The 56,096-nt window shown below is 70.6% G+C and carries 54 protein-coding genes and 1 tRNA gene (2 of these 55 running past the window's edge); 27 read left to right on the top strand and 28 right to left on the bottom strand.

The window, feature by feature from the left end; all coding sequences use genetic code 11:
* Positions 1–192, bottom strand: partial view of an NADP-dependent oxidoreductase gene (locus OG959_RS19480; RefSeq protein WP_326660136.1) — the 5' end (the start) only. 768 nt of this gene lie to the left of the window's left edge; 192 of the gene's 960 nt are visible here — the first part of the coding sequence; its start codon is at positions 190–192; its stop codon lies beyond the left edge, outside the window.
* Positions 193–263: 71 nt separating this feature from the next.
* Here OG959_RS19480 and OG959_RS19475 point away from each other — a divergent pair, with 71 nt between their 5' ends.
* Both OG959_RS19475 and OG959_RS19470 read left to right on the top strand, forming a co-directional pair.
* Complete coding sequence (locus OG959_RS19475) at positions 264–1,217, top strand: GlxA family transcriptional regulator (RefSeq protein ID WP_326660134.1); 954 nt, start codon at positions 264–266, stop codon at positions 1,215–1,217.
* A 123-nt stretch (positions 1,218–1,340) separates the two neighbouring features.
* Positions 1,341–2,255 carry a D-alanyl-D-alanine carboxypeptidase family protein gene (locus tag OG959_RS19470; protein WP_326660132.1) on the top strand — a complete coding sequence of 305 codons (915 nt, stop codon included), beginning with the start codon at positions 1,341–1,343 and terminating at the stop codon, positions 2,253–2,255.
* A 57-nt stretch (positions 2,256–2,312) separates the two neighbouring features.
* Here OG959_RS19470 and OG959_RS19465 read toward each other — a convergent pair whose 3' ends face one another.
* From OG959_RS19465 to OG959_RS19440, 6 genes are all read right to left on the bottom strand, one after another.
* Entirely contained in the window at positions 2,313–3,575 is a 1,263-nt protein-coding gene (locus OG959_RS19465) for an outer membrane protein assembly factor BamB family protein (protein ID WP_326660130.1), read from the bottom strand.
* Positions 3,576–3,710: 135 nt separating this feature from the next.
* Positions 3,711–4,889 carry a serine hydrolase domain-containing protein gene (locus OG959_RS19460; RefSeq protein ID WP_326660128.1) on the bottom strand — a complete coding sequence of 393 codons (1,179 nt, stop codon included), beginning with the start codon at positions 4,887–4,889 and terminating at the stop codon, positions 3,711–3,713.
* 198 nt (positions 4,890–5,087) lie between these two features.
* A complete protein-coding gene (locus OG959_RS19455; RefSeq protein ID WP_326660126.1) occupies positions 5,088–5,777 on the bottom strand; it encodes a DUF4232 domain-containing protein in 690 nt (229 codons plus the stop codon).
* Between the two features lie 299 nt (positions 5,778–6,076).
* Positions 6,077–7,429 (bottom strand): S41 family peptidase, encoded by a 1,353-nt coding sequence (locus OG959_RS19450; RefSeq protein ID WP_326660124.1) that lies wholly within the window; start codon positions 7,427–7,429, stop codon positions 6,077–6,079.
* 115 nt (positions 7,430–7,544) lie between these two features.
* Positions 7,545–7,730 (bottom strand): DUF397 domain-containing protein, encoded by a 186-nt coding sequence (locus OG959_RS19445; protein ID WP_326660122.1) that lies wholly within the window; start codon positions 7,728–7,730, stop codon positions 7,545–7,547.
* A 5-nt stretch (positions 7,731–7,735) separates the two neighbouring features.
* Positions 7,736–8,617: a helix-turn-helix domain-containing protein gene (locus tag OG959_RS19440; RefSeq protein ID WP_326660120.1), complete on the bottom strand. Its 882-nt coding sequence runs from the start codon at positions 8,615–8,617 to the stop codon at positions 7,736–7,738.
* Positions 8,618–8,842: 225 nt separating this feature from the next.
* On the opposite strand from OG959_RS19440, the gene OG959_RS19435 reads away from it, so the two are divergent.
* A complete protein-coding gene (locus OG959_RS19435; RefSeq protein ID WP_326660118.1) occupies positions 8,843–9,349 on the top strand; it encodes an ATP-binding protein in 507 nt (168 codons plus the stop codon).
* Positions 9,350–9,581: 232 nt separating this feature from the next.
* A complete protein-coding gene (locus tag OG959_RS19430; RefSeq protein ID WP_326660115.1) occupies positions 9,582–10,490 on the top strand; it encodes an aldo/keto reductase in 909 nt (302 codons plus the stop codon).
* Between the two features lie 57 nt (positions 10,491–10,547).
* On the opposite strand, the gene OG959_RS19425 is transcribed toward OG959_RS19430, so the two are convergent.
* Genes OG959_RS19425 through pdhA (OG959_RS19415) form a run of 3 tightly spaced genes read right to left on the bottom strand, consistent with a single transcriptional unit; the run spans position 10,548 to position 14,123 of the window.
* The gene (locus tag OG959_RS19425; protein ID WP_326660113.1) at positions 10,548–11,966 is read right to left on the bottom strand and encodes a dihydrolipoamide acetyltransferase family protein; all 1,419 of its coding nucleotides are present in this window, start codon (positions 11,964–11,966) and stop codon (positions 10,548–10,550) included.
* A gap of 10 nt (positions 11,967–11,976) precedes the next feature.
* On the bottom strand, positions 11,977–12,957 hold the full coding sequence (locus OG959_RS19420) for an alpha-ketoacid dehydrogenase subunit beta (RefSeq protein WP_326660111.1): 981 nt from the start codon (positions 12,955–12,957) through the stop codon (positions 11,977–11,979).
* 2 nt (positions 12,958–12,959) lie between these two features.
* On the bottom strand, positions 12,960–14,123 hold the full coding sequence (gene pdhA / locus OG959_RS19415; RefSeq protein ID WP_326660109.1) for a pyruvate dehydrogenase (acetyl-transferring) E1 component subunit alpha: 1,164 nt from the start codon (positions 14,121–14,123) through the stop codon (positions 12,960–12,962).
* Between the two features lie 337 nt (positions 14,124–14,460).
* Between pdhA (OG959_RS19415) and OG959_RS19410 the strand changes: the two genes are divergently transcribed.
* From OG959_RS19410 to OG959_RS19400, 3 genes are all read left to right on the top strand, one after another.
* On the top strand, positions 14,461–15,120 hold the full coding sequence (locus OG959_RS19410; protein WP_326660107.1) for a response regulator transcription factor: 660 nt from the start codon (positions 14,461–14,463) through the stop codon (positions 15,118–15,120).
* A gap of 98 nt (positions 15,121–15,218) precedes the next feature.
* A complete protein-coding gene (locus tag OG959_RS19405; RefSeq protein WP_326660105.1) occupies positions 15,219–15,653 on the top strand; it encodes a pyridoxamine 5'-phosphate oxidase family protein in 435 nt (144 codons plus the stop codon).
* Between the two features lie 58 nt (positions 15,654–15,711).
* Complete coding sequence (locus tag OG959_RS19400) at positions 15,712–16,701, top strand: phosphotransferase enzyme family protein (protein WP_326666479.1); 990 nt, start codon at positions 15,712–15,714, stop codon at positions 16,699–16,701.
* Between the two features lie 3 nt (positions 16,702–16,704).
* Here OG959_RS19400 and OG959_RS19395 read toward each other — a convergent pair whose 3' ends face one another.
* Positions 16,705–18,330 (bottom strand): protein kinase domain-containing protein, encoded by a 1,626-nt coding sequence (locus OG959_RS19395; RefSeq protein ID WP_326660103.1) that lies wholly within the window; start codon positions 18,328–18,330, stop codon positions 16,705–16,707.
* Positions 18,331–18,647: 317 nt separating this feature from the next.
* Here OG959_RS19395 and OG959_RS19390 point away from each other — a divergent pair, with 317 nt between their 5' ends.
* A complete protein-coding gene (locus OG959_RS19390; RefSeq protein WP_326660101.1) occupies positions 18,648–20,309 on the top strand; it encodes a protein kinase domain-containing protein in 1,662 nt (553 codons plus the stop codon).
* 385 nt (positions 20,310–20,694) lie between these two features.
* Here OG959_RS19390 and OG959_RS19385 read toward each other — a convergent pair whose 3' ends face one another.
* Positions 20,695–21,000 carry a hypothetical protein gene (locus OG959_RS19385; protein ID WP_326660099.1) on the bottom strand — a complete coding sequence of 102 codons (306 nt, stop codon included), beginning with the start codon at positions 20,998–21,000 and terminating at the stop codon, positions 20,695–20,697.
* Here OG959_RS19385 and OG959_RS19380 point away from each other — a divergent pair.
* From OG959_RS19380 to OG959_RS19360, 5 genes are all read left to right on the top strand, one after another.
* Entirely contained in the window at positions 20,990–21,241 is a 252-nt protein-coding gene (locus OG959_RS19380) for a hypothetical protein (RefSeq protein WP_326660097.1), read from the top strand. The genes OG959_RS19385 and OG959_RS19380 overlap by 11 nt on opposite strands.
* Positions 21,242–21,337: 96 nt before the next feature.
* A complete protein-coding gene (locus OG959_RS19375) occupies positions 21,338–21,949 on the top strand; it encodes a PadR family transcriptional regulator (RefSeq protein ID WP_326660095.1) in 612 nt (203 codons plus the stop codon).
* A 109-nt stretch (positions 21,950–22,058) separates the two neighbouring features.
* Entirely contained in the window at positions 22,059–22,826 is a 768-nt protein-coding gene (locus OG959_RS19370) for an ABC transporter ATP-binding protein (RefSeq protein WP_326660092.1), read from the top strand.
* A complete protein-coding gene (locus tag OG959_RS19365) occupies positions 22,823–25,666 on the top strand; it encodes an FtsX-like permease family protein (protein WP_326660090.1) in 2,844 nt (947 codons plus the stop codon). Before OG959_RS19370 ends, OG959_RS19365 begins: the two co-directional genes overlap by 4 nt.
* A 131-nt stretch (positions 25,667–25,797) precedes the next feature.
* Positions 25,798–26,346 carry a bacterial proteasome activator family protein gene (locus OG959_RS19360; protein WP_326660088.1) on the top strand — a complete coding sequence of 183 codons (549 nt, stop codon included), beginning with the start codon at positions 25,798–25,800 and terminating at the stop codon, positions 26,344–26,346.
* Positions 26,347–26,561: 215 nt separating this feature from the next.
* On the opposite strand, the gene OG959_RS19355 is transcribed toward OG959_RS19360, so the two are convergent.
* The 7 genes from OG959_RS19355 to pdhA (OG959_RS19325) all read right to left on the bottom strand — a co-directional run bounded on the left by OG959_RS19355 (position 26,562) and on the right by pdhA (OG959_RS19325) (position 35,003).
* The gene (locus tag OG959_RS19355; RefSeq protein WP_326660085.1) at positions 26,562–27,551 is read right to left on the bottom strand and encodes an NAD(P)H-quinone oxidoreductase; all 990 of its coding nucleotides are present in this window, start codon (positions 27,549–27,551) and stop codon (positions 26,562–26,564) included.
* A gap of 204 nt (positions 27,552–27,755) precedes the next feature.
* Positions 27,756–28,829: a potassium channel family protein gene (locus tag OG959_RS19350; protein ID WP_326666477.1), complete on the bottom strand. Its 1,074-nt coding sequence runs from the start codon at positions 28,827–28,829 to the stop codon at positions 27,756–27,758.
* A 20-nt stretch (positions 28,830–28,849) separates the two neighbouring features.
* On the bottom strand, positions 28,850–30,439 hold the full coding sequence (locus OG959_RS19345; protein ID WP_326660083.1) for a molybdopterin molybdotransferase MoeA: 1,590 nt from the start codon (positions 30,437–30,439) through the stop codon (positions 28,850–28,852).
* Positions 30,436–31,284: an NTP transferase domain-containing protein gene (locus tag OG959_RS19340; RefSeq protein ID WP_326660081.1), complete on the bottom strand. Its 849-nt coding sequence runs from the start codon at positions 31,282–31,284 to the stop codon at positions 30,436–30,438. Before OG959_RS19340 ends, OG959_RS19345 begins: the two co-directional genes overlap by 4 nt.
* 82 nt (positions 31,285–31,366) lie before the next feature.
* A complete protein-coding gene (locus OG959_RS19335) occupies positions 31,367–32,812 on the bottom strand; it encodes a dihydrolipoamide acetyltransferase family protein (RefSeq protein ID WP_326660079.1) in 1,446 nt (481 codons plus the stop codon).
* A complete protein-coding gene (locus OG959_RS19330) occupies positions 32,812–33,843 on the bottom strand; it encodes an alpha-ketoacid dehydrogenase subunit beta (protein ID WP_219573728.1) in 1,032 nt (343 codons plus the stop codon). The genes OG959_RS19335 and OG959_RS19330 overlap by 1 nt, the downstream gene beginning before the upstream one ends.
* Positions 33,840–35,003: a pyruvate dehydrogenase (acetyl-transferring) E1 component subunit alpha gene (gene pdhA, locus OG959_RS19325; RefSeq protein ID WP_326660076.1), complete on the bottom strand. Its 1,164-nt coding sequence runs from the start codon at positions 35,001–35,003 to the stop codon at positions 33,840–33,842. The genes OG959_RS19330 and pdhA (OG959_RS19325) overlap by 4 nt, the downstream gene beginning before the upstream one ends.
* A gap of 272 nt (positions 35,004–35,275) precedes the next feature.
* Between pdhA (OG959_RS19325) and OG959_RS19320 the strand changes: the two genes are divergently transcribed.
* Positions 35,276–35,782: an Lrp/AsnC family transcriptional regulator gene (locus OG959_RS19320; protein ID WP_148022057.1), complete on the top strand. Its 507-nt coding sequence runs from the start codon at positions 35,276–35,278 to the stop codon at positions 35,780–35,782.
* A 77-nt stretch (positions 35,783–35,859) separates the two neighbouring features.
* Here the strand turns inward: OG959_RS19320 and OG959_RS19315 are convergent, their stop codons facing one another.
* Positions 35,860–36,453, bottom strand: a complete 594-nt coding sequence (locus OG959_RS19315; protein WP_326660072.1) for a TetR/AcrR family transcriptional regulator — start codon at positions 36,451–36,453, stop codon at positions 35,860–35,862.
* A 151-nt stretch (positions 36,454–36,604) separates the two neighbouring features.
* Here OG959_RS19315 and paaN point away from each other — a divergent pair, with 151 nt between their 5' ends.
* Positions 36,605–38,305 carry a phenylacetic acid degradation protein PaaN gene (gene paaN / locus OG959_RS19310; RefSeq protein ID WP_326660070.1) on the top strand — a complete coding sequence of 567 codons (1,701 nt, stop codon included), beginning with the start codon at positions 36,605–36,607 and terminating at the stop codon, positions 38,303–38,305.
* A gap of 151 nt (positions 38,306–38,456) precedes the next feature.
* Here paaN and OG959_RS19305 read toward each other — a convergent pair whose 3' ends face one another.
* Genes OG959_RS19305 through OG959_RS19295 form a run of 3 tightly spaced genes read right to left on the bottom strand, consistent with a single transcriptional unit; the run spans position 38,457 to position 41,256 of the window.
* The gene (locus tag OG959_RS19305) at positions 38,457–39,182 is read right to left on the bottom strand and encodes a TrmH family RNA methyltransferase (RefSeq protein ID WP_326660068.1); all 726 of its coding nucleotides are present in this window, start codon (positions 39,180–39,182) and stop codon (positions 38,457–38,459) included.
* Positions 39,179–40,486 carry an HTTM domain-containing protein gene (locus OG959_RS19300; RefSeq protein WP_326660066.1) on the bottom strand — a complete coding sequence of 436 codons (1,308 nt, stop codon included), beginning with the start codon at positions 40,484–40,486 and terminating at the stop codon, positions 39,179–39,181. Before OG959_RS19300 ends, OG959_RS19305 begins: the two co-directional genes overlap by 4 nt.
* Complete coding sequence (locus tag OG959_RS19295) at positions 40,483–41,256, bottom strand: DUF5819 family protein (RefSeq protein WP_326660065.1); 774 nt, start codon at positions 41,254–41,256, stop codon at positions 40,483–40,485. Before OG959_RS19295 ends, OG959_RS19300 begins: the two co-directional genes overlap by 4 nt.
* Before the next feature lie 114 nt (positions 41,257–41,370).
* Here OG959_RS19295 and paaA point away from each other — a divergent pair, with 114 nt between their 5' ends.
* From paaA to OG959_RS19265, 6 genes are all read left to right on the top strand, one after another.
* A complete protein-coding gene (gene paaA, locus OG959_RS19290; RefSeq protein ID WP_326660063.1) occupies positions 41,371–42,420 on the top strand; it encodes a 1,2-phenylacetyl-CoA epoxidase subunit PaaA in 1,050 nt (349 codons plus the stop codon).
* On the top strand, positions 42,417–42,707 hold the full coding sequence (paaB, locus tag OG959_RS19285) for a 1,2-phenylacetyl-CoA epoxidase subunit PaaB (protein WP_219572877.1): 291 nt from the start codon (positions 42,417–42,419) through the stop codon (positions 42,705–42,707). The genes paaA and paaB overlap by 4 nt, the downstream gene beginning before the upstream one ends.
* Positions 42,704–43,405: a 1,2-phenylacetyl-CoA epoxidase subunit PaaC gene (paaC, locus tag OG959_RS19280; RefSeq protein WP_326660060.1), complete on the top strand. Its 702-nt coding sequence runs from the start codon at positions 42,704–42,706 to the stop codon at positions 43,403–43,405. The genes paaB and paaC overlap by 4 nt, the downstream gene beginning before the upstream one ends.
* Positions 43,399–43,911: a 1,2-phenylacetyl-CoA epoxidase subunit PaaD gene (paaD, locus tag OG959_RS19275; RefSeq protein ID WP_326660058.1), complete on the top strand. Its 513-nt coding sequence runs from the start codon at positions 43,399–43,401 to the stop codon at positions 43,909–43,911. Before paaC ends, paaD begins: the two co-directional genes overlap by 7 nt.
* Positions 43,912–44,970, top strand: a complete 1,059-nt coding sequence (locus OG959_RS19270; protein WP_326660056.1) for a 2Fe-2S iron-sulfur cluster-binding protein — start codon at positions 43,912–43,914, stop codon at positions 44,968–44,970.
* A 126-nt stretch (positions 44,971–45,096) separates the two neighbouring features.
* Positions 45,097–46,293 carry an acyl-CoA dehydrogenase family protein gene (locus tag OG959_RS19265; RefSeq protein WP_326660054.1) on the top strand — a complete coding sequence of 399 codons (1,197 nt, stop codon included), beginning with the start codon at positions 45,097–45,099 and terminating at the stop codon, positions 46,291–46,293.
* A gap of 86 nt (positions 46,294–46,379) precedes the next feature.
* On the opposite strand, the gene OG959_RS19260 is transcribed toward OG959_RS19265, so the two are convergent.
* The 4 genes from OG959_RS19260 to OG959_RS19245 form a co-directional block, all read right to left on the bottom strand.
* Complete coding sequence (locus tag OG959_RS19260; protein WP_326660052.1) at positions 46,380–46,724, bottom strand: rhodanese-like domain-containing protein; 345 nt, start codon at positions 46,722–46,724, stop codon at positions 46,380–46,382.
* Between the two features lie 48 nt (positions 46,725–46,772).
* On the bottom strand, positions 46,773–47,804 hold the full coding sequence (locus OG959_RS19255; RefSeq protein WP_326660050.1) for a J domain-containing protein: 1,032 nt from the start codon (positions 47,802–47,804) through the stop codon (positions 46,773–46,775).
* A gap of 58 nt (positions 47,805–47,862) precedes the next feature.
* Entirely contained in the window at positions 47,863–49,314 is a 1,452-nt protein-coding gene (locus OG959_RS19250) for a DUF2252 domain-containing protein (protein ID WP_326660048.1), read from the bottom strand.
* 204 nt (positions 49,315–49,518) lie between these two features.
* On the bottom strand, positions 49,519–49,866 hold the full coding sequence (locus tag OG959_RS19245; RefSeq protein ID WP_326660046.1) for a winged helix-turn-helix transcriptional regulator: 348 nt from the start codon (positions 49,864–49,866) through the stop codon (positions 49,519–49,521).
* A gap of 123 nt (positions 49,867–49,989) precedes the next feature.
* Here OG959_RS19245 and OG959_RS19240 point away from each other — a divergent pair, with 123 nt between their 5' ends.
* The gene (locus OG959_RS19240; RefSeq protein ID WP_326660044.1) at positions 49,990–50,601 is read left to right on the top strand and encodes an FMN-dependent NADH-azoreductase; all 612 of its coding nucleotides are present in this window, start codon (positions 49,990–49,992) and stop codon (positions 50,599–50,601) included.
* Positions 50,602–50,802: 201 nt separating this feature from the next.
* Here OG959_RS19240 and OG959_RS19235 read toward each other — a convergent pair.
* A tRNA-Leu gene (locus tag OG959_RS19235) sits at positions 50,803–50,885 on the bottom strand.
* A gap of 315 nt (positions 50,886–51,200) precedes the next feature.
* On the opposite strand from OG959_RS19235, the gene OG959_RS19230 reads away from it, so the two are divergent.
* From OG959_RS19230 to OG959_RS19210, 5 genes are all read left to right on the top strand, one after another.
* On the top strand, positions 51,201–52,097 hold the full coding sequence (locus OG959_RS19230) for a DUF3662 and FHA domain-containing protein (protein WP_326660042.1): 897 nt from the start codon (positions 51,201–51,203) through the stop codon (positions 52,095–52,097).
* Positions 52,098–52,107: 10 nt separating this feature from the next.
* Entirely contained in the window at positions 52,108–52,623 is a 516-nt protein-coding gene (locus tag OG959_RS19225; protein WP_148019768.1) for an FHA domain-containing protein FhaB/FipA, read from the top strand.
* Between the two features lie 129 nt (positions 52,624–52,752).
* Complete coding sequence (locus OG959_RS19220) at positions 52,753–54,246, top strand: Stp1/IreP family PP2C-type Ser/Thr phosphatase (RefSeq protein WP_326660039.1); 1,494 nt, start codon at positions 52,753–52,755, stop codon at positions 54,244–54,246.
* A 23-nt stretch (positions 54,247–54,269) separates the two neighbouring features.
* The gene (locus tag OG959_RS19215; protein ID WP_326660037.1) at positions 54,270–55,679 is read left to right on the top strand and encodes an FtsW/RodA/SpoVE family cell cycle protein; all 1,410 of its coding nucleotides are present in this window, start codon (positions 54,270–54,272) and stop codon (positions 55,677–55,679) included.
* A protein-coding gene (locus tag OG959_RS19210) for a peptidoglycan D,D-transpeptidase FtsI family protein (RefSeq protein ID WP_326660035.1) crosses the window boundary here: on the top strand, positions 55,676–56,096 show its 5' end (the start). It continues 1,043 nt past the right edge of the window; 421 of the gene's 1,464 nt are visible here — the first part of the coding sequence; it begins with the start codon at positions 55,676–55,678; its stop codon lies beyond the right edge, outside the window. Before OG959_RS19215 ends, OG959_RS19210 begins: the two co-directional genes overlap by 4 nt.

Raw genomic sequence — 56,096 nt, 5'->3', positions numbered from 1 at the left:
CGGCTCACCCAGGAAGAGCCCGGGGAGGCCGCGGTGCTTCCAGTCGGTGGGGTTGACCCCGGCGGCATGCACACGGACGAGTACCTCACCGGGTCCGGGCACCGGCCGGGGCAGCCGGACCTCCTTGAGCACCTCGGGGCCGCCTATGACGTCCTGGCTGATCGCGCGCATCGTGATGACGTTGTCGTTCATGCGCACCAGCCTGCTGCTCCCGGGCGTCCGGCGGGAGTGGCCCGAATGCCATTCGCCGCTAGGATCGTGCCATGCGTGCCATGCATCGTGTCGTCGTCCTGGCGCTCGACGGGGTCTATCCGTTCGAACTCGGCATCCCGCAGCGGGTCTTCGGCACAGCGGAGGGCCTCTACGAGGTGGTCACCTGCACGGTCGACGGTCAACCGGTGCGCACCTCGTCGGACTTCGCGATCGCCCCGGACCAGGGGCCCGAGGCGCTGGCGGAAGCGGACACCGTGGTCATCCCGCCGTACGAGTCGGCTCCGGACTCGACGCGGCTGCCGGCCCCCGTGGCCGAAGCGCTCGCGCGGATTCCTTCCGGCGCACGCATCGTGTCCATCTGCACGGGCGCCTTCACGCTCGCCGCGGCCGGACTGCTCGACGGGCATCCGGCCACGACGCATTGGCATCTCGCGGACCGGTTCCGGGCCATGTTCCCCGCGGTGGACCTGGACGCGGATGTGCTGTTCGTCGACGACGGTGCCATCCTCACGTCGGCCGGGGCCGCGTCCGGCGTGGATGTGTGCCTGCACCTCGTACGCAAGGACCACGGCAGCGAGGTGGCGAATCACGTCGCGCGCCGGTGCGTGACGCCTCCGTGGCGGGAGGGCGGGCAGGCGCAGTACATCGAGCAGCCGGTGCCCCGGCCGTCGGCAGCCGGGACGGCGGGGACCCAGGAGTGGGCGCTCGGACGGCTGGGCGAGCCCCTGACGCTGACCGACCTCGCCGGGCACGCCCGGATGAGCCTGCGCACGTTCGCCCGCCGGTTCCGGGACGAGGTGGGGATGAGCCCGGGTCGCTGGCTGATCCAGCAGCGGGTCGCCCGGGCACGGGAGTTGCTCGAGTCCAGCGACGTGCCGGTCGAGCAGATCGCCACCCGGGTCGGATTCGCGACGCCCGCGTCACTGCGCCAGCACCTGCACACCGCGATCGGTGTATCGCCGCAGGTCTACCGCCGCACCTTCCGGGCCGCCGGCGATCGCTGACGTCTCCCGGATGTCGTGAAAAATCACCCCGCCCCTGCCACAACCATCCATCGGCCCCGTACGTCTCACCAATGCGCGGCTACCCCCATGTAGCCGCATTCCAGGGGCCTTTGGAGCGTCAACTTGAAACTCGGCATTCAACGCATAAGGCGTGTTTCCGTAGCCGCCACGGTGTCACTCACCGCAGGTGCCGTCATCGCGGGAGGCACGTTCGCCTCCACGGCACAGGCTGCCGCGCCACCGGCTCCGACGATCGTCGCCAAGGGCGGCTTCGTGATGGACAACGGCACGGGGAGGACCTTGTTCACCAAGGCCGCGGACACCCGTCGTTCCACCGGCTCCACCACGAAGATCATGACCGCCCGGGTGGTGCTGGCCCAGAAGGGCCTCAACCTGGACTCCAAGGTCACGGTCCAGAAGGCGTACAGCGACTACATCGTCGCCAAGGGCGCGTCCTCGGCCCGTCTCATCGTGGGCGACAAGGTCACGGTCCGTCAGCTGCTCTACGGTCTGATGCTGCCGTCCGGCTGCGACGCCGCGTACGCGCTCGCCGACAAGTTCGGATCCGGCTCCACGCGCGCGGCCCGGGTGAAGTCGTTCATCGGCAAGATGAACTCCACGGCCAAGACCCTCGGCCTGACGAACACGCACTTCGACTCGTTCGACGGCATAGACAACGGGTCCAACTACTCGACCCCGCGCGACCTGACGAAGCTCGCGAGCAGCGCGATGAAGTACTCCACGTTCCGCACGGTCGTGAAGACGAAGTCGACGAAGCAGAAGGTCACGACGAAGAGCGGCGGTTCCCGCTACATGTCGTGGACCAACACCAACAAGCTGCTGGGCACCTACAGCGGCGCGATCGGCGTGAAGACCGGCTCCGGCCCGACGGCCAAGTACTGCCTGGTCTTCGCCGCGACCCGCCACGGCAAGACCGTCATCGGCGCGGTCCTGACCTCCACCTCGGAGACGACCCGCACGGCGGACGCGAAGAAGCTCATGGACTACGGCCTCCAGAGGTATCTCAGCCGGGTGTGAGCAGGTGCCCGGCGTACGGAGAGGGGTCCCGCATACGCCGCGGGGCCCCTCGTCCTGTCAGCGTGTTGCGCGGTGGAACGACGTTCCCTCCACACCGCCGTAGCGATCGATCTCGTACGGCGCGGCGCCTGCGGACGTCTGCCGGTCCTTGCCCGTGTTCCCGTCCAGGACGACCGGCTCTTCACCCACCTCCCCGTACAGGGCACCGTGCCAGAACCCGGTGACCTTCGGGATCACCCGCCCGGAGCGGGCGTGCAGCACCCACTTCTGCTGGGCCGACGTGGCGTCGAAGACCACGATTCCTCTGTCCGCCGCCCTGTACCCGTACTTGGAACACTCCATCAGCGACCGCTCGTCGTCGAGACACCGCCAGTCGCGGCCTTCGAACGACGCACGCGTGCTGCCGCTGACCGCGTCCACGACGACCGTCCGGTCATCGAGGTTGCCGCTCAGCCACCGCACGCCCACCGAGTCCGGCTGCCGCACGTCCGGCTCGGTCCACCGCTGCCTGCCCGTGTCCGCGGCGACGCCCAGCAGCCTGCCTTCGGCGTAACCCGTCTCCTCGCCACCGGCGACGACACCGTCCGCGAAGGTCAGCGCACGGAAATCGGCCTTCTTCCACCGGACCGCGCCCGTGGCCGGGTCGACGGCATACGTGGTGTCGGCCTCGGTGACGACCGCCGTTCCGGCGTCCACGCCCACGACCTGCGGCGCGAGGTTCTCGTCGGCGCCGATGGCAACGGCGGCGAGCCCGGTGGAACTCGGCGCGGACGGGATCTCCGCCGACCACGCCGTACGGCCCGTGGCCGTCTCGACGGCCAGCACCTCGATCACGGAACGGTCCGGCGCCGTCCCTTCCCCCTCCACCTCCCTGCCGAAGGCGGCGTACGCCGTCCTGCCGTCGGCCGACACCCAGGGAGCGACACGCTTGCTTCCGAAACCGCCCGGGTCCGCGGGGTGCTTGGTCTCCACGTTCCAGCGCGCATCGCCGGTCCCGGTGTCGATCGCCTCCAGTCCACCCTCGGTCGTGATGTACGCGACGCCGTCGGCAAGTGTCAGCGCGGGGCGCAGCGCCTCTCCGCTCGTCGTGCTCGGCTGCTGGGCATCCGTGAGTTCGACAGTGGGCCCGTCGAAGCGGACGGGCGGATCGAACGCGGGCCGGCTCGGCCTCCCGGACGCCGCGCGGGACGGTTCCGCCCACGTGCCGGACGGCTTCGCACCCGATGAACCACCGCCTCCGCAAGCGGCCAGCACCGTTACCGCCAGCGTGACTCCCGCTGCGGCGGCAGCCCGGCGTCGCGGCCTCTCCCTCTTGCCCATCGCTCCCCCTCGTTCGGAACCCGTGGTCTCCACACCCACATTCTGTTGCCCTGTCGACGGGAGGGTCACGGGGGCCGGCAGCGGCCCGGCGGTGAAGGCCGGACCCACCTGGTGAAGCAGGGGCCCGGCAGGCCCTCAGCCGGCCCTTCCCCCGGGTCGGCGCGCACCGCACAGTTCCTGGTCCACGAGCGTCCTCATTGCCTGCTGCGTGTCCGGGCCGCCGTCACTCGTCGCGTACACGACGGCCGTCCTGGATCCGTCCCGGGTGATGCCCGCCCAGGTGCGGTAGCCGAGCAGTTCGCCCGGGTGCCCGTAGTAGGTGCCGCCGCAGGTCAACGGGATCTCGCCCAGCCCGAGTCCGTAGCTGACGCCCATCCCGGGTGCGGGCACGGTGGCCGTCATCTCGGCCAGCTCCGCCGGTTCCAGGAGGCGGCCGCCGAGCAGCGCGGCGTAGAACCGGCTCAGGTCGTGTGTGGTGCTGATCAGCGCGCCGGATCCGACGGCCATGCTCGTGTTGAGCGCCGTGACATCGATGCCTGCGCCTTTGCCTGCGCCGAAGGCGGCGTAGGCCCGGGCGTGCGGGCCTGGAACGAACGGCGAGGTGCCGGGCGCGCTGGTACCGCTCAGGCCCAGCGGCCGGATGATCCGGTCCTCCACCTCCCGGTCCCAGCTGCGTCCGGTCACCTCGCGGATGATCATCGCGGCGAGAATGTAGTTGGTGTTGGAGTACGACCAAGCGGCCTCGGTCGACACCTCCTCCGGGCGCCGCATCGCCAGCCCCGCCAGTTCCTCCGGGGTGTACGTACGGAACCGCTCGGCCCGGTACCCGTCGGCGCTGTTCAAGGCGGCGATCTCCGGAAGGACCTCGGGGATCCCGCTGGTGTGCTGCAAGAGCTGCCGCACGGTGACGGAACCGCCGTCCGGCCCGTCGCCGCCGACCACTCCCGGCAGCCACCGCTCGACGGTGTCCTCCAGGGACAGCCGTCCCTCGCCGACGAGTTGCAGCACGACCGTGGCGGTGAACGTCTTGGTGGCGCTGCCGATCCGGAACCTGCCGCCCGGAGGCATCGGCCTCCGGGTGCCCCTCTCGGCCACCCCGGCCCGCGCGAAGGCCCGTGTGCGTGTGCCCGGTGACGTCACCTCGGCGGAGACCCCGACCACCCCGGTGTCGTGGATCGCGTCCACCCGCCGCTGGAGCGGATCGGCGTACTGCGCGTCCGCGGCGGCTGTCGGGCCGACCGATGTGGCGAGGAGGAGCGTGGCCAGGCCGGTCAGGACGAGCAGTCGTCGCCGGCGCCTTCGTAACACCTGCATGAGGGACCCCTTTTCTGCCCTCGCCCGCGGCCCTTCGCCGCCGGTTTCGAGGGTGGCGCCCATCCCACCAGGGACGAGGGGTCCGGCCCATCCTGCCCGCCCCCGTCGCCGGGAGGCGCTGTCACCAGGGCCGACCCGGGGGCTAACCCGACGGAGAGAACGGGAACTTGCCTCCCGGCCGCGCCCGAACCCCCCGGATCAGCCGCCCTGGCCGGCGCTGCCGATCGGGCCCACCAGCACCGGGGAGCCGGAACCGTCCGTGACGGGCAGCGAGTCCTGGCCCGGCCAGGCGAGGGTGACCGACTTCGTCTCGTTCGGCGGGGTCACCACCAGCCCCGTGATGCGGACACCGGAGCCGCCCGACTCATTGAGCGGGTAGCTGACGTAGAAGTCGATCTCCTTGCCGTTCTTGAGGGTGTACGGGTCACCGGGCTCGCCCTTGCGCGTGGCGGAGATGTCCCCCGCGTTGGTCTTCAGGTCGACGCCCGCGAACCCGGAGATCACACAGTCGGCGCCGCTGCCGTTCGTCAGCGCCACCACGACGCTGCCATCGGGGTCGCCGTCGATGAAGCCGTCCTGTGCCGTGATCTCCAGCCCGTCGGTGGTGCACTTGGGGGCCGAGCCGTTGCCTCCGGAACCGGAACCGGAACCGGAGTCGGCGGGGGCGGCCGTGCCCTTGCCGTCGGAGCCGGTGCCGGCGGAGCCCTTCCCACTGTCCTGATCCGAGCCGCCCGAGCCCGAACCGCCTCCCGATGAGGACGCGGCGGAGGCCGAGGAGGCGGACGACGGGTCGCTCGCCGCCGCGCCGTCGTCACCGTTCTGGCAGGCGGTGAGCGAGAGACCGGCGGCAACGACCAGGGCGGCGAAGGTGATCCTGTGAGCGCGCATCATTTCTTCCTCAGCATCGGTGAACGGGACCGGCCGCTCCGTATTGATCAGGTACGAGCGAGCGTTACTGATCAACAAGAGCAGCGGGCCCGCCGCACCGTTCCGCCGAACCGCCGCCTAAGACATGCCTGTTACACGTACAGGCCGGCGACTCACCCCTTCGCACCGGCTGCGCCGCTCCGGAACCCGCCGCCGGGCCTGCCCTGTGGCCACCTCCCGCCACGGTTCCGCACTCGTTCGACGCGGCCACCCGCTGGGACAGACCCGTAACCCGACACACCGGACCGGCACGTGGCGTCTCATGCCGGCTTCTGCTCCCGAAGCACGGCGACCGCCGCGTCGAAGGCCGAGTCGCGGTCCGTCGCAAACTCCTCCTCGGTGAAGACCGGCGTACGGATGTAAGGCGGGATGCCCGCACCGTCGAAGGTCCCTCCCCGGCGGGTGAGGAACTCCTCGTTCGGCAGCCAGACCGTCATGCCGCCCGGCAGAGTGCGGTCCAGGGTGTCGGAGAAGACGCCCTGCGTGTTCTCCCCGATGCGGACGGTCCGGCCGGGCCGGTCGATGAGGGCCTGGGTGAACGTCTCGCCCGCGCTGAACGTCGTCGCGGCCGTCAGCACGGCCACCGGACCGCCGTAGCGGGGGACGCCGCGTGCGGGCTTCACGGGGACGGGCTGCGGCCGGGTGTACTGGGTGCGCTTGCGGTAGGCGGTGTACGAGGAGTCGGTCAGGCGCCCGGCAAGGTGCAGGCCGAGGGCGTCCGCACCGCCGCCGTTGATCCGCAGGTCGATGACGAGTCCGGTGAGCGAGGCCGTGCGCTCGGCGGTGAACACGGTGTCCAGCGCCTTGTCGAGCTCGGCCAGCTCCGCGGCGTACGCATGCCCTTCCCCGCTGCTGTAACCGGCGAACCCGGAAAGCCGCAGATAGCCCTGCCCGCCGGGCAGATCCGCGTAGCTGATCCGGCCGTTCGCGAACTCCCGCAGCGGCTCGCCGTCGAGGTCGCTCCGCACGATGTAGTCCTTGACCTTGGTGTCCAGATCACTGCCGATCACGGCCGTACCCGGACGGACCTGGGAGAAGCGCCGCTCGCCGTCGAAGACGGTGACGTGTGCGTCGTACAGCGGCTTCACCATCTCGCTGAAGAGGGTGAAGAGTTCGTCCCTGGACGTGTCGGCGTGCACCTTCGGCCGGTACGTGTCCCGTACGGCATGCCAGTCGATGCCCTTGGCGGCGAAGAACGGGTAGTTCTCCTCGAAGGACTGCCAGAAGACGTCGAACGTCGCCACCGGGTCGTCCTCGGCTGCGGGCTGCGCACATGCCGCCGGGAGCCTGCCCAGCCGGTGCAGTTCCCGGTACCCGGCCGAACCCGACAGCCGTAGCGTCCCGGACGCCTGGACGGTGAGGAGCGTCCCGTCGCCGGACCTGTACACGCCCGGTGCCGTCTGCTTCGCCGGCTCGCCCTTGATGCAGCCCAGCGCGGTGGTCTGGTACTCCTGAAGCCGCCCGTGCGCGATCGACAGGACGGTGCCGTAGCCGTTCACCCGCCAGATGCCGTCGACGGCGGGCCGTGGCGCCGCGGCGGCGGGAACGATCGCCCCACCGGCAAGGGCCAGTGCCACGAGTGCGGTTGCCGCCTTGGAAATCCCGTGTCGCAAAGTGTTCCTCTCCCCGTACGCGATCTGCGTCAGGGGATCGACGATCGCGGAACGCGCGCGGGGGCGACATCCGGCGGGCCGGTGGATGGGTCGGGGGGTCCCCCCCGGCCTGGCCCTATGCCCGGCGCAGGCCCGCTTGGAAGGCGCGCCAGGCGGCGGGGGCGAGGAGGAGGACGGGGCCGGCGGGTGTCTTGGAGTCGCGGATGGCGACGATGTTGGCAATGTTGCGGGCCACCTCGACGCATTCCTGCCCGGCGTTGCCTCCGCTGTAGCTGGACTTGACGAACGTATACGCGGGCACGCGGTCTACATCTCCTTGAGGATTCCGTCGATCAGTGTGACCGAGTTGCGCTGAGCGAGCGCAAGACGCGTCATGCGATCGAAGATCCTGTCGTGACGCTCCGCATCAGTATCGCTCTCCAACCAGAGGGTGGTCGAGGTGGTATCCATGTGGACCACGTCGAGCGCGCCTGGTTCGGCGAACGACACGATGGTGAAGGCGCTGGTCATGCCGGGGTGCGCACCCACCAGGTACGGCATCACCTGGAGTTTCACATTCGGGCGTCGGGCCATGTCCAGCAGGTGGCCGAGCTGCTCCCTCATCACAGCTCGTCCTCCCACCAGTTGGCGGAGCACGCTCTCCTGCACGAGAGCCCAAAGCTCCAGTGGCCGGTCGCCGGTCAGGCGAACTTGCCTGGCCATCCGGGACTCGACGAAGGGTTCGATCTCATCCGGGTCTTCCCAGGAGCCATTTCCCACAGCGAGCGCCCGCGCATAGTCAGGCGTCTGGAGCAGGCCGGGCACGATGGCGAGTTGCCAGGTACGGAGGCCTGTGGCGATGTCCTCCAAAGCCACGTACTCGGCCATTGACTGGAGCCCTGGGTACTGGTTCCACCAGCCGCTTGCCTTGCGGCGTTCGCGGTCGGCCTTGGCAAGCGCCAACAGCCGCCCGACCACGACTTCGTCCGTCTCGCCGTACAGGTGACAAAGAGCCCTGATGTCGGGGTCCCGTATCGGCACAAGGCCCCGCTCGATCTTCGCCACCTTCGCAACCGACGCCGTCAGCGCCTCCGCAGCGTGCGACTGACGCAGGGAGCGCCCCTCCCGCAGCCGGAGCAGTTCACCGCCGAGACGGCGTCCGAGCACGGTAGAAACCGTCCGCCCGCGATCCGGGCTGTTACCCGCCACAGCCGACTCCTTCCCTCAGTCGCCTCAGTTTGGAGCGCCGGTCCATCGAACACCAACTAGGGCAGAGAATTCTCTGCCTGAAGTACTTGCTGCCCGCGAATAGCTTCCGCTACTTTCAGTGGCACACCGATCACTCAGCGGCAACGACCGGCGGAAGTGCACCGCCCTGCCCGGCGCAGACGCGGCATCGCCACCGCCCGCACCCCAACAGAGAGGCGCGCGACCATGACCGCAGCCCAGGAAGCCCCGGCCCCCGCACCCGAACCCGATCCCCCGCTCCACGAGGACCGCCTCGACTACACGCCCACCGCCCGCAGCGTGACCCTCGCCCGCCGGCGGACCGCCCGCCTGGTCGCCGAGTGGGGGCACCCCCACCACGCGGGTGAAGCCGCGCTCCTGGTAAGCGAGTTGGCGACCAACGCCTTACTGCACGGCAGCATGCGGGGCCGGCTCTTCCGGGTCCACCTCAGCCTCACCGCCACCACCTTCCGCATCGAGGTCAGCGACCCCCGCGGGGAACGACTCCCCGGACTGCGCGAGGCGGGCGCCGACGACTGCTACGGGCGCGGGCTCCTCAACGTCGCCCAGCTCGCCGACCGCTGGGGCGTCGAGCCGCGCACCGTCGGCAAGACGGTCTTCGCCGAACTCACCGTGCGGCCGGGGAGCACCCACATCACTCGCAACTCTGGTCTCAACCCCACGCGGACTGCTAAGGTGCCGGGCGTTACGTGAGCCTTCTCGGTGCGGATTTCCTTCCGCCGGGGAGGCTTTCTTCGTTCCCGGACACGCCCGGCCGCGCCACACGCCCGGCGCGCGCCACACGCCCGGCTCTCGCCACACGTCCAGCTCACCCGGTACCGGCGCCCCCGCGAACGGGCCCGCCGAAGGGCCCGGGGCTGGGCCGGGGCGGAGCCGCGTGCCCGGCGACCGCTTCCGCCACCCACCGCAAGAGGAGACCTCAGTCATGCCTGCACGAACGAACTCAGCTGAACACGGCGGAACTTGGCGGCTCGGTGACCTTCCGGTGTACCGCGTCGGCTTCGGCGCGATGCGCCTGACGGGTACCGCACCCTTCGGCGACGGCGTGCCCCGTGACCGTGAGCGGGCGATCAGCGTGCTCCGGCGGGCGGTCGAGCTCGGGGTCAACCACATCGACACCGCCGCGTTCTACTTCTCGGCCACCCGATCCGCCAACGAGCTGATCAACCGCGCGCTGGCGCCCTACCCGGAGGATCTGGTCATCACCACCAAGGTCTGGCCCGGCCGCGACCCCTCGGGCGCGTGGTGGTGGGCCGAGCCGGCGCAGTTGCGCGCCCAGGTCGAGGAGAACCTTCGCCAACTCGGCCGCGATCATCTCGACGTGGTCAACCTCCGTGTACCGCCGAGCGGTCGGACCGGCTCGATCGGCGAGCACTTCGGCGCGCTGGCCGAACTGCGCGAGGCCGGGCTTATCCGCCACCTCGGCGTCTCCAACGTCACGTCCGCCCAACTGGCCGAGGCCCGGGACATCGCCCCGGTCGTCTGCGTCCAGAATCCTTACGGAATCGGGGCGCCGAGCGAGGAGCGGGCCCTCCTTCGGCACTGCGGTGAACTCGGCATCGCGTTCGTCCCGTTCTTCGCCATCGCCGGGCCCGGACGGGAGGCGGGGCCTGCGGTCGGTGACAACGAGGCGGAGGTGTGTGCCGTCGCCCGCGCGCACGGGGTTTCGATCCCGCAGGTCCGGCTGGCCTGGACCTTGCAGCAGGGGCCGCACGTCCTCGCGATCCCCGGGACGAGCGACCCGGACCACCTCGCGCAGAACGTGGCGGCCGGCGCACTGCGGCTCTCCGAGGAGGAGATGGCGCGCCTCACCTCGCTGGGCGCGCGCACATGACGGTGGGCCCGCGCGAACGTCTCGCGGGCCCACCTCATACACGTACCACCGGGGTCACTACCCCCAGGTGATCAGCCGCTTCGGCTGCTCGAGGATCGCGGCGACGTCCGCGAGGACCTTGGAGCCGAGCTCGCCGTCCACCAGGCGGTGGTCGAACGAGAGGGCGAGGGTGGTCACCTGGCGGGGCTTCACCTTGCCCTTGTGGACCCAGGGCTGGAGCTTGATCGCGCCGACCGCGAGGATCGCGGACTCGCCCGGGTTAAGGATCGGCGTGCCCGTGTCGACGCCGAAGACGCCGACGTTGGTGATGGTCACCGTGCCGGACGCCATCGCGGCGGGTGACGTCTTGCCCTCGCGGGCCGTGGAGACCAGCTCGCCCAGGGACGCGGCCAGTTGCGGCAGCGTCTGGTCGTGCGCGTCCTTGATGTTCGGGACGATGAGTCCGCGCGGGGTAGCGGCGGCGATGCCCAGGTTGACGTAGTGCTTCTGCACGATCTCCTGGTTCGCCTCGTCCCAGGCGGCGTTGACCTCGGGGTTCCGCTTGATCGCGACGAGGAGGGCCTTGGCGATGATCAGGAGCGGGTTGACCCGCACCCCGGCCATGTCCTTGTCCTCCTTGAGCTCCGCCACGAGCTTCATCGTGCGCGTCACGTCGACGGTCACGAACTCCGTGACGTGCGGCGCCGTGAACGCGCTGCCGACCATCGCCTGGGCGATCGCCTTCCGTACGCCCTTGACGGGGATACGGGTCTCGCGGGCGGTCACGGAGGCCGGGGCCGGGGCCGCAATCGGGGCCGGGGCCGGGGCCTCGGTCTGCACCGGGGCGGGAGCGGGTGCCGGCGTCGCCGCCGCGTGGACGTCCTCGCGGGTGATGACGCCGCCGTCGCCGGTCGGGGTCACCGTCGCCAGGTCGATGCCCAGGTCCTTGGCCAGCTTGCGGACCGGGGGCTTGGCGAGTGGACGGGCCTCGGCGACCGCGGCGGGACCGTGGCCATTCATCTCGCCCTGGATCGCGGCGGAGGCCGCCGCGGGGGCCGCCTCCGTGCCCTTGCGGGCGCGCCGCTTGGTGGAGGACTCGGCGACGCCGTAGCCCACCAGGACGGGCGTACGGCCCTTCGGCTCCGCGGGCTCCGCGGGCTCCGCGGGCTCCGCGACGGGCTCGGGCGCCGGCTCGGCCGCCACGGGGGCGTCGTCACCTGAACCCGGCGCGACGTCCACCGCGATGATCACCTGGCCGACGTCGACGGTCGTGCCCTCGGGGAAGCGCAGCTCGTGCACCACACCGTCGAACGGGATCGGCAGCTCCACGGCGGCCTTCGCCGTCTCGACCTCGCAGACGACCTGGCCGTCGGTGACGGTGTCGCCGGGCTGGACGAACCACTTGAGGATCTCGGCCTCGGTCAGTCCCTCGCCCACGTCGGGCATCTTGAACTCACGGAAGCGAGCGGCGTTGGAAGTCTCGGTCATCGTTGTCACGTCCCCGTCCTCAGTACGCCAGCGAGCGGTCGACGGCGTCGAGCACACGGTCGAGACCCGGCAGGTACTCGTCCTCCAGCCGCGCGGGCGGGTAGGGGACGTGGTAGCCGCCGACCCTCAGCACGGGTGCCTCCAGGTGGTAGAAGCACCGCTCCGTGATGCGAGCGGCGATCTCCGCACCGGAACCGTAGAACACCGGAGCCTCGTGGACCACGACCAGCCGGCGGGTCTTCTCGACCGAGGCCTGGATGGCGTCGAAGTCGATCGGGGACATCGAGCGCAGGTCCACGACCTCGATCGACTTGCCCTCCTCCTGGGCGGCCGCGGCGGCCTCCAGGCAGACCTTCACCATCGGGCCGTACGCGACGAGCGTGAGGTCCGTGCCGGTGCGGGCGACGGACGCACGGTGCAGCTGGCCCGGGATGGACTCGGTGTCGAGTTCGCCCTTGTCCCAGTAGCGGCGCTTCGGCTCGAAGAAGATGACCGGGTCGTCGCTCTGGACGGCCTGCTGCATCATCCAGTACGCGTCGGCCGCGTTGGAGGGCGAGACGACCTTCAGGCCCGCGACGTGCGCGAACAGCGCCTCGGGCGACTCGCTGTGGTGCTCCACGGCGCCGATGCCGCCGCCGTACGGAATCCGCACGACGACCGGCAGCTTGATCTTGCCGAGTGAGCGGGCGTGCATCTTCGCGAGCTGCGTGACGATCTGGTCGTACGCGGGGAAGACGAAGCCGTCGAACTGGATCTCCACGATCGGCCGGTAGCCGCGCAGGGCCAGGCCGATCGCCGTACCGACGATGCCGGACTCGGCGAGCGGGGTGTCGATCACCCGGTCCTCGCCGAAGTCCTTCTGGAGCCCGTCCGTGATCCGGAAGACCCCGCCCAGCTTGCCGACGTCCTCACCCATGATGAGGACCTTGGGGTCGGTGTCGAGGGCCTTGCGCAGCGACTCGTTGAGCGCCTTCGCGATGGACATCTTTTCCATGGCCATGGCTACTTGCCCTCCTCGGCGAACGATGCCTGGTAGGCGGCGAACTGGGCGCGCTCCTCGTCGACGAGGGCGCTCCCGTCGGCGTAGGCGTGCTCGAAGATCGCCATCCGGTCCGGTTGCGGCATGGACCGTACGGCTTCGCGTACCCGCTTGCCGAGGGTCTCGCTCTCCTCGTCGAGGGCGGTGAAGAACGCCTCGTCGGCGACGCCCTCGTTCTCCAGGTAGGTGCGCAGGCGCAGGATCGGGTCCTTGGCCTCCCAGGAGGCGCGCTCCTCGTCGGCCCGGTACTTCGTCGGGTCGTCGGAGGTGGTGTGCGCGCCCATGCGGTAGGTGAACGCCTCGACGAGGGTGGGACCCTCACCGCGGCGGGCGCGCTCCAGGGCGGATCGGGTGACGGCGAGGCAGGCCAGCACGTCGTTGCCGTCGACCCGGACGCCGGGGAAGCCGAAGCCCTGGGCGCGCTGGTAGAGCGGGACCCGGGTCTGCTTCTCGGTGGGCTCGGAGATCGCCCACTGGTTGTTCTGGCAGAAGAACACGACGGGCGCGTTGTAGACCGCGGAGAAGGTGAACGCCTCGGCGACATCGCCCTGGCTGGAGGCGCCGTCGCCGAAGTACGCGATCACGGCCGAGTCCGCGCTGTCCTTGGCCACGCCCATGGCGTAGCCGGTGGCGTGCAGGGTCTGCGAGCCGATGACGATCGTGTACAGGTGGAAGTTGTTGGTGTTCGGGTCCCAGCCGCCGTGGTTCACACCGCGGAACATCCCGAGCAGGTTGGTCGGGTCGACGCCCCGGCACCAGGCGACGCCGTGCTCGCGGTAGGTCGGGAAGACGTAGTCGTCGTCGCGCAGTGCCCGGCCGGAGCCGATCTGCGCGGCCTCCTGGCCCAGCAGCGAGGCCCACAGGCCCAGCTCGCCCTGGCGCTGCAGCGCGGTGGCCTCGGCGTCGAAGCGGCGGGTCAGGACCATGTCCCGGTACAGACCGCGCAGCTCGTCCGCGGTCAGGTCGATCGAGTAGTCCGGGTGCTCGATGCGCTCGCCCTCGGGCGTCAGCAGCTGTACGAGTTCGGGTCCGGAACTCTGTGGCGTCTTCGCGGGCGTCTTCGCGGCGCTGGTCCGCTTGCTGCTGCGTCGCGGTTTACGCGCGGCAGCAGTGCTCTCCACGGTCACGTGCGTGCTCCTCCGTCGGTCCGGCCCCCGGGGTCTGCCGGGTGACCAGTGCGGCTCGCCTGTGTCCGTACCCGTGCACGGGGTGGGTGCCTCGGTCCGGGAACAGGCGTGACAGGTGCCCCGGCGAGCGCCCTGTCCAATGCACGTTACCCAGTGGGTCGCATAACTGCGAAACCCTTCCTGACCTGCGATTTTGCTTGGATATCCAAGTAAATCGAGGAATTCGGGAACTCTCGCTGGTCACAGCACTGGTAACAGCCTTGCAGGCCGCCGGAACAACGGCACGTTATCCCGCCGGACAGCGGCAGGGAAGAGGGGAGTGTGTGAGACTGCGTTTGTGCGCAAAGAAGGAAAAATCACTGTTTTTCTGCTGGATGACCATGAAGTGGTCCGCCGCGGAGTCCATGAGCTGCTCTCGTCCGAGGACGACATCGAAGTGGTCGGCGAGGCCGGTACGGCGGCGGACGCGCTGGTGCGGATCCCCGCGACCCGCCCCGATGTGGCCGTCCTCGACGTACGGCTGCCGGACGGCAGCGGTGTGGAGGTCTGCCGCGAGATCCGCTCCCAGGACGAGTCCATCAATTGCCTGATGCTGACCTCGTACGCCGACGACGAGGCGCTTTTCGACGCGATCATGGCGGGCGCAGCCGGATACGTGCTCAAGGCGATCCGCGGCAACGAACTGCTGAGCGCGGTACGGGACGTGGCGGCCGGGAAATCGCTGCTCGACCCGGTGGCCACGGCGCGGGTGCTGGAACGGCTGCGCGACGGCAAGAAGGGCCGCGGCGACGACAAACTCGCCGCTCTCACCGACCAGGAACGCAAGATCCTGGATCTCATCGGGGAAGGTCTGACGAACCGGGTGATCGGCGAGCGACTCCACCTCGCCGAGAAGACGATCAAGAACTACGTCTCCAGCCTGCTGTCCAAGCTGGGCATGGAACGACGCTCGCAGGCCGCCGCGTACGTGGCGCGACTCCAGGCCGAGAGGCGCTGAGCGATACGGCCCCGGGCCCCGGGTCGGGACTTTGGTCCCGGCCCAACCAGGGCCCCGGCCTCTTATTCCGTCCACACAGGTGACGGACAGTGGAGGTCATGTCCTCCGAGGAACTCCACGCGATCCAGCTGCTCGGCCGCGTCCCTTACGGCCGGCTGGCGACGAGTATGCGAGCCCTCCCGATCCTGACGGTGGCCCGGCACATCGTCACCGACGGCCGCGTCGTGCTGCGCATGCACGGCGGTCTGGGCTACCACGACGCCTGCGACGGCGCGGTCGTGGCCTATGGGGCGGACAACTACAACGCCGCCACCTCGGCGGGCAGCCGCGACCTGTGGTCCGTGCAGTTCACCGGGCCCGCACAGATCGTCGAGCCGACCTGCGCCCAGCGCGAGCTCTTCGGCCCCGCACCCGCCGAGGTCAACGGGGAGCCCTTCGCCCCGGCCTACCTCCGGCTCGACCCGCACTTCGTCACTGTGCACACTCTGGACTTCCACGCAACTCCGCGAATCCGTCAACGCAGCGTGATCTAACATCTGTCGAGTGCCGCGCTCATCTGTAACCTTCCCGCCTGTTCCTCCGGTCGGCGAGGTGCTGCGCCGCTATCCGGACGCCGGTGATCCGCTCACCTGCGAGCCCCTTGACCAGGGCCTGCTCAACCACGGCTACCGGGTGTCGACGACGCGCGGCTCGTACTTCCTGAAGCACCACCTGGACGACTCCACCGGCGACCGCGCCACGATCGTCCGCCAGCACCGGGCCACCCAGCGGCTCCAGTCGCTCGGAGTGCCCGTCGCGCCGCCCGTCGTGGACAGCGAAGGCGACACCGTCACCGAGATCGGCGGCCGCTGCTACGCCCTGCATCCCTGGGTCGACGGGCTGCACCGGGCGGGCGCCCAGCTCACCCTCGCCCAGTCGCTGCGTCTCGGGGCGCTGCTCGGAGCCGTACACACAGGTCTTGAACAGGTGATGGGCGCGGGCACGGGGGCCGGGGCTCGGTCCGGCCATGCGAGCCCCGATCCCGCCGACACCTTCGCCGTGATCGACGAGCTGCTGGCCGCGGCGCGCGGCCGGCGGCCCCGGGACGCCTTCGACGAGCTGGCCGAGCACCGGCTCCTGGAGCGGCGCACCCTGCTGGAACAGCACGCGGAACGCCGGCCGCCCACCCCGGACGGTCCGGCGACCGGCTGGGTCCACGGCGACTTCCACCCGCTGAACGTGCTCTACCGGGGCGCCGAACCGGTCGCGATCCTCGACTGGGACCGGCTCGGGGTGCAGCCGCGCGCGGAGGAGGCGGTACGGGCCGCGGCGATCTTCTTCGTGCAGCCGGCCGGGGAGCTGGAGCTGGGGAAGGTGCGGGCGTACGCACGCGCCTACCGGCGGGCGGCGGGAGCCGGGGCGGACGAGCTGGCCGCGGCGGTGCACCGGGTGTGGTGGGAGCGGCTCAACGACTTCTGGATACTGCACTGGCGCTACTGCCTGAACGACAGCAGGGCCGACCCGCAGTTCCCTGCGGTGTCGGCCCTGGCGGTCTGGTGGACCCGTGAGTACGAGGCGGTGCGCGACGCGTTCACGGAGTGAGCGTTACGGGGTGGTGCCACCACCGGCGCCCGCGGCGGCTCCGGCTGCGGCACCGGTGGTGGTTCCGGCGTCCGTGCCCGTGCCGGCGTCCGTGCCCGTGCTGGTGCCCGCGTCCGTACCCGCGTCCGTACCGGCGTCCGTACCGGCGTCGGTGCCCGCGTCCGTGCCCTCGTCCGTGTTGCCCTCGCTCGTGCCCGACGTGGCCGTCTCGGTCGGTGCCGTGTCCGTAGGCGTCGGATCGGCCGTCTCGCTCGGGGTGTACGACGGGGTGTACGACGGGCGGTAGGTGGGCTGATCCTGCTGGTCACCCGTGGAGTTGCCCGGCTGCTCGGTGTCCTGCGTCGTCTCCTCCTCGGTCGGCGAAGCCGATGTCTCCGTCGGGGAGGGCGAACTGGACGTCGAGGTGACGGGCGCCTTCGGCTTCTTGCCGTTGTCGTTGGCCGCGTTGACCGCGAAGGCGACACCCACACCGATGGCGATCAGGGCGAGCACGACGAACAGCCACAGCTTGCCGCGGCCGCCACCGCCCTGCCGGGTGCTGCCGCCGTCGTAGCCCCCGTCGTCCGGGTTCATCGGCGGCAGGATCGGGCCCTGCGACGTGTCCCCGTGGTACCCGCCCTGACCCATCGCACGGGTGGACCCGGTCATACCCCGGGGGGGAGTGCCGGGGCCGTCGTTCAGCACGACCGGGCCGGTGTTCCACGTACCGGTGTGACCGCCCTGCACCTGGAGCATCTGCAGGCTGTACTGGACCAGCCCGCGCATCTCCTCGGCGCTCTGGAAGCGGTCGTCCGGGTCCTTCGCCAGCGAACGCATGACGAGCCCGTCGAGCTCGGGCGGCACCGTCCCGTTCGAGATCTCCGACGGCGGAACCGGGATGTCCTGAACGTGCTGGTACACCACCGACAGCGGCGTCTCGCCGGTGAACGGGGGCCGCAGCGCGAGGAGTTCGTACAGCAGACAGCCGGTGGCGTACAGGTCGGAGCGGTGGTCGACGGCCTTGCCCAGCGCCTGCTCGGGGGAGAGGTACTGCGGCGTACCCATGACCATGCCGGTCTGGGTCATCGTGGACTGCGCGCCGTGCAGCGCACGGGCGATGCCGAAGTCCATCACCTTGACCGCACCGGAGTGCGTGATGATCACGTTGGCGGGCTTGATGTCCCGGTGCACGATGCCGTGCTGGTGCGAGTAGGCGAGCGCCTCCAGCACCCCGGAGACGATGATCAACGCCTGCTCGGGAGGCGGGGCTTCGGCGTTGAGGAGCAGGTCACGGATGGTGCGGCCCTCGACCAGCTCCATGACGATGTACGGCACGGTCTGGCCGGCCACGGTGTCCTCGCCGGAGTCGTACACCGCCACGACCGCATGGTGGTTGAGACCGGCGACCGACTGCGCCTCGCGCGTGAACCGGGCCTTGGAGACCGGGTCCTCGGCAAGATCGGAGCGCAGCAGTTTCACCGCGACGGTACGTCCCAGCCGGACGTCCTCGGCCGCGAAGACCTCGGCCATACCGCCCCGGCCGAGGCGGCCGGTCAGCCGGTAGCGTCCGTCGCCGACGACACCACCGACGCCCCAGGAGTCGGTGCCATCCGGAACTCCGCCGCCGTTTGCTTCGGGTTCGGGTGCCATCAGTCCTCGCCGTCGTTTCTGTCCGCGCGTCCGCGGGTCTCACGGTGCCTTGCTGCGTCGCCGGCCGCGTTGCCGACTGCATTGCGACGTCACGCTACAGCCTTGGCCGGACACACCGTTTTCGAGAGGGACGGGCCATCCAACCGGCTGGCGCGCCCCGTGCGCAAATTCGATGCGGTTCCTGTAACGCTTCCGAGACGCTTCCAGTGCGTAGGGTCACGGAACGGGCACCTGGCTTGACGTGTCGTACCCCTCGGGCAGACTTGGCCAGTAATACGGATCTTCGCGCGGTCGCGCGCCCTAGGGGGAAGCAAGTCATGAGCCAGGACGGCGCACACGGTGCCCAGGGTCGCTACGCGGGCGGTTCGGTCGCCGGCGGCCGCTACCAGCTGCGTGACCTGCTGGGCGAAGGCGGGATGGCCTCCGTATATCTGGCGTACGACTCCGCCCTCGACCGGCAGGTAGCGATCAAGACGCTCCACACGGAGCTCGGCCGCGAGCAGTCCTTCCGCGAGCGGTTCCGGCGCGAGGCGCAGGCGGTCGCCAAGCTGCAGCACACCAACATCGTCTCCGTCTTCGACACCGGCGAGGACGAGCTCGGCGGCGCGCTGATGCCGTACATCGTCATGGAGTACGTCGAGGGGCAGCCGCTCGGCTCCGTCCTCCAGGCGGACATCCGCAACTACGGTGCGATGCCTGCCGACAAGGCCCTCAAGGTGACGGCCGACGTGCTGGCCGCGCTGGACACCAGCCACGAAATGGGGCTAGTGCACCGCGACATCAAGCCCGGCAACGTGATGGTGACCAAGCGCGGTGTCGTGAAGGTCATGGACTTCGGCATCGCCCGCGCCATGCAGTCGGGCGTCACGTCGATGACGCAGACCGGCATGGTCGTCGGCACCCCGCAGTACCTCTCTCCCGAACAGGCCCTGGGTCGTGGCGTGGACGCCCGCTCCGACCTGTACTCGGTCGGCATCATGCTGTTCCAGCTGCTGACCGGCCGCATCCCGTTCGACGCGGACTCCCCGCTCGCCATCGCGTACGCGCATGTGCAGGAGGAGCCGGTCGCCCCGTCCACGATCAACCGGTCGATCACCCCGGCGATGGACGCCCTCGTCGCCCGCGCCCTGAAGAAGAATCCGAACGAGCGCTTCCCGAGCGCCGCCGCGATGCAGGACGAGATCGCACGCGTGCTGAGCGCGGGCGGCCAGACCGGCGCCCCCGTGATCGTCAGCGGTGCGGGCGCACCGGCGAACAGCGGCTCGGGTGTCGGCTCGGCGGTCTTCCCGCCGGTCGACCAGTCCACCCCCGCGCCGCAGAACGTGCAGACGCCGTACCAGCCGGGCCCGTACCAGTCGCAGCAGCAGCCCGGCCCCTACGGCGCACCGACCCCGGCGCCCGCCCCGGCGGCGAGTTACGGCTACCCGCAGTCGGCGCCCGCCTATCAGACGCCGGCGGCGATGTCGCCGATGCAGCAGCAGACCCCGCCGCCGTACACGGTCTCGCCTCAGACGCACACCACGTCGTCCTCGGGCGGCGGCTCCAAGCGGAACATGCCGGTGATCGTGGGCTCGATCGTGGTCGCACTGATCGCGATCGGCGGCCTGATCACGGCGCTCGCGCTGAACAAGGACGACGAGTCGGGCAAGGGCGGCACCGAGGCCACGTCGAGCGAGTCCCCGAGCGGTGAGCACAAGGATCCGGAGCGGAACCGGACGATGGACACCGAGAAGTGCACGGACGCACCGGAGGACATCGACGACCCGAACAAGGTCCAGGCGCCGAGCTTCCTCTACAAGGACATCCTCTCGGCGCGTGCGTGCGCGGACGCGGCCGGCTGGACGATCAAGCAGATCAAGGTGCCGGGCAACGCGTACGCGGAGGACCAGATCATCGACCAGTTCCCCACCCCCGGGGCCGCTGTGTCCGAGACGGGCGCGCACTTCGAGCTGCGCATCGCGACGGGCGACCCGGCGTAGGGCACCGCCGCGAAGGCCCTCGCCGCGCTCTTTGCCGTCCTTGCGCTGCCTCCTCCGCCACCCTCCTTGCCGTCCTTGCGCCATCCGTCCGCATGACCTGAGATGCCGGACATACCGTCACATGTGACGCTGATCTCATGGCTTCAGGACACCATGCCTCGCGGCCCTCAAGGTGCGTGGCCTGCCTGGCACTGACGGCAGCAGCGGCACTGGGGGCCATGTCGGCCGGGGAGGCGCAGGCGGCCGACCGGCGTGCCCCGGTGCAGAGGGCGGCGGCGCACGGGCCGACGGTGGGCGCGGCCGTGACCGCGGCCTCCTGGGTGCCGCTCACGTCCGGTTCACCGTCCGCGCCTTCGTCCCGCCTGCCGGCCTCGCCGTCGGGCCGTCAGTCGTCCGTTCCGCCGTCGGTTGCGCCGTCGATTGCGCCCTCCGGTCCGTCGTCGGCGTCTCCGTCCGCTTCGCACCCCGGCGCATCCCGCCACCCCTCCGCGGTGCCCGCGCGCCCGGCGCACTCGGCGCATCCCGCACCACCGCGGTCCGCCTCGCCCACGCGTTCCGCGTCCTCGTCCGCCTCCTCCGCACCGCCCTCGCCGAGCCCCGGATCGCCGCGCCCCGACGACGCCCAGTCACCGTTGGCCGGGTGGCCCGCCGGGCAGGGGCGGCCGAGGCCCGGGAGGACGATGACGCCCACGGAGCTCGCCCGGGCCGACGCGCTCGACGCGGCCGAGGAGGAGGCCGAGGCGACGGAGCAAGCCGCCGTACCGGTCGTCACCCCGGACGCGAGCACGTCGCCCGGAGCCGGCCGGATGTCGCGGCAGGCCCTTGAGGGGCCGGCCGTCGAGCAGGTCCAGCAGGTGTCGCTCGGCGCGGGAATCGCCCTGGTCGGGCTGGGTCTCGGCTTCCTCGCCTTCCGTATGCGCCGCTCCGGCTGAGCGGCGCCCGAAAGGGCCCCTGCCCCTGCCCCTGACCCTGCGACAGCGGGCCGCGGTGACTTGCATTCGTCAACATACTCGGTATACATACTCAGTATGTCGATCCGTCATGGGCTCCTGGCCCTCCTGGAACGGGGGCCTCGGTACGGCTCCCAGCTCCGCACCGAATTCGAGTCGCGCACCGGCTCCACCTGGCCGCTCAACGTCGGGCAGGTGTACACGACGCTGAGCAGACTGGAGCGCGACGGCCTCGTCGTCCAGGACGGCGAGGACGACCAGGGGCACGCCCTCTACTCGATCAGCGACGACGGACGCACCGAACTGCGCGCCTGGTTCGAGACCCCGGTCGACCGCAGCAGCCCGCCCCGTGACGAGCTCGCCATCAAGCTCGCCATGGCCGTCGGCGCCCCCGGAGTCGACATCCGGGCCGTCATCCAGGCCCAGCGCCACCACACCGTGAAGGCGATGCAGGACTACACCCGCCTCAAGGCCCAGGCGCTCACCGACGTCCCCGCCAACCGTGACGAGGTCGCCTGGCTGCTCGTACTGGAGCAGCTGATCTTCCAGGCCGAGGCCGAGGCCCGCTGGCTGGACCACTGCGAGTCCCGGCTGGTCCGTCTCGCCGAGGCCGCCGCCACCGAGCCCGCGACGGGCACGCCCTCGCGTGCCGCCGCCCGTACCACCTCCCGGCCCCGCGCCCGCCGCTGAGCCGGCGCCCACACCGCTCGACCACGGCCTGCGCCCCACACGCGGGCCACGGCCCCGGCCTGCCGCCGGGACCCGACCACAGACCTGTTCCGAGGGGGAACCCACCGTCATGTCCCCGCACGTCCCGTCCCCGGCCGCTCCGCCCCTGCCGGTGGATGCTCCGGTGCTCGAACTCCGCGACCTCACCCGTACCCACGGCACCGGCATCGCCGAGGTGCACGCCCTGCGCGGCGTCAACCTGGCGGTGCATCCCGGTGAGCTCGTCGCCGTCATGGGCCCCTCGGGCTCGGGCAAGTCCACCCTGCTGACCCTCGCCGGCGGGCTCGACACCGCGACCGGCGGCCAGATCATCATCGAGGGCCAGGACATCGCCACGCTCGGCCGCAAGGGCATCGCCGCGCTGCGCCGCCGCAGCGTCGGCTACGTCTTCCAGGACTACAACCTGATCCCCGCCCTCACCGCCGCCGAGAACATCGCCCTGCCGCGCGAACTCGACGGGGTCTCGGTCCGCAAGGCGCGCAAGGAGGCCCGCGCCGCCCTGGAGGAGATGAACCTCCTCGACGTCGCCGACCGCTTCCCGGACGAGATGTCCGGCGGCCAGCAGCAGCGTGTCGCCATCGCCCGCGCTCTGGTGGGCGACCGGCGCCTGGTGCTGGCCGACGAACCGACCGGGGCACTCGACTCCGAGACCGGCGAGGCCGTCCTCGCGCTGCTCCGCAACCGCTGCGACCAGGGCGCCGCCGGGGTGATGGTGACGCACGAACCGCGGTACGCCGCCTGGGCGGACCGGGTGGTCTTCCTGCGGGACGGCTCGATCGTCGACCAGACGCTGACCGCGGGCGCCGACTCGCTGCTGGCAGCCGGGAGCACCGAGTGAGCCCCTTCACGGGGTGGCGCGCCGCCCTCCGGATAGCCCGCCGCGACGCCATGCGGGCCAAGGGCCGCAGCGCCCTGGTGGTCGCGATGATCGCGCTGCCGGTCCTCGGGGTGACGGCCGCGGACGTCACGTACCGCAGTATCGACTCCACCCGGGCCGAGCAGCTGACGGCCCGGATGGGTTCGGCCGACGCTCTGTTCAGCGACCCGGGCATGGGGCCGCTGCAGCAGATGCCCGACGCCAACGCGTACGACATGGCCGGTGACGAACCGCCGCAGGGCGAGGTCCCGCCGGTCGACATGCGCACCGCGTTCCCCGAGGGGGCGCAGGCGATCAGCATCCAGTCCGTACCCGCGAGCGTCACGACCGCGTACGGACTCACCAACACCGAGATCGTGGAGTTCCGCACCTCGGACGCGATGGCCCGCGGCAAGGTCGACCTGGTCGAGGGCGAGTTCCCGCGCGGCACCGGTGAGATGGCGGCCACGAAACCGTTCCTGGACTCGTCCGGGCTGCACATCGGCTCCCGCACCACCGTGAACAGCGTCGGCCGGACCTACACCATCACCGGCGTGGTCGAGCAGCCCGCCGATCTGAAGGCGCAGCAGTTGTACGCCGACCCGGGCGCCGTCATCGCCCCGTGGCGAGACGCGTCCGACCGCGACAAGAAGGTGCTGCCGCCGAACACGGGCTCGACCGAGTGGCTGGTCAAGGGGTCCGGCGCGGCAGGCATCGGCTGGGACGACGTGCTCTCGGCCAACAGGACCGGCGCCCTGGTCCTGTCCCGCCAGGTGGTCCTGGACCCGCCGCCGGACTCCGAGATCCCGATGGCGCAGTCGGTGAACCACTACGACGCGAACGACTCCGCCGAGGCGAGCGCGGCCGCCGTCACCGTGGTCGCCATGGCGCTCCTGGAGATCGTCCTGCTCGCCGGACCGGCCTTCGCCGTCGGTGCCCGCCGCTCGCGCCGTCAGCTCGGCCTCGTCGGCACCTGCGGCGGCGACCGGCGCCATGTACGCGCCGTCGTGCTCTCCGGCGGGCTCGTGCTGGGCGCCATCGGGGCGGTGACGGGCGTCGCGGCCGGGCTGCTGCTCACGATGGTGTTCCGGCCGCTGATCGAGGAGTGGGCCGGGCAGCGCTTCGGCTCGCTGCTCCTGAAGCCGGCGGAGCTCCTTGTCATCGCCGCGCTAGGCCTCCTCACGGGACTCCTCGCGGCCCTGGCCCCGGCGATCGTGGCCGCCCGGCAGTCCGTACTGGAATCGCTCACCGGCCGTCGCGGTGTGCGCCGCAGCTCCCGGGTGCTGCCCACCGTGGGCGCCTGTGTGCTGGCCCTCGGCATCGCGGTCGCCGTCCTCGGTGGTACCGGCGGCGAGTCCACGCTGGTCGCCGGCGGCTCGGTCGTCGCCGAGATCGGGCTGCTCGCGTGTATCCCGGTGATCGTCGGCCTGCTGGGCCGGCTGGGCCGCAGGCTGCCGCTCTCGCCGCGGATGGCGCTGCGCGATGCGGCCCGCAACCGCGGCCGCACCGCTCCGGCGGTCGCCGCCGTGATGGCGGCCGTCGCGGGCTCGGTGGCCATCGCGACGTACATGTCCAGCAGCCTGGCCGAGTCCGACCAGGACTACACGCCCATGCTGTCCCGGGGCACGATGGTCCTGTCGTCCACCGACGCCAAGACGGCCGAGCGGCTCCCGCTGGCCCGTGCGTCCGTCGAACAGAACATGGCGGTGACCGGCGGTCACGCCGACTTCTCCCGGGTCTGGGCGGGCAGCGACTGCAACGTCTACTACGAGGACGAGGACAGCTGCGGCAGCATGGAGCTGGTCAAGCCCACCGGCAAGGGGCACACGTGCCCGCTCAACACCAAGGGCGCCAAGGAGCTCGCCGCGCGGCTCTCCCCGGAGGAACACCGGCGGATGATGCGCTCCCCCGCCTGCGTGGACGAGTACATCTCCTCGGGCAGTTTCAGCTCGGAGGCGAACAACATCGTCGTGGCGGGCCCCGACCTGCTCCGCACGTATGTGAAGCTCGACGACCCCGCGGCCGCCGCGGCGCTGACGGCCGGCACTCCCGTCCTGCTGAACCAGGCGTACGCGAAGGACGGTGAGGTCACGCTCAAGGCCGTCCACACGTACAACGCCAAGGACGAGAAGAACCGCAAGCTGCACCCGGGGCCGGCCCGCAGGTCCACGGACCGGGTGAAGGTGTACGTCGCGGACGCGGAGTACGCCGCCACCCCGGGCATCCGCATGATCCTGCCCCAGCGGGCCGCCGAGCGGCTCGGCCTGCACACCCAGCCGAGCGGCAGTGTGTACGCCGTCCCGCACCCGCCGTCGGACGCCGAGGAACAGCGCGTCTCGGCCGCCATCGACCAGACCGGCGGCGGGCTGTGGCTCCAGACCGAACACGGCCCCAGCGACCGGATGAGCACCGTTCTGCTGATCCTCACCCTGTTCGCCGGTGTGGTCACCCTGGGTGCGGCGGCCATCACGACCGGCCTCGCCAAGGCCGACGCCGAGGCCGACCTCACCACGCTGAGTGCGGTCGGCGCGCCCCCACGGGTACGCCGGACCCTCTCGGGATTCCAGTGCGTGGTGGTGGCCCTCACAGGGGTGCTGCTCGGCACCGCGGCGGGCCTGGTGCCCGCGGTGGCGCTGCGCCTGGTCGATCTGCGCAACTCGATGGACGCGATGCGGGAGGAGCCCATGGAGTCCGCGTTCACACCGATCGTGCTGCCCTGGGCGACCATCGGGGTGCTGGCCGTGCTCGTTCCGCTGCTGGCCGGAGTGCTGGCTGCGGTGTTCACCCGCTCGCGGCTGACGCTGGCCCGGCGCGCCGGGTGACCGGGGACGAGGCCGTGTCGGCGGCCTGACCGGCGGCTTCGACGCACATCCGGTGCCCCCGGAAACGGTGGATCATCCGTTTCCGGGGGCACCACCATGGTGGACGGCGTGTGTGCGAGACAATGGGCAGCATGGAGATGCCGAGGAATGAACGGTCGCAGGAGCACCCCCAAGTCCTCGTAGTGGGACAGGACGGAATGGCGATCGGCGGCGGTGGCACTGACGACGAGTCGCGTGAGGTCCCGGTGACGGAAATGGTCGAACAGCCCGCGAAGGTCATGCGCATCGGCAGCATGATCAAGCAACTCCTGGAGGAGGTCAGGGCGGCTCCCCTCGACGAGGCGAGCCGGGTGCGCCTGAAGGAGATCCACGCCAGCTCGGTCAAGGAGCTGGAGGACGGCCTCGCGCCGGAGCTGGTGGAGGAGCTGGAGCGGCTCTCGCTGCCGTTCACCGAGGAGTCGATTCCCTCCGAGGCAGAACTCCGGATCGCGCAGGCCCAGTTGGTCGGCTGGCTGGAAGGCCTCTTCCACGGCATCCAGACGGCACTGTTCGCCCAGCAGATGGCGGCCCGGGCGCAGTTGGAGCAGATGCGCCGCGCACTGCCTCCCGGCAGCGGTCACGAGGACGAGGACGGCGGCGCGGACCCGCACGGGGCGCTCCGCTCCGGCCCGTACCTGTAGTTCCGGGCCGGTCCGGTACGCCCATCGACCCACCGATCCCGCGAGAAGGGCCCGGCACACGAGGTTCGTGTGCCGGGCCCTTCGACGTTCCTGCGCTCAGCCGGGTCTCTTCTGTCCAGGCCGTCGCGGACCTGTCCAGGCCGTCGCGGACCTGTCCAGGCCGTCGCGGACCTGTCCAGGCCGTCGCGGACCTGTCCAGGCCGTCGCGAGCCTGTTCAGGCCTTCTCGGGCGCCTGGAGGAGCACCTTGCCGACGTGGGTGCTGGACTCCATCACCCGGTGGGCCTCCGCTGCATCCCGCATCGGCAGCGTGCGGTCCACGACCGGCCGGACGACACCGTCAGCGATCAGCGGCCAGACGTGCTCGCGTACGGCGGCGACGATCGCGGCCTTCTCGGCAAGCGGGCGCCCGCGCAGCGACGTCGCCGTGACGGCGGCCCGCTTGGTCAGCAGGGCGCCGAGGTTCAGCTCGCCCTTGGCCCCGCCCTGGAGACCGATGATCGCGAGCCGCCCGTTGACGGCCAGTGCCCGCACGTTCCGGTCCAGGTACTTCGCGCCGACGATGTCGAGGATGACGTCCGCGCCGCCCCCGTCCGTCGCCTTGCGGAGCTCGTCGACGAAGTCCTGCTCCCGGTAGTCGATCAGGATGTCGGCACCGAGCTCGGCACAGCGCGCCAGCTTCTCCGGGCCACCTGCGGTCACGGCGACCCGCGCGCCGACCGCCTTGGCCAGCTGAATCGCCATCGTGCCGATGCCGCTGGACCCGCCGTGGATCAACAGCGTCTCGGCAGGACGCAGATGGGCCACCATGAACACGTTGGACCAGACGGTGGCCGTCACTTCGGGCAGCGCCGCGGCCAGGGTGAGGTCCAGTCCTTCCGGTACGGGGAGCAGCTGGCCCACGGGGACGGCGACCTTCTCCGCATAGCCGCCGCCCGCGAGGAGCGCGCAGACCTCGTCGCCGACCGACCAGCCGACGACGCCGGGGCCGAGGGCCGAGATACGGCCCGCACACTCCAGGCCCGGGTACGGGGACGCCCCGGCCGGCGGGTTGTAGAAGCCCTGCCTCTGGAGCACATCGGCCCGGTTGACCGCGCTGGACACGACGTCGACGAGGACCTCGCCCTCGCCGGGTACGGGATCGGGCACCTCGGCCCACACGAGCGCCTCGGGGCCACCGGGTTCAGGGATCGTGATCGCATGCATGGCCGCGAGGCTACTCCGTGGACAGTGGACGGCCACGACGCACGGTGGCGCGGGGCGGGTCGCCGGGGTGGCGGTCCTCTCCGATCCGCTCCGATTCACCCCGACTCGCTTGCGGCCGCTCAGCTCAGGTCAGGTCAGCTCAGCTCAGGTCAGGTCAGCTCAGGTCAGGTCAGCTCAGGTCAGGTCAGGTCAGGTCAGGTCAGGTCAAGCGCGCGGGGCCGTCTGCGGCGGGTGGTTCAGGGGTGGTTCGTTGGAGGCACGCACGATGGTGATCAGCCGGTCCGTCAGCTGCAGGGGGCTCGCCGCCGGATCGTCGTACCCCAGAAGCCGGTGGCCGCGCAGGACGTTGACCACGAGGTCCTCGGTCTCCCGGACGCTCTTGCCCACCTCGGCCTTTATCACCGGCCGCTCGACGAGATCGAGTCCACTGCCCTGTTGGATCAGGTCCTCCATCACCATGCCCGCGCTGGGACTGAGCACGGACAGGCCGAGCAGCCGGCCCGCCGCACTGGCGCTGGTGATCACGGCATCGGCACCGGACTGCCGCAGCAGCGGGGCGTTCTCCTCCTCACGCACCGCGGCCACGATCTTCGCGCCACGGTTGAGCTGACGCGCGGTCAACGCGACCAGGACCGCCGTGTCGTCGCGCTGGGTGGCGATGATGACCTGACGCGCCTTCTGCAGCTCCGCGCGCAACAGCACATCGCTGCGCGTCGCATCCCCGAGCACTCCGGTGAAGCCCTCGGCGTTGGCGATCTCTATCACCTTGGACGCCGGGTCCACGATGACGATCTGGTCCTTCCGCAGCCCGGTGGCGCAGAGGGTCTGGATGGCCGAACGGCCCTTCGTACCGAAGCCGACGACGACGGTGTGGTCACGCAAGTTGGTTCTCCAACGCTTCAGCCGGAAGTCCTCGCGGGTCCGTTCCGTGAGGACTTCAAGGGTGGTGCCGACCAGGATGATGAGGAAGAGCACCCGCAGCGGCGTCACGAGCAGCACATTCATGAGCCGGGCGCTGTCGCTGTACGGGGTGATGTCGCCGTATCCGGTGGTGGAGAGGGTGACCGTCGCGTAGTACACCGCGTCCAGGAGGTCGACCTTGCCATCGGCTGCGTCGTGGTAGCCGCCCCGGTCGACCCACACGATCAGCACCGTGGCGGCAAGCACCGCCAGAGCCATCATCAGCCGCTTGGCAACCTGACGGGCCGGTCCGTCGACGACCCGGCGCGGGAGCATCACCCGGGTGGGGACGACCTGTTCGTCGGCGCGCCTGGCCATCGCGTCATGGCCGGGAAGTTTCACGTGAAACACCCTTCAGTCCACGGCGTCGCCGGGGCCCACGGTAGATCGAGGATCTCCACCTCGGTGCCGGACCGTACCCCGCCCGGCCCCACAACAGCCAGCCCGTCCGCGGCAGCGACGCCGCGCAGCATGGCAGGACCGTTGTAATGCAGAGGTACGACGTGATCCGTCGCCCCATCGGTTCCCGTGCTGCCGCGACGAGTCGCGGAGGCGGGCCCGGGGGCGCCGGCGGCGCGGTGGACCACGGGGACCAGACGGGTGTCGTGCGGATGGCCGTGCACGTCGTCGCGCACCGACACCCGGTAGGGCGCCTCGACGGTGCGGCCGGCCAGCCCTCTGAGCAGCGGTTCGGCCAGGGTGAGCAGTCCGGACACCGCGGCCAGGGGGTTGCCGGGCAGGCCGACGAGATACGGCCCCGCGGCGCCGAGCCGGGCCAGCAGCATGGGGTGACCGGGGCGGACGGCGACCCCGTCGACGAGCAGTTCGGCATCGATCCGGGCCAGCACGGGGTGCACATGGTCGACGGGTCCGGCGGCGGTGCCGCCGGTGGTGACGATCAGGTCGGCCTCGGAGCCCGTGAGCGCCTGCCGCAGGGCTTCCGCGTCGTCGCCGAGGCGGCGCGGGGCGGAGACCTCGGCCCCCAGAGCGCGCAGCCAGGGGCCGATCATCGGGCCGAGAGCGTCACGGATCAGCCCGTCGTGCGGCAGCCCGGCGGTGAGGAGTTCATCGCCCAGGACGAGTACGTCGACACGCGGCCGGGACCGGGTCGGCAGCTCGTCGTATCCGGCGGCTGCGGCCAGGCCCAGGACAGCGGGCGTCACCAGCGTTCCGGCGGGGAGGAGTTGGTCTCCGGAGCGGCACTCCTGTCCGCGCGGCCTGATGTCCTGGCCGGGATTGACCTGCCGCTGTGCGTACAGCAGCCCCTTGGCCCCGTCGGCGTGGGCGTGTTCGCTGCGGATGACCGCGGTGACGTCCGCCGGGATGCGGGCACCCGTGGCGATGCGGATGGCGTCGCCGTCGGGGAGAGGCGCGGGTGTGCCATGGCCGGCGAGGATCCCCTCGTCGTCCCGGATGGTCCAGGGTCCGGGCCCGGCGACGGCCCAGCCGTCCATGGCAGAGGTGTCGAACGACGGTAGATCGGTGAGCGCGGCCAACGGCTCGGAGAGCACCTGGCCGAGTGCCTGGTCGAGAGGGAGCCGCACGGTACGGGGCGGAACGGCGAGTCCGGCCCTGGTCGCGGCAGCGCGGGCCTCGCACCACGGGGTCGCACGGACATGCGGCCGCTCCTGGGGCGCGGGGGAGTCCGGGCCGGCGCGGTGGGTTGAGGTGTTCGGGGCGTTCGGGGCGTTCGGGGCGTTCGGGGCAGTCGGGGCGTCCGGGGTGGGGTTGGTCGAGGTGATGGGGTCCTCGGGACGGTCCTCGGGCGGGCCTGATGCCCGAAATCCGGGTCCGGGTCCGGGCGCTCTCCCTGTGCCGGCCCAAGGAGGCGCCTGCCGGTTGACCAGCGCCAGGGCCTGCGCGACGGCCCTCTCCTCATCGGCCTCGGCAGCGCTGACCCCTTCGGCGTTGCCGCTGTGGCCTGTCATGGCGTCTCGGCCTCGTCCGCCCACCGGACGGCGAGCGCGGCCGCCTTCCGCGCGGCCTCGGCCACTGCCTCCGGGCCGCCACCGTCACCGCTCGCCTTCGCCGCCGCGTATCCGACCAGGAAGGTGGTCAGCGGCGCGGCGGGGCGGGCGACACCGTGGGCGGCATCGCGGGCGAGGTCGAGCAGGACGTCGGTGTCGACGTCGAGTTCGATGCCCAGTTCGTTCTTGACTGCGGTGATCCATTCGTCCAGCACGGTCCCATGCTCCCTGATCCGGGCCCTGGCCGAAGCGATGTCCTCCCAGGTGTCGCAGTCGAACGAGGCGAGCGGGTCCGCCATCACCCTGGAGAGCGTCAGTTCATGGGTGAGCAACCGCAGGGGCAGGCCGGCCAGGCTGCCGTGCTCGGTGGCGATGAGCGCCAGTTCGCGACGCAGCGGCTCCGCGCGGTAGACGGCGACCAGCGGCTGGTCCCGGCCGTCCCTGTCGGTGCACACAGCGCCCTCGACGTCCTCCTGACCCACCGCTTCCAGCAACGCGGCGACCGTGTCCGAACCCAGGAACGGCAGATCGGCGGAGAGCACGAGTACGCGCTCCGCCGCCGTGTGCCGCACCCCCGCACCGAGCGCGGCCAACGGGCCGCCGCCCTGAGGCTCTTCGCGCGTCCAGGTCACGGCACGTGCGGTGGGCCGTCGTCCTCCCACCACCACGGTGGCTTCGGCTCCGGCACAGGCGCCGAGCACCCGGTCGAGCAGCGCACGGCCGCCGACCCGGACGCCGGGCTTGTCGGCACCGCCGAGCCTCTTGGCGGCTCCTCCGGCGAGAACGATGGCGTCATACGCGGTCATGCCCCGAGTATGCGTGCCCACCGCCCGGCGGGTCCTGCCGGTCCACGTTCCGGTGGATCAGCGCGATCCGCGTTCCGACGGCCTACAACGTCCGCAGCAGCACCGCCGGCTGTTCCACACAGTCGGCCACGTAGCGCAGGAACCCGCCCGCCGCACCGCCGTCGCAGACCCGGTGGTCGAAGGTCAGGGACAGCTGGACGACCCGTCGCACGGCCAGTTCGCCCTCGTGCACCCACGGCTTGGGGACGATCCGGCCGACGCCGAGCATCGCCGCCTCCGGGTGATTGATGATCGGCGTCGATCCGTCGACGCCGAACACCCCGTAGTTGTTGAGCGTGAACGTGCCGCCCGTCAGCTCGGCCGGCTTCAGCGTCCCCGCCCTCGCCGCCTCGGTCAGCCGGGCGATCTCCGCCCCGATCGACTCCGCGTTGCGCGTCTGCGCGTCCCGGACGACCGGGACGACCAGTCCGCGCTCGGTCTGCGCCGCGAACCCGAGGTGGACCTCCGGCAGCCGCACGATCTCGCGCGCCTCCATGTCCACCGTGGAGTTGAGCTCGGGGTACCGGGCCAGGGCCGCCGTGCAGATACGGGCGAGCAGGGCCAGGACCGACACCTTGGGACCGGCACCCGGACCACCGGCACCGTTCATCGCCGCCCTGGCCGCCATCAGTTCGGTGGCATCGGCGTCCACCCAGCACGTGGCATCGGGGATCTCGCGCCGGCTGCGGGCCAGCTTGTCGGCGACGGCACCCCGCACACCGCGCAACGGAATCCGCTCGCCGGCAGGACGTGCCGAAGCTCCGGCCGTCCCCGCGGGCCTCGTTCCCGGAGTCACGGCCGGAGCGGCGACGGGAGCCGACGCCACCGACCGGATGGCGGACTCGACATCGGCGCGCAGGATCAGCCCGTCGGGTCCGGATCCCGCGAGCTGCCGCAGATCGAGGTCGTGCTGCCGCGCGAGCTTGCGCACCAGCGGGGAGACGACGGGGACCGGCCCCCGTACGTCGTCGGCCCCCCCGGCGGAGACCGCGGCCTCGGCCGGTAGCCCGGCGGCGGTCGTGGGGGTGGACGCGGCAGGCGCCGAAAGGCCCTCCGGCCGGACCCGCCGGCGCCGCACCGGCGGCGCCCCCGTCCCGTATCCCACCAGCACATTCCCCGACCCGGACGGCTCCGAGCCGGCGACCGTCGCATCTGAGCCCGCACCGGATCCCGCACCGGATCCCGCACCTGAGCCCGCACCTGAGCCCGCACCGGTCAGCGTCTCCGACCCCGACGGTTCCACGGTGCCGACCGCGACCGTCAGCAGCGGTGCGCCGACGGGAAGTTCCGTTCCTTCCTCGCCGAACCGCGCGGTGACCACGCCCCCGTACGGGCAGGGCACCTCCACCATCGCCTTGGCCGTCTCGACCTCGACGACCGGCTGGTCGATGGCGACGACTTCGCCGACCTCCACCAGCCAGCGCACGATCAGTGCCTCGGTCAGTCCCTCGCCGAGATCCGGAAGCTTGAATTCGAGTACCTGAGGCATCAGTTGTCCGCCTCCCACTGCAGTCGTGCGACCGCGTCGAGCACCCGGTCCACACCCGGCAGATGGTGGCGCTCCTGCATCGGCGGCGGGTACGGGATGTCGAAACCGGCGACGCGCAGCACCGGTGCCTCCAGGTGGTGGAAACAGCGCTCGGTGATCCGGGCTGCGATCTCGCCGCCCGGGCCGCCGAAGCCGGTGGACTCGTGGACGACGACCGCGCGACCGGTGCGCCGCACGGATGCGGCGACGGTCTCGTCATCGAACGGCACCAGCGACCGCAGGTCGACGACTTCGAGGTCCCAGCCCTCCTCGACAGCGGCCTGCGCCGCCTCCATGCAGACCGGCAACGACGGCCCGTACGTGATCAGCGTCGCGCTGCGCCCGGGGCGGCGTACGACCGCCCGCCCGATGGGTTCGACGGCGGCCGGCGCCTGCGGCGACCAGTCCGCCTTCGACCAGTAGAGCCGCTTGGGCTCCAGGAAGACCACAGGGTCGTCGGACGCGATCGAGGCCCGCAGCAGCCCGTACGCGTCCTCGACCGTGGCGGGGGTGACGACATGGAGGCCCGGGGTCGCCATGTAGTACGCCTCCGAGGAGTCGCTGTGGTGCTCGACGCCGCCGATGCCGCCGCCGTAGGGGACCCGGACCGTGATCGGCAGCGGCATCGCGCCCCCGGTCCGGTTCCGCATCTTGGCGACATGGCTGATGAGCTGCTCGAACGCCGGATACGCGAAGGCGTCGAACTGCATCTCGACCACGGGCCGGAGCCCGTACATCGCCATGCCGACGGCCGCGCCGAGGATGCCGGCCTCGGCCAGCGGGGTGTCCGTGCACCGCTCGTCGCCGAACTCCTTCGCCAGGCCGTCGGTGATCCTGAAGACCCCGCCGAGCGTGCCCACGTCCTCACCGAGGACGTGTACGGAGGGATCCTCGGCCATCGAGTCGCGCAGCGCGCGACCGAGTGCCTGCGCCATGGTCGCGGGTTTGGCCTTCGCCGTCCGCTCCCCGGCCGTGGCCGCTGCCGTGGTCATCGCCCCGCACCCCTGTCGTCCGTGCCGTGCTCGTCGTGCTCCGCGTCCAGCTCGACCCGCAGGCGGGCCGCCTGCTCGCGCAGCTGTGTCGTCTGCTCCGCGTACACATGGGCGAAGAGGTCCATCGGGTCGAGCACCGGGTCCGCGTTCATCCGCTCCCTCAGCTGCGCCGCCATCCGCTCCGCGGCCGCGCGCGCCTCCTCGATGCCGTCGTCGCCGAGCAGCCCGCGTCCGGTCAGCTCGCGCTCCAGGAGCTGGACCGGATCGTGGGCCCGCCAGGCCTCGACCTCGCTGTTCCCCCGGTAGCGCGTGGCATCGTCCGCGTTCGTGTGGGCGTCCATGCGGTAGGTGACGGCCTCCACCAGCGTCGGACCACCGCCGCTCCTGGCCCTCGCCACGGCCTCGGAGAGCACCTGGTGCATGGCGGCCGCGTCGTTGCCGTCGACCAGCCGGCCGGGCATCCCGTACCCCACGGCCTTGTGGGCCAGGGACGGTGCCGCGGTCTGCTTGGCCAGGGGCACGGAAATGGCGAAGCCGTTGTTCTGCACGAGGAAGACGACCGGGGCCCGCCAGACGGCCGCGAAGTTCAGCGCCTCGTGGAAATCGCCCTCGCTGGTGCCGCCGTCACCGACCATGGCGAGCGCCACCACGTCGTCCCCCTTGAGCCGCGCCGCGTGGGCCAGGCCCACGGCGTGCGGCAGCTGGGTGGCGAGCGGGGTGCACAGGGGCGCGATGCGGTGCTCACGCGGGTCGTAGCCGGTGTGCCGGTCACCGCGCAGCAGGGTCAGGGCCTCGACCGGGTCCAGTCCCCGGGCCACGGCCGCGAGCGTGTCGCGGTAGCTGGGGAAGAGCCAGTCCCGCTCCTCCAGCACCAGGGCGGCCGCGATCTCGCAGGCCTCCTGCCCGGTGCTCGACGGATAGACGGCGAGCCGTCCCTGCTTGGTGAGGGCGGTCGCCTGTGCGTTGTACCGCCGGCCGCGCACGAGCTCCGCATAGAGCCGCAGCAGCAGCTGGGGGTCTGCCTCGGCCGCGGCGTCCGTACCGAGCACGCGGTACGGCTCGGGGTCCGGGAGCAGGGGCGCGGGATCGGTGAGCGGCTTCCAGGCCGGGGGCGGCGTGGGCCGGTAGGCGGCCGCGCCGGGCAGCTCTTGGACCGTCATGACAAGCACCTCCTGGCGTCGAGGGGTATCGAGCGACATCTGGCGGCATCGGGGGTGCCCGATGCCGAGGGGTGTTGATATGTGTCGAATTAACCAAAGCTGTGCGAGGCGCGCATGTGGTGCCATGTGGTGTGCCTCACCTACCGATTGTTCGGTCGCGAGCGCATTTTGGCTACAGGCACCGTCAGCCTGTGGACAAACGGTTCTCCACAGCCTGGGATGGGGGCAGGTCGTCCAGGACGGGGAGGCACGGGAACATGGCAGCTGAACAAATGGCCGACGGGGGCGAGGAGCCGGGCAGGATTCCCCCGGCACGCCCGCTCGACGCCATCGACGGCGCCATCCTCCGACTGCTCCAGACGGACGGCCGCGCCTCGATACGGTCGGTCGCCGACCGCGTCCACGTCTCGCGGGCCAATGCGTACGCCCGCATCAACCGGCTCATCGACGACGGCGTGATCCGCGGCTTCGGCGCACGGGTGAACCACGAGCGGGCGGGGCAGGGGGCCTCCGCATACATCACGCTCAAGATCGTCCAGAACTCCTGGCGCACCGTGCGGGAGCAGCTCCAGGCATTGCCGGGCGCCACGCACATCGCACTGGTCAGCGGCGATTTCGACGTCCTGCTGCTGGTGCACACCCCGGACAACCGGTCACTGCGCGAGCTGGTCCTGACGAGGATCCAGGCCATTCCGGAGGTGCTTTCCACCCGCACCCTGCTGGTGTTCGAGGAGACGGACCTGACCCCGGGCTCCGACCGGCCCACGGAACTCACCTGAGTAAGGACACCCCGGCCACCGGCTCCGGCCCTGAGGCTCAGCGGCTGGACTTCATGCCACCGGCTCAGCCCTGGGGCTCAGCGGCTGGACTTCATGCCTTCGAAGGCCAGCTGCACGACCGTGTCGGCGAGCCGCTCCCCCTCCGCGCCGCCGTCCGGCAGCGGCCGGAACCACTCCACGAGCGAATTGACCATCCCGAACAACAGCCGCGTCGCGAGCCGTATGTCCACGTCGGAGCGGAGGTCGCCGTCCGCGACCGCCGCCTTGAGCAGATCGGCCACGCGCTGGTCGAACTCACGGCGCCGTTCCAGGGCCCAGCGCTCGGTCTTCGTGTTGCCCCGCACCCGCAGCAGCAGCGTGACGTAGGGCAGTTCGGCTATCAGCACCTCGACGGTCCGACGCGTGACGTACTCGACGCGCTCGATCGCACGGCCCCGGGTCGCGCCCGGCTCGTCGAGGATTCCGAAGAGCCCGTCCAGTGCCCGGCTGACCGCGCGCCGCAGCAGCTCTTCCTTGCCTGCGACATGGTGATAGATGGACGACTTCGAGATGCCCGCCGCCTTGGACAGGTGCTCCATCGAGGTGCCGTCGTAACCGCGCTCGTTGAAGACACGGACGGCGACGGTGAGCAGAGTCTCCGGGGTGTACGTGTCCCGCTTGGCCGTGGTCATGCCCGCGATCCTCCCCTACGAGTCGGACCGACCGGCAAATGGGGGCGGTCTTATCCACAGGTTTCGCGGGCCCCCTTGTCCCGACCGATCGTTCGGTTACTCTAACTCTGTCCGCCCGTCCCTGCCCAGCTCGATGAGGAGTTGGTCCGTCATGGCCGCCGAGCTCTCCCCGCACCTGCTGTCCGAGAGGCACCGCCCCACGCTCGACCGGGCCCTCGACGCGATCCGCACGCGCGCCTACTGGTCGCCGCACCCCGAGCACCCGAAGGCCTACGGCGAGGGCGGCGCCCCCGGAAGCCTGGGAGCCGCCGAGGGCAAGGCCGCCTTCGACGCCGTGCTGCACACCCGTCTCGACCTGGACCAGCCGGGCACCGACGGCTGGACGGGCGGCGAGATCTCTCCGTACGGCCCGGAGCTGGCCGTCGAGTATCCGCACGCCGACCTCGACGTACTGCTCCCGGCGATGCGTGCCGCTATGCCCGCCTGGCGCGAGGCCGGCCCGGAGACCAGGGCCCTGGTCTGCCTGGAGGTCCTGGCGCGGATCAACGCCCGCACCCATGAGTTCGGCCACGCGGTGATGCACACCAGCGGCCAGGCCTTCATGATGGCGTTCCAGGCCGGCGGACCGCACGCCCAGGACCGCGGTCTGGAGGCGGTGGCGTACGCGTACGAGGAGCAGATGCGCGCGCCCCGGACCGCCGACTGGTCGAAGCCGCAGGGCAAGCGCGACCCGATCGACCTGCACAAGACGTTCACCGCGGCAGGGCGCGGCATCTCCCTGCTGATCGGCTGCAACACCTTCCCCACGTGGAACGGCTACCCGGGCCTCTTCGCCTCCCTGGCCACCGGCAATCCGGTCCTGGTCAAGCCGCACCCCCGGGCCGTGCTCCCGCTGGCCCTGACCGTGCAGCTGGCGCGCGAGGTCCTCAGGGAAGCGGGCTTCGACCCCAACCTGGTCGCGCTGGCCGCCGAGCGTCCGGGCGAGGGCATCGCCAAGACCCTGGCGGTCCGTCCGGAGATCCGGATCATCGACTACACCGGTTCCACCGCGTTCGGTGACTGGCTGGAAGCCAACGCGCGCCAGGCCCAGGTGTACACGGAGAAGGCCGGCGTCAACACGATCGTCGTCGACTCCACGGACGACTACCGAGGCATGCTGGCCAACCTGGCGTTCTCGCTCTCCCTCTACAGCGGCCAGATGTGCACCACCCCGCAGAACCTCCTGATCCCCCGGGACGGCATCACGACGGATGTCGGCGACAAGTCGTACGACGACGTGGTCACGGACATCGCCGCCGGCGTCACCGGACTCCTCGGCGACGACGCCCGGGCGAACGGCCTGCTCGGCGCCCTGGTCAACCCGGATGTGAAGGCCCGCCTGGAGGCGGCCGCACAGCTGGGAGAGGTGGCACTGCCTTCGCGGGAGGTGGCCAACCCGGACTTCCCGGAAGCAGTCGTCCGCACCCCGCTGATCGTCAAGCTCGACGGCAGCAAGCCGGACGAGGACTCGCCCTACCTGTCGGAGTGCTTCGGCCCGGTCTCGTTCGCGGTCGCCGTCGACTCGACGGCGGAGGCGGTGGAACTGCTGCGCCGTACGATCCGCGAAAAGGGCGCGATGACGGTCGGCGCGTACACCACCTCACCGGAGGTGGAGCGTGCGGTGGAGGACGTCTGCCTGGACGAGTCGGCCCAGCTCTCCCTGAATCTGACCGGCGGGGTGTACGTCAACCAGACGGCGGCGTTCTCCGACTTCCACGGATCGGGAGGAAACCCGGCAGCGAACGCGGCCCTGTGCGACGGCGCATTCGTCTCGAACCGCTTCCGCACCCTGGAAGTCCGCCGCCAGCGCTGACCCCCCTCTTCAGCCCCTCCGGCGTTTGAGGAGCGGGGTCCGGGGCGGAGCCCCGGTTGCGGGAAGGGGCGGGGAGGGACAAGGCCCGCCGCAGGCGCGCCCCCTCCCCGCACGCCCCCTCAACCGGCGCCCCGGCCCCCTGGGCGGAGCCCTACGCCCCGCCGCCCGGAATATCCGCGTACCGCTGCACCCACGCATGCATCGCAATCGCCGCCGCAGCCCCCGCGTTGATCGACCGCGTCGACCCGAACTGCGCGATCGAGCACACCATCGAGGCGTGCTTGCGCGCCTCCTCGGTCAGACCGGGCCCCTCCTGCCCGAAGAGCAGCACACACCGCCGCGGCAGCTCGATCCGCTCCAGCGGCACCGCGCCCGGAAGATTGTCGATACCGATGATCGGCAGCCCTTCGGACGCCGCCCAGGCGGTCAGATCCGCGGTGTCCGGGTGGTGACGGACATGCTGGTAGCGGTCGGTGACCATCGCTCCGCGACGGTTCCAGCGCCGCCGCCCCACGATGTGCACCTCCTTGGCGAGGAAGGCGTTCGCGGTGCGTACGACGGAACCGATGTTGAAGTCGTGGCCCCAGTTCTCCACCGCCACGTGAAAGTCGTGCCGCCGCAGGTCGAGATCGGCGACGATCGCCTCCCGGGTCCAGTAGCGGTACTCATCGCCCACATTGCGCCGGTCGCCGTGGGCGAGCAGCTCGGGGTCGTACCGCTCGCCCACGGGCCAGGGCAGCGGATGGGGCCCGACGCCGATCTCCGTACCGAACCCCTCGTCGTACTGCGCCGGATCGTCCGTAGCCGGCGCCGCGGGCGGGTCGGCCGCCCCACCCGCACCGTCGGTGCTGCCTGTACTGCCTGTCTCGCTGCTCACCCGACGAGCGTATGGCCCCCGCCGTCGCGGCGCTGCGGTGCCTCCCGGTCCTCGGCACCGACATCAGCACCAGCATCGGCACCGGTGCCGGCACCGGCACCGTCCTCCACGCCGACACCGTCCTCCGCCTCCGCACCGTCCCGCGGCCCCGGCACCTTGCCGCGCCGCCGCAGGAGCAGATCCCGCCCGTGTGCCGTCTGTCCTCCGAGCCACATCAGGAAGACGGTCGGCAGGAAGACGGCGTCCGCGGCGATCATGGCCATCGAGAAGAAGGGGAGCCCCAGCAGCAGGGCGATACCCGCGTGCTCGCAGATCATCAGGACGAGCAGCACGTTCTTGACGCGCCGGTTGAAAAGGGTGAAGGGGAAGGCGACCTGCACGGCAACGGTGGCATACGTCAGCACCATGACCATCAGACCGCTCGCCGCGAGAAGGTCGGAGAGCCCGGGCCACGGGGTGAAGTAGTCGAGATTGAGCGGGTAGTAGAGCGCCGTGCCGTCCTGCCAGCGCGACCCCTGGATCTTGTACCAGCCCGCGGTCGCGTAGATCATGCAGACCTCGGCCATGATCACGACGAGTGTGGCGTTGTGGGCGAGGTTGGCGATGACGTCGAGCAGAGTGCGCGGCTCGCTGTCCGGTGCGTACCGGTTCACGGCCCACCAGGCGCCGTGGCCGATCCACAGGATCCAGAAGAAGACCGGCAGCCAGGTGGTCCCGCCCAGGCTGTCCGTCACCGTGGCACCGCAGAGGACCGCTCCGAAAGCCACCCACAGCAGCGGACCCGCCACACCCGCACCGCGTGGTGCGGGGTCCGCGCCGGACGCCCGCCGTGCACGGCGGGCGTCCAGGGACCAGACCTGACCGCATCGCGTCAGTACGAGGTAGATCGCCATCAGGTGGATGACGTTGTCGCCGCCGTCACCCATGAAGATGCTGCGGTTCTGCAGCGAGAGCACGCCGACCATGAAGAGGACGGACATCGCCCGGGTATGCCAGCCCACGATCAGCAGCGCGGAGGCGACCAGCGCCAGCCCGTACACGATCTCGAACCAGACAGCGCTGTCCGACCACATCAGTGTGGTGAAGGCCTGGTTCCCGGAAATGAGCTGCTGCGCCATGTCCCAGCGCCACGGGGCCTCGGGGCCGTACATCTCGTGACGGTGCGGAATCTCGCGCAGCAGGAACAGGAAGTACGTGGCGGAGATGCCGATCCGGATGACGGCGCTCTGGTACGGCCCCAGAGAAGCGGCCGTGACGCGCTGGATACCGCGTGCGAGCGTGCGGTCGGAGCCGGGTGTGCTCACTGGTCCGCCTCCTTGGAGGTGGCCGAGCCCTCCGGGAGATCGGCCGCGGTGACGGTCCACCAGGGCAGTACCCGGTAGGACGGCTTGGTGCTGATCTTCTCGCTGCTCCACACGGGGGCCGCCACGGAACGTGTCTCGGAACGGACCTGGATCCTCAGGACGTCGCCGCCGTAGTCGTGCTCACTGAGGCGCAGCATCACGATGCGCCGAATGTACTGCTCGGAGAGTTTGCCGCGCAGTCCGTTGGCCCGGTTCTGGCTGTCGTGCGAGCCGAGATAGAAGTCCCAGCCCCGGCGGAGTTCGTTCTGCTGGACATGGCTGGGCAGCGGATTGCCGCGTATCGCCTTGCCGTCCTCGCCCGACAGGCTCATCCAGGGGGTGGTCCGACGCTTGTCGGGGCCGGATATCTCGGCGCGCACGTGCACGGCGATGTTCTGCTGCAGGGGATTGGGCGCGAAGAGCTTCCAGTTCTGCTCGAACTCGGGATAGATCCACTGGTCGACCGCCTCGCCGTGCTGCTTGGTCAGCGTGTTGGAGGGGGCGACGTGCAGGAACACCATCGCCAGCTGCACGCAGGCGATGAGCCCGATCACGGACAGCGCCACAGCGGCGACGACCTGGTACGGAAACGAGAGCCCGGCCATACCGACGCGCGGCTCGGGAACGGTCCGCGGATCAGGGCCGGTCCCGCTCCCGTCCCCCTCGCTGACGCCCCCGTCGACGCTCCCACCGACGCCCCCGCCGACGCCCTTGTCGTCGTACGAATCCATCCCGCCCCGATCCCCGTCGATCCCGGTCAGTTATCCACAGGGTTGACACCCTACGGGCCGCAGACTCACCATTGAAGACATTGAACCGAACGATCGGTCGGTAGGGAGTCCGGGATGGCGGCAGTGACTGCGGGCCAGACAGCGCAGGCGGCAGCAGGCAGTACCGATGGGGCGGACGGGGCCCTGGAGGCAGCCTTCGACGCCGCGGTCGCGGCCGACGAGCGCATCGAGCCACGCGACTGGATGCCCGACGCCTATCGCGCCTCGCTGGTCAGGCAAATGGCCCAGCACGCCCATTCCGAGATCATCGGCATGCAGCCGGAGGCAAACTGGATCACCCGCGCCCCCTCGCTGCGCCGCAAGGCCATCCTGATGGCCAAGGTGCAGGACGAGGCGGGGCACGGCCTGTATCTCTACAGCGCCGCTGAGACCCTCGGCACAGGCCGCGAGGAGCTGCTCGACAAGCTGCACGCGGGCCGCCAGCGGTATTCCTCGATCTTCAACTACCCGACCCTGACCTGGGCGGACGTCGGCGCCATCGGCTGGCTCGTGGACGGCGCGGCGATCACCAACCAGGTCCCTCTCTGCCGCTGCTCCTACGGCCCCTACGCCCGGGCCATGGTCCGCATCTGCAAGGAGGAGTCCTTCCACCAGCGCCAGGGCTACGAACTGCTGCTCGCGCTCAGCCACGGGACACCCGCGCAGCACGAGATGGCGCAGGACGCCGTGAATCGCTGGTGGTGGCCGTCCCTGATGATGTTCGGCCCGCCGGACGACGCCTCGTCGCATTCCGCGCAGTCGATGACCTGGAAGATCAAGCGGCATTCCAACGACGAGCTGCGGCAGCGCTTCGTGGACATCTGTGTCCCGCAGGCCGAGGTCCTGGGCCTCGCGCTCCCCGACCCGGACCTCCGGTGGAACGAGGAGCGCGGTCAGCATGACTTCGGGGCGATCGACTGGACGGAGTTCCAGGAGGTCCTGAAGGGCAACGGGCCGTGCAACGAACAGCGCCTCACCCAGCGCCGCCGGGCCCACGAGGAAGGCGCCTGGGTCCGGGACGCGGCCGCCGCATACGCACAGAAGCACACGGACGCACCGAAAACAGAAGCACTGAGCCCGGCTGTACCGAAGACGGCTGTACCGAACGGGGAGGCGACAGCATGAGCAGTTCGACCGACTGGCCGCTGTGGGAGGTGTTCGTGCGCTCGCGGCGCGGGCTCTCGCACACCCACGCCGGCAGCCTGCACGCCCCGGATGCCGAGATGGCCCTGCGCAACGCACGCGATCTCTACACCCGCCGCTCCGAGGGCGTCTCCCTCTGGGTGGTGCCCTCCAGCCAGATCACGGCGTCCTCGCCGGACGAGAAGGACACGTTCTTCGAACCGGCGGGTGACAAGCCCTACCGGCACCCGACCTTCTACGCCATCCCGGACGGGGTGAAGCACCTGTGACCGCGGCCCTCGCTCTCGGCGACGACGCGCTGGTGCTGTCGCACCGGCTGGGTGAGTGGGCGGGCCACGCCCCCGTACTGGAGGAGGAGGTGGCCCTCGCCAACATCGCCCTGGACCTCCTGGGCCAGGCCCGGATCCTGCTCTCCCTGGCGGGCGACGAGGACGAACTGGCGTATCTGCGCGAGGAACGCGCCTTTCGCAACGTTCAGCTGGTCGAGCAGCCCAACGGCGACTTCGCCCACACCATCGCCCGTCAGCTGTACTTCTCGGTCCACCAGCACGGCCTGTACGAACAGCTGGCGGCCGGGGGCGGCGAGTTCGCCGGTCTGGCGGCCAAGGCCGTCAAGGAGGTCGCCTACCACCGCGACCACGCCGAGCAGTGGACCCTGCGCCTCGGGGACGGTACGGCCGAGAGCCACGCACGCATGCAGCACGGAGTGGACGCCCTGTGGCGTTACACCGGCGAGCTGTTCCAGCCCGTCGAGGGAGTCGACGTGGACTGGCAGGCACTGCACAGCCGCTGGCTGGACTCCCTCACCACCGTGCTGGAGCGGGCCACGCTGACCGTGCCGACCGGACCGCAGACCGGCGCCTGGACAGCAGGTGCCGGCCGGCAGGGCATCCACACGGAACCCTTCGGCCTGATGATCGCCGAGATGCAGCACCTGCACCGCAGCCACCCGGGGGCGTCATGGTGACCTGGACACCTCTGGAGGAGGAGCTGCGCAGCCTCGCGGGCTCCGTCCCCGATCCGGAACTGCCCGTACTGACCCTGGAGGAGCTGGGTGTGCTCCGGGGGGTGGAGGTGCTCGCACCCGGCCGCGTCACGGTCCGGCTCACCCCGACCTACACCGGCTGCCCCGCGATAGAGACCATGTCCACGGACATCGAGCGCGTGCTGTACGACCACGGCATGACCGAGGTCTCCGTGGTCACCGTCCTCTCCCCGGCCTGGTCCACGGACGACATCAGCGCGGAGGGCCGGCGCAAGCTCGCCGAGTTCGGTATCGCGCCTCCACGGCCGCACGACGCCGCGACCGCCTCCGCGGGGGCAGCACCCGTACCCGTCGCCCTGTCGGTGCGCTGTCCGCACTGCGGCTCGACCGACACGGAGCTTCTGAGCCGGTTCTCGTCGACCGCCTGCAAGGCGCTGCGCCGGTGTGTGTCGTGCCGTGAACCGTTCGACCACTTCAAGGAGTTGTAGATGTTCCATCCGCTCCGGGTCAGCGCGATCGAGCGGCTCACGGACGATTCGGTGGCCGTCACCTTCGCCGTTCCGCCGAAGCTGCGCGAGACCTTCCGCCACCAGCCCGGTCAGCATCTCAACGTCCGCTACACAGTCGACGGCGAGGAGATCCGCCGCTCTTACTCGATCTGCGCACCGGCCACCGAACAGCCGGCCGAACCCGCGCTTCGCGTGGGCATCCGGCTCGTCGACGGCGGTGCTTTCTCCACGTACGCACTCAAGGAACTGGCGGTCGGCGACCAGGTCGAGGCGATGCCTCCGATGGGCCGCTTCGTGCTCGCGCCGCGCGCCGGCCAGTTCGCGGCGATCGTCGGGGGGAGCGGCATCACCCCGGTGCTGTCCATCGCGGCGACCCTGCTGGCCCGCGAGGCCGACGCCTCGTTCTGCCTGATCCGGAGCGACCGGACCGCCGCCTCGACCATGTTCCTGGACGAGGTCGCCGACCTCAAGGACCGCTACCCGGACCGGTTCCAGCTGGTCACCGCGCTGTCCCGGGAGGAACAGCAGGCAGGCCTTCCCTCCGGCAGGCTCGATCGCGACAGACTCACCGGACTGCTGCCGGCCCTGCTCCCGGTGGCCGAGATCGAGGGCTGGTACCTGTGCGGTCCGCTCGGCCTGGTCCGGGCCGCCGAAGGCGCGCTGCACGGTCTGGGCGTCGACCGGACCCGCATCCACCAGGAGATCTTCCACGTCGAGGACGGCCCGGGCGCCTCCGCGCGGCCTCGGGTCGAGGCTTCGGCACACAGCACGCTCACCGCGACCCTGGACGGCCGCTCGGGCACCTGGCCGGTACTGGAGGGCGATTCCCTCCTGGAGACGGTGCTGCGCAGCCGTTCCGACGCGCCGTACGCCTGCAAGGGCGGGGTCTGCGGAACCTGCCGGGCCTTCCTGGTCTCGGGAGAGGTGCGGATGGACCGCAACTTCGCCCTGGAGCCCGAGGAGACGGACGCGGGGTATGTGCTGGCCTGTCAGTCCCATCCGGTGACGGGGGAGGTGGAGCTCGACTTCGACCGCTGACCTACGGCGGCGCGCACCCCACACCTCGCACCACGCCCGGCCTGTTCCCTTCTTGTAGAACCTGTTCTATCTTGACGCTCCGTCAGGTCGGGCTAAGGGCACAGCGGTTCGCGGGAGGCCAGGACAGTGGACTTCACCTTCACCGAGGAACAACAGGCAGCCACCGAGGCAGCGCAGGCGGTCTTCTCGGGCGTCGCCCCCGATGCGGTGCCCAGCCCCGCTCTCGTCCCGGGAGCGGTCGCCGAGGACATCGACCGACCGCTGTGGGCCGGGCTGGCCTCCGGCGACCTGCTGAGCCTGACGCTGGCTCCGGAACATGGCGGCGCGGGCCTCGACCTGGTCGCGCTCTGCCTGGTGCTGCGCGAGTCCGCGAAGGTTCTCGCCCGGGTTCCGCTGCTGGAGACGTGCGCGGTCGCCATGGCGGTCCAGCGTTACGGCGACCAGGAACTGGCGGCCGAGTTGCTGCCCCGGATCGGCCGGGGGGACCTGGTTCTCACCGTCGGCACCAACGGCCGCACCGGCCACGACCCGGCCGAACTCGCCGTCACCGCACGGCCGGACGGCGACGTAGACGAAGACGGCCGCAGCGGCAGCGGCAGCGGCAGCGGCAGGAACAACAACGCGGGCACATCCTGGGTACTGGACGGCGTCCAGTCGGCAGTGCCGTGGGCCCAGGCAGCGGACTGGATCGCGGTGCCCGCCCATGCCGGGGACGGCCGCGCCGTGCTGGCCCTGATCCGCCGCGACGACGACGGTGTCACCATCGCGGAGCAGGTCTCCACCAACGGTGAACTCTTCGGCGAAGTACGGCTGGACGCGGTCCGGATCGAGTCCCGCCGACTGATCGACGCCACCGATGCCTGGGAGTGGCTGCGTTCCGTGCTCACCACCGGGACATGCGCTCTCGCGCTGGGCCTCGGCGAGGCCGTACTGGCCATGACGAGCCAGTACACCGGCAAGCGCGAGCAGTTCGGCTTCCCCGTCGCGACCTTCCAGGCCGTCGCCATGCAGGCCGCGGACCGCTACATCGACCTGCGGGCCATGGAGGTGACCCTCTGGCAGGCGGCCTGGCGGATCGCCGTCGGCGGGGCCGGCGCGCTGCCACCGGCGGGCGATGTCGCGGTGGCGAAGATCTGGGCGTCCGACGGGGTCCGCCGGGTCGTGCAGACGGCGCAGCACCTGCACGGCGGATTCGGCGCGGACACCGACTACCCGCTGCACCGCTTCCACGCCTGGGCGAAGCAGATCGAGCTCTCCCTCGGCCCGGCAGCGGCGCACGAGGAGGCACTGGGCGACCTGCTGGCCGCTCACCCCCTCGGCTGACACCACCGGGCAGCGAAAGCGGACGGACAGGACGGGGGCGCGGCTCCGGGAGGTCACTCGACCACGCCGGGCGGCGCCCCGGGAGATCAAGCGACGAAGGCGGGCGCCCCGTTGTCGGTGACCATCGGGCGTCCCGCACCGTCCCAGGCAAGCATGCCGCCGTCGATGTTCACGGCGTCGATGCCCTGCTGCACCAGGTACTGGGTGACCTGGGCGGACCGGCCGCCGACCCGGCACATCACATGCACGCGCCGGCCGTCCTCCACCGCCTCGGTCAGTTCACCGAACCGGCCCACGAAGTCGCTCATGGGAATGTGCAGGGCGCCGTCGACATGCCCGGCCGCCCACTCGTCGTCCTCCCGGACGTCCAGCACGAAGCCGTCCGCCGGCACCGCCGTGACGGCGACTGCGGGAAGCGGGGCGAAATTCATGGGTCATGCCTTCTCTCGTTCACATGCGCACCGAAGTCACCGGAAACGCTACTGCAGACCTGACAGCTCGGCCTCACGCTGCGAGACCTCGCCCAGCAACTGCTCGGCGATCTCTTCCAGCAGGTGATCCGGATCATCCGGAGCCATCCGCAGCATGGCGCCGATCGCGCTCTGCTCCAGCTCCTGGGCGAGCACCGTCAGCAGTTCCTTGCGCTGCGTCAGCCAGTTCAGCCGGGCATACAGCTCATCGGCCTCACTGAGCTCCGCCGGGGGCACCACCGGTCCGGCCGCCCACTCCTGGGCCAGTTCCCTGAGCAGCGCCTCGTCACCGCGCCCGTAGGCGGCGTTGACGCGCGTGATGAACTCGTCGCGCCGGGCCCGCTCCTTCTCGTCCTGGGCCAGGTCCGGATGGGCCTTGCGGGCCAGCTCGCGGTACAGCTTCCGTGCCTCGTCGGTCGGCCGGACCCGCTTGGGCGGCCGGACCGGCTGCTCGGTCAGCATGGCCGCGGCCTCGGGCGACAGACCGTCGGAGTCGATCCAGTCGTGGAACAGCTCGTCGACCCCCGGCATGGGCATCACGATCGCCCGTGCCTCCTGCGCCTTGCGCAGGTCCTCCGGGTCGCCCGACCTGGCGGCCCGGGCCTCCGCGATCAGTGCGTCGAGCTCGTCGAGCCGTGCGTACATCGGGCCCAGCCGCTGGTGGTGCAGCCGGGAGAAGTTCTCCACCTCGACCCGGAACGTCTCCACCGCGATCTCGAACTCGATGAGTGCCTGCTCGGCCACCCGCACGGCATGCGCCAGCCGCGCCTCGGGACGCGCCTGCTCACCGGCCGCGCCGCCCGCACCAGCATCGTCAGTCGCCCCAGCAGTCACGTCACCGGTCGCACCGCCGTCGCCAGCCCCACCACCGTCACCGGGCGCACCGGCATCACGTACGGCGCCGGGCCCGTCCGCTTGCCCCTCCGTCTGGGCCTCGGCCTGCGCCCCGGCCGGAGGGCCGGGCCGCTCGTCCTGCGGGGCGTCGTCCTGCAGGGCATCGTCGTTCCGGGTGGTCGGCACCCCGGCGGCTTCGTGGGTCACCCGTCCAGCGTATGGCCACGGCCGGGGTGCCGAGGACGCACGGTCGGGGCAGCGGACCTCACACCCCCGTTTCGGCGGCCATCCGCCCTGCTCCGATCGCCCGCACCAGGTCCGCGTGGTCCGCCTCGGTACGGTCCGCGTAGGTCACCGCGAACGCCGCCACCGCGTCGTCGAGCTCGTCGCTCTTTCCGCAGTACCCCGCGATCAGCCGCGGATCGGCACTGTGCGCATGGGCCCGCGCCAGCAGCGCACCCGTCATCCGCCCGTAGTCGTCGACCTGGTCGGCCGCCAGCGCCGCAGGGTCCACGCTGCCCTTCCGGTTCCTGAACTGCCGCACCTGGAAGGGCCGGCCCTGCACGGTCGCCCAGCCCAGCAGGATGTCACTGACGACCTGCATCCGCTTCTGCCCCAGCACCACCCGGCGCCCCTCGTGCACCGTCTCGGGCACATCGAAGCCCACGGCGGGCAGATGGGGCGCCAGGACCGACGGCCTGGCCTCCTTCACCTGAAGGACCAGGGGCTCGCCTCGGTGGTCCAGCAGCAGCACCACGTACGACCGGGTGCCCACGCTCCCCGTGCCGACCACCCGGAACGCCACGTCGTGGATCGCGTACCGGGCCAGCAGCGGCACCCGGTCCTCCGAGACGGTGCCCAGATAGTCGCCCAGCCCCGCCGCCACGGCCGCCGCCTCCGCGTCCGGCACCCGGCGCAGCACCGGCGGCGCGTCGACGAACCGGCGGCCGCCGTCCCCGGAGTCCTCGGTGGACTTCGCGGCGAAGCGGGCGCTGGTGTTGTTGCGCGCCTTCTCCGACACCCGCTCCAGGGTGCCCAGCAGATCCTTCGCGTCCGTGTGCGAGACCAGTTCCTCGTCGGCGATGGCGTTCCACGCGTCGAGCGCGGGCAGCCGGGCCAGCAGCCGCATGGTCCGCCGGTAGGCGCCGACCGTGTCGTACGCGCCCCTGCGGCAGGTCTCCTCGTCCGCACCGGCCTCGCGGCCCGCGAGGACCAGTGAGGTGGTGAGTCGCTTGAGGTCCCACTCCCAGGGGCCGGCCACGGTCTCGTCGAAGTCGTTCAGATCGATGACCAGGCTGCCGCGGGCGTCGCCGTACAGCCCGAAATTCGCCGCGTGTGCGTCGCCGCAGAGCTGAGCGGCCACCCCGGTCACGGGTGTCCCCACCAGGTCGTGCGCCATCAGGCCCGCCGAACCCCGAAGGAAGGCGAACGGCGTCGCGGCCATCCGTCCCACCCGTATCGGCGTGAGACCCGCCACCCGGCCCTGATTCGACTCCTCGACCGCCCGCACCGCGTCGGGCCGCCCCGCAGGCAGCACGAGAGAGGCGTGGGAGGAGCGGGGCACACTCCGGCGCAGCGCCTTGCCGGTCTCTCTCGGCGACAGCGGTGCGGTCCGGTCGTCCGGGGCCGCACGGCGGGCGAACCCGGGCACGACGGGAATGCGTGAACCGTCCTTCACGGCCCGCTGTACCGGCAGTGTCGCTTCGATCTCGCTCATGGCGCGCAGCCTCCCCCGACCGCACCCGGCGCCGCCGTCGGCGTCCGGCGTCCCGGTCCAGCATCAACTGCCGCAGACGGTACCGCTGCCCGTCCGTGGCCGAGCCCCGGGTTCCGGCTCGGGCCGGCTGCGGCATCACGCGGGCCCGAGCCTGTCGATGTGCGTGCGGGGCCCCGCGGGCCGGCCAGGTCCGGACGAGAGGCCCTAGCAGCCGCCGAGGTCGTCCTTCAGATGGGTTTCGGCCCAGCTCCCCAGTTCCTTGAGGGCGGGCTCCATCGCGGCACCGGCCTGCGTCAAGCGGTACGACACCCGCAGCGGCGGCCCCTCGTCGACCTCGCGGACCACCAGTCCCGCCGCCCCCAGTTCGGTCAGCCGGTCCGAGAGCATGCGCTCACTGATGCCTGGAATGGCCCGCCGCAGATCGGCGAAGTGCACCGGCTGCTGCATCAGCACGGAGACGATCGGCCCGGTCCAGCGCTTACCGAACAGCTCGAAGACGCGGCTGATGCCCACGTCCACCCGCCTGCACGCCTGCTCGCTGTGATCCGCCATCCGTCCAGAGTACTGCGTGGACGTGAGGGACTTACTATTCGTAAGCCACTATGTTATTACTAGGTACGTACGAAATATTGGACCGCTCACCGGCCCTCCCCTCACCGATCCATGGAGACCGTCATGGCCACCCTCCTGCACCTCGATTCCGCCGTCTTCCCCGAGGGCTCCGCCTCGCGCGAGGTCACCGCCGCCTTCGTACAGACCTGGCTCGAGCAGCACCCCGACGGGAAGGTCGTCTACCGCGACCTCGCGGCCGAGCCCCTGCCGCACCTGAACGCCGAGGCCGCCGCAGCCGGTGCCGCGCACCCCCTGCGGGGCGAACTCGCCGCGGAACTCTCCGCCGCGGACGCGGTCCTGATCGGTGCGCCGATGTACAACTTCACGATTCCGTCGACGCTCAAGGCATGGCTCGACCACGTGATCATCGTCGGCCACAACGCCGGCCCCGACAGCCCGGTGGCCGGCACCCCGATCACCGTCGTCGCCAGCCGTGGCGGCTCGTACGCCGCGGGCACCCCGCGCGAGGACGCCGAATTCGTGCAGAACTATCTCGCGACGCTGCTGACGTCCATGTTCGCCGCCGAGGTCGACTTCATCGTGCCCGAGCTCACCCTGGCCCACAGCAATCCGCAGATGGCCGAGCTCATCCCGCTCGCCGACTCCTCACGCGCCAAGGCACTCACCGACGCCTCCGAGAAGGCCAAGGCCCTCGCCTCCCGCCTCGCCGCCTGAGAACCAGGTCGCGACCGCAGGGAAGGGTCGGGGTCCGCGGACCCCGACCCTTCCCTGCGAATCGGACGTTTCACGTGAAACCAAACACCCGGAACTCCTGACCGGGCCGCACCGGAACTCCTGATCGGCCCAGCACCAGACAAGCCCGGGGCAGAACCGAAGAAGCCCCACAGGCCGATGGCCTGTGGGGCTTCTCTCTTGTGCGCGAGGGGGGATTTGAACCCCCACGTCCCTAAGGACACTGGCACCTGAAGCCAGCGCGTCTGCCGTTCCGCCACTCGCGCATGAGTGGTGTTTCCAGACTCCCGCTTGTTGCTGCGAGCGCCTGGCGACAAACGGAAGATTAGCACGCTGGACAGGGTGGATTCACATCCGTTTGTTTCGCCGAACGTCCCGAGGGAACCGGGAACCCGGAGCCGCCGCCCCCCACTCCTCCTGAGTGCACCCAAGGTGCGGGACACTGTCAGGAGGCCGCCTCTACGATCCGTGTGAGGGGGGACACTCCTCCACAGTGCAGACAAGGGGAACCAGCCGATTTCCCTACGCGTGGATACGATCAGTAAGCAGTACAGGGACGACAACACCGGAGGAGGTGCCCCATGGGAGTCATGAAGCGTTTCGAGCAGCGTCTCGAAGGTCTGGTCAACGGCACCTTCGCCAAGGTCTTCAAGTCCGAGGTCCAGCCGGTCGAGATCGCCGGTGCCCTCCAGCGGGAGTGCGACAACAACGCCACCATCTGGAACCGCGAGCGGACCGTCGTCCCCAACGACTTCATCGTCGAGCTCAGCGCCCCCGACTACGAGCGTCTCAGCCCGTACTCCGGCCAGCTGGGCGACGAGCTCTCCGGGCTGGTCAGGGACTACGCCAAGCAGCAGCGGTACACCTTCATGGGCCCCATCAAGGTCCATCTGGAGAAGGCGGACGACCTCGACACCGGTCTCTACCGGGTACGCAGCCGCACCTTGGCGTCGAGTTCGTCACAGCAGGAACAGCCCGGCCAGCCCGGCCAGCAGGCGTTCCCGAACCACCCGGGGCAGCAGGCCGCACCGCCCGCCCGCCCCGGCCACGGGCGCCCCCAGGCTCCCGGCGGCTACGGCTACCCGCCCACCTCCGCACCGCCCATGCCCGCGGCCCCGCCGCCGGGCGCCAGGCACGGCGGAGCACCGGGTCCCGACCGGCGCCCGCCGGCCACCCCCAGCCCCCTGCCGAACACGCAGGTGCGACGCTGGATCGAGATCAACGGCACCCGCCATCAGATCTCCCGTCCGACGCTGGTGATGGGCCGCAGCACCGACGCCGACGTGCGGATCGACGACCCCGGCGTATCCCGTCGGCACTGTGAGATTCGGACCGGAACGCCCTCGACGATCCAGGATCTCGGGTCTACCAACGGCATCGTGGTAGACGGGCAGCACACAACCCGCGCTACGCTCCGCGACGGCTCGCGGATCGTCGTGGGCAGCACCACCATCGTTTACCGGCAAGCCGAAGGGTGAAGCGGGGGCAATGTCAGAGCTGACCCTTACGGTCATGCGGCTAGGATTCCTGGCTGTTCTGTGGCTGTTCGTGATCGTGGCCGTCCAGGTCATTCGAAGTGACCTGTTCGGAACGCGCGTCACGCAGCGCGGCTCACGCCGCACTGCGACCGACGCACGGCCTCCACAGGCACGCCAGACCGCTGCGGCACCGCCGCAGCAACGCCAGCAGCCCGGCCGCCAGCGCCGGGGCGCACCGACCAAACTGGTCGTGTCCGAAGGGACGCTCACCGGCACCACGGTGGCGCTCCAGGGGCAGACCATCACGCTGGGCCGGGCCCATGATTCAACGATCGTGCTGGACGACGACTACGCGTCCAGCAGGCATGCCAGGATCTACCCCGACCGTGACGGCCAGTGGATCGTCGAGGATCTCGGGTCCACCAACGGCACGTATCTGGACCGGACCCGTCTCACCACCCCGACGCCAGTTCCGCTGGGCGCGCCGATCCGGATCGGCAAGACCGTCATCGAGCTGCGGAAGTAGTACGACAATGAGCGAGCGGAGCGAGCGAGCCGCAGCGGCCCGGGCAACGGACCCGGCCGGGCTCCCGACCGGAGGGTGGGCAGTGTGGCTCGAGACCGGCTGTACCCCGAACCGACGGGCGAGGTGCGCATGAGTCTTTCCCTGCGCTTCGCCGCCGGATCGCACAAGGGCATGATCCGGGAGGGCAACGAGGACTCCGGCTATGCCGGACCGCGTCTGCTCGCCATCGCCGACGGCATGGGCGGCCAGGCGGCCGGTGAGGTCGCCAGCTCCGAGGTGATCTCCACGCTCGTGCAGCTCGACGACGACGTCCCGGGCTCCGACATCCTCACTTCGCTGGGTACGGCGGTCCAGCGGGCCAACGACCAGCTGCGCATGATGGTCGAGGAGGACCCCCAGCTGGAGGGCATGGGCACCACGCTCACCGCACTCCTGTGGACGGGTCAGCGCCTCGGTCTCGTCCACGTCGGCGACTCGCGCGCCTATCTGCTGCGGGACGGCGTCCTGACGCAGATCACACAGGACCACACCTGGGTCCAGCGGTTGGTCGACGAGGGCCGGATCACCGAGGAGGAGGCCACCACCCACCCGCAGCGCTCCCTTCTGATGCGCGCGCTGGGCAGTGGTGACCGCGTCGAACCCGACCTCTCCATCCGTGAGGTCCGGGCCGGCGACCGCTATCTGATCTGCTCCGACGGGCTCTCCGGCGTCGTCTCCCACCAGACGATGGAGGAGACGCTCGCCAGCTACCAGGGCCCGCAGGAGACCATCCAGGACCTCATCCAGCTCGCTCTGCGCGGTGGCGGTCCGGACAACATCACCTGCATCGTCGCCGACGTCTTCGACGTCGACAGCAACGACACCCTGGCCGGTCAGCTCAACGACACCCCGGTCATCGTCGGAGCCGTCGCGGAGAACCAGGCCGCCCAGCTGAACGACGGCGGTGCCATGGAGACCCCCGCCGGACGCGCGGCCGGCCTCGGCCGCCCCGTCCCGCCGCCCTCGGGCGGCTTCGGTCCTCCCGGCAGCGGTGACGACGTCGGCTACGACGGCATGCCGGACGGGGCCTTCGGCTCCTACTCCGACGACGACTTCGTGAAGCCCGGCGGCCGCAAGTGGCTCAAGCGGTCCCTGTACGTCGTGCTCGCCGTGGCGGTCATCGGCGGCGGTGTGTACGGCGGCTACCGCTGGACCCAGACCCAGTACTTCGTCGGCGCGAAGAACGACAACGTCGCGCTGTACCAAGGCATCAGCCAGGACCTCGCGTGGGTCTCGCTCTCGAAGGTCGAGACGGACCACCCCGAGATCGAACTCAAGTACCTCCCGCCCTACCAGCGCAAGCAGGTCGAGGCGACCATCGCCGAGGGCAGCCTGGCCGACGCCCGCAAGAAAATCACCGAGCTCGCCACCCAGGCGACCGCCTGCAAGAAGGACGCGCAGCGCCGCGCAGCCGAGAAGAACGCCCCCAGCGACGAGGGCCAGGCCGCCGGCACGGACAAGGACGCCACCAAGACGTCCACCACGTCCGACGCCAAGACCAAGCAGACTTCAGCGACTCCCACTCCCGGTCCCAGCCTCTCGGAGGAAGAGAAGAAGCTGGTCCCGCAGTGCGGTAAGCAGTAAAGCCGTAGGGGGCCTTCAGCACCATGAGCGTTGTCACCAACACGACCACGATCGGCGCGATCGACGCACCGAGCCGGCGCAACACCGAACTGATGATGATGGTCTTCGCCATCGCCATCTCGGTGTTCGCCTACGCCAACGTGGGCCTCGCCATGGACGGGAGCCTCCCGTCCGGCATGTTCGGTTACGGAGCAGGGCTCATCCTGCTCGGCGGCGTCGCCCACCTCGTGGTGCGCAAGTTCGCTCCGTACGCGGACCCGCTGCTGCTGCCACTGGCCACCCTGCTCAACGGCCTGGGCCTGGTGCTGATCTGGCGGCTGGACCAGTCGCCACGACTGATCCAGCGCGCGGAGTACCTGTACGGGGCGTACAGCCCGGACGCCCCCAAGCAGCTCCTGTACTCGGCGATCGGCGTCGGGCTCTTCGTCGCGGTGCTGATGATCCTCAAGGATCACCGCATCCTCCAGCGCTACACGTACATCTCGATGGCCGCGGCGCTGGTCCTGCTGGTCATCCCGATGTTCTTCCCGGCGGTGAACGGCGCGAAGATCTGGATCAGCCTCGGCCCGTTCTCGATCCAGCCGGGTGAGTTCGCCAAGATCCTCATCGCGATCTTCTTCTCCGGCTATCTCATGGTGAAGCGGGACGCCCTGGCGCTGGCCAGCCGCCGCTTCATGGGGATGTACCTGCCGCGCGGACGCGACCTCGGTCCGATCATCACCATCTGGGCCCTGTCGATCCTGATCCTCGTGTTCGAGACCGACCTCGGTACGTCCCTGCTGTTCTTCGGTCTGTTCGTCGTCATGCTGTACGTCGCCACCGAGCGGACCAGCTGGATCGTCTTCGGTCTGCTGATGTCGGCAGCCGGTGCGGTGGGTGTGGCGTCCTTCGAGCATCACGTGCAGGACCGGGTGAACGCCTGGCTCGACCCGTTCTCCAAGGCGACGATGGCGCAGAGCGACCAGATCGCCCAGTCCCTCATGTCCTTCGGTTCCGGCGGCACACTCGGCACCGGACTGGGCCAGGGCCACTCGGACCTGATCATGTTCGCCGCCAACGCGGACTTCATCCTCTCCACCGTCGGCGAGGAACTGGGACTGGCCGGAATGATGGCCGTCCTGCTGATCTACGGTCTGATCGTCGAGCGAGGCGTCCGCACGGCTCTCGCCGCCCGTGACCCCTTCGGCAAGCTCCTCGCGATCGGCCTCTCCGGCGCCTTCGCGATCCAGGTCTTCGTGGTCGCCGGCGGTGTCATGGGCCTCATCCCGCTGAGCGGTATGACCATGCCGTTCCTCGCGTACGGTGGTTCGTCCGTTCTGGCCAACTGGGCGCTGATCGCCATCCTCATCCGGATCAGCGACACCGCCCGCCGCCCCGCCCCGGCCCCCGCACCGTCCTCCGACGCCGAGATGACCCAGGTGGTCCGACCGTGAACAAGCCCCTGCGCCGGATCGCGATCTTCTGCGGCGTCCTCATCTTCGCCCTGCTCGCACGGACGAACTACCTCCAGTACGTGAAGGCCGACGAGCTCAACACCCGCGACGAGAACCGCCGCGTCCGCATCGAGCGGTACGCACACGAGCGCGGAAACATCATCGTCGACGGTGGCGCCGAGATCACCGGGTCCGCCGAGACCAAGGACAGCGACTTCAAGTACAAGCGGGTCTGGAAGAACGGGCCCATGTGGGCGCCCGTCACCGGTTACTCCTCGCAGGCCTTCGGCGCCACGCAGCTCGAAAGCATCGAGGACGGCATCCTCACCGGCAACGACGACCAGCTCTTCTTCGACAACACGATGTCGATGTTCACCGGTGACGAGAAGCAGGGCGGCAACGTCGTCACCACGCTCA

The organism is Streptomyces sp. NBC_00385 (assembly GCF_035917155.1).
GTDB lineage: Bacteria > Actinomycetota > Actinomycetes > Streptomycetales > Streptomycetaceae > Streptomyces > Streptomyces poriferorum.
Note: the sequence above shows the minus strand (reverse complement) of the source record. Positions and strands in the feature narration are given on the sequence as shown.

Excerpts from the sequence above, each read along its gene's own strand:
- OG959_RS19390 (WP_326660101.1), top strand. The coding sequence starts at position 18,648 with ATGAGCCAGGACGGCGCACACGGTGCCCAGGGTCGCTACGCGGGCGGT.
- OG959_RS19340 (WP_326660081.1), bottom strand. The coding sequence starts at position 31,284 with ATGACCGCGTATGACGCCATCGTTCTCGCCGGAGGAGCCGCCAAGAGG.
- OG959_RS19435 (WP_326660118.1), top strand. The coding sequence starts at position 8,843 with ATGACCGCAGCCCAGGAAGCCCCGGCCCCCGCACCCGAACCCGATCCC.
- OG959_RS19250 (WP_326660048.1), bottom strand. The coding sequence starts at position 49,314 with ATGAGCGAGATCGAAGCGACACTGCCGGTACAGCGGGCCGTGAAGGAC.
- OG959_RS19320 (WP_148022057.1), top strand. The coding sequence starts at position 35,276 with ATGGCCGACGGGGGCGAGGAGCCGGGCAGGATTCCCCCGGCACGCCCG.
- OG959_RS19460 (WP_326660128.1), bottom strand. The coding sequence starts at position 4,889 with ATGCAGGTGTTACGAAGGCGCCGGCGACGACTGCTCGTCCTGACCGGC.
- OG959_RS19370 (WP_326660092.1), top strand. The coding sequence starts at position 22,059 with ATGTCCCCGCACGTCCCGTCCCCGGCCGCTCCGCCCCTGCCGGTGGAT.
- paaN (WP_326660070.1), top strand. The coding sequence starts at position 36,605 with ATGGCCGCCGAGCTCTCCCCGCACCTGCTGTCCGAGAGGCACCGCCCC.
- OG959_RS19455 (WP_326660126.1), bottom strand. The coding sequence starts at position 5,777 with ATGCGCGCTCACAGGATCACCTTCGCCGCCCTGGTCGTTGCCGCCGGT.
- OG959_RS19215 (WP_326660037.1), top strand. The coding sequence starts at position 54,270 with ATGAGCGTTGTCACCAACACGACCACGATCGGCGCGATCGACGCACCG.
- OG959_RS19345 (WP_326660083.1), bottom strand. The coding sequence starts at position 30,439 with ATGACAGGCCACAGCGGCAACGCCGAAGGGGTCAGCGCTGCCGAGGCC.
- OG959_RS19260 (WP_326660052.1), bottom strand. The coding sequence starts at position 46,724 with ATGAATTTCGCCCCGCTTCCCGCAGTCGCCGTCACGGCGGTGCCGGCG.
- OG959_RS19230 (WP_326660042.1), top strand. The coding sequence starts at position 51,201 with ATGGGAGTCATGAAGCGTTTCGAGCAGCGTCTCGAAGGTCTGGTCAAC.
- OG959_RS19335 (WP_326660079.1), bottom strand. The coding sequence starts at position 32,812 with ATGCCTCAGGTACTCGAATTCAAGCTTCCGGATCTCGGCGAGGGACTG.
- OG959_RS19330 (WP_219573728.1), bottom strand. The coding sequence starts at position 33,843 with ATGACCACGGCAGCGGCCACGGCCGGGGAGCGGACGGCGAAGGCCAAA.
- OG959_RS19395 (WP_326660103.1), bottom strand. The coding sequence starts at position 18,330 with ATGGCACCCGAACCCGAAGCAAACGGCGGCGGAGTTCCGGATGGCACC.
- OG959_RS19420 (WP_326660111.1), bottom strand. The coding sequence starts at position 12,957 with ATGGCCATGGAAAAGATGTCCATCGCGAAGGCGCTCAACGAGTCGCTG.
- OG959_RS19355 (WP_326660085.1), bottom strand. The coding sequence starts at position 27,551 with ATGCATGCGATCACGATCCCTGAACCCGGTGGCCCCGAGGCGCTCGTG.
- OG959_RS19220 (WP_326660039.1), top strand. The coding sequence starts at position 52,753 with ATGAGTCTTTCCCTGCGCTTCGCCGCCGGATCGCACAAGGGCATGATC.
- OG959_RS19225 (WP_148019768.1), top strand. The coding sequence starts at position 52,108 with ATGTCAGAGCTGACCCTTACGGTCATGCGGCTAGGATTCCTGGCTGTT.
- pdhA (WP_326660076.1), bottom strand. The coding sequence starts at position 35,003 with ATGACGGTCCAAGAGCTGCCCGGCGCGGCCGCCTACCGGCCCACGCCG.
- paaB (WP_219572877.1), top strand. The coding sequence starts at position 42,417 with ATGAGCAGTTCGACCGACTGGCCGCTGTGGGAGGTGTTCGTGCGCTCG.
- OG959_RS19430 (WP_326660115.1), top strand. The coding sequence starts at position 9,582 with ATGCCTGCACGAACGAACTCAGCTGAACACGGCGGAACTTGGCGGCTC.
- OG959_RS19475 (WP_326660134.1), top strand. The coding sequence starts at position 264 with ATGCGTGCCATGCATCGTGTCGTCGTCCTGGCGCTCGACGGGGTCTAT.
- paaA (WP_326660063.1), top strand. The coding sequence starts at position 41,371 with ATGGCGGCAGTGACTGCGGGCCAGACAGCGCAGGCGGCAGCAGGCAGT.
- OG959_RS19315 (WP_326660072.1), bottom strand. The coding sequence starts at position 36,453 with ATGACCACGGCCAAGCGGGACACGTACACCCCGGAGACTCTGCTCACC.
- OG959_RS19240 (WP_326660044.1), top strand. The coding sequence starts at position 49,990 with ATGGCCACCCTCCTGCACCTCGATTCCGCCGTCTTCCCCGAGGGCTCC.
- OG959_RS19405 (WP_326660105.1), top strand. The coding sequence starts at position 15,219 with ATGTCCTCCGAGGAACTCCACGCGATCCAGCTGCTCGGCCGCGTCCCT.
- OG959_RS19245 (WP_326660046.1), bottom strand. The coding sequence starts at position 49,866 with ATGGCGGATCACAGCGAGCAGGCGTGCAGGCGGGTGGACGTGGGCATC.
- OG959_RS19360 (WP_326660088.1), top strand. The coding sequence starts at position 25,798 with ATGGAGATGCCGAGGAATGAACGGTCGCAGGAGCACCCCCAAGTCCTC.
- OG959_RS19350 (WP_326666477.1), bottom strand. The coding sequence starts at position 28,829 with ATGGCCAGGCGCGCCGACGAACAGGTCGTCCCCACCCGGGTGATGCTC.
- OG959_RS19375 (WP_326660095.1), top strand. The coding sequence starts at position 21,338 with ATGTCGATCCGTCATGGGCTCCTGGCCCTCCTGGAACGGGGGCCTCGG.
- OG959_RS19380 (WP_326660097.1), top strand. The coding sequence starts at position 20,990 with ATGACGCCCACGGAGCTCGCCCGGGCCGACGCGCTCGACGCGGCCGAG.
- OG959_RS19270 (WP_326660056.1), top strand. The coding sequence starts at position 43,912 with ATGTTCCATCCGCTCCGGGTCAGCGCGATCGAGCGGCTCACGGACGAT.
- OG959_RS19465 (WP_326660130.1), bottom strand. The coding sequence starts at position 3,575 with ATGGGCAAGAGGGAGAGGCCGCGACGCCGGGCTGCCGCCGCAGCGGGA.
- paaD (WP_326660058.1), top strand. The coding sequence starts at position 43,399 with ATGGTGACCTGGACACCTCTGGAGGAGGAGCTGCGCAGCCTCGCGGGC.
- OG959_RS19295 (WP_326660065.1), bottom strand. The coding sequence starts at position 41,256 with ATGGATTCGTACGACGACAAGGGCGTCGGCGGGGGCGTCGGTGGGAGC.